At 63.8% G+C, this 56,526-nt stretch carries 51 protein-coding genes (1 of these 51 only partly in view); 5 read left to right on the top strand and 46 right to left on the bottom strand.

The window, feature by feature from the left end; all coding sequences use genetic code 11:
* Positions 1-1,158, top strand: partial view of a YfjI family protein gene (locus KHN96_RS18405; protein WP_244855904.1) — the 3' portion only. Its footprint begins 213 nt before the window's first position; only the last 1,158 of its 1,371 coding nucleotides appear in the window; its start codon lies beyond the left edge, outside the window; its stop codon occupies positions 1,156-1,158.
* Between the two features lie 152 nt (positions 1,159-1,310).
* Here the strand turns inward: KHN96_RS18405 and KHN96_RS18400 are convergent, their stop codons facing one another.
* The 8 genes from KHN96_RS18400 to mads1 are packed head-to-tail and all read right to left on the bottom strand — an operon-like array spanning position 1,311 to position 22,061.
* Complete coding sequence (locus tag KHN96_RS18400; protein WP_115044143.1) at positions 1,311-4,994, bottom strand: AAA family ATPase; 3,684 nt, start codon at positions 4,992-4,994, stop codon at positions 1,311-1,313.
* A 52-nt stretch (positions 4,995-5,046) separates the two neighbouring features.
* Positions 5,047-10,512 carry a methylation-associated defense system ATP-binding protein MAD8 gene (gene mads8, locus KHN96_RS18395; RefSeq protein WP_115044145.1) on the bottom strand — a complete coding sequence of 1,822 codons (5,466 nt, stop codon included), beginning with the start codon at positions 10,510-10,512 and terminating at the stop codon, positions 5,047-5,049.
* Positions 10,509-12,191, bottom strand: coding sequence for a methylation-associated defense system protein MAD7 (gene mads7, locus KHN96_RS18390; protein ID WP_115044147.1), 1,683 nt, complete (start codon positions 12,189-12,191; stop codon positions 10,509-10,511). Before mads7 ends, mads8 begins: the two co-directional genes overlap by 4 nt.
* Positions 12,188-16,330 carry a methylation-associated defense system protein kinase MAD6 gene (mads6, locus tag KHN96_RS18385; protein WP_115044148.1) on the bottom strand — a complete coding sequence of 1,381 codons (4,143 nt, stop codon included), beginning with the start codon at positions 16,328-16,330 and terminating at the stop codon, positions 12,188-12,190. Before mads6 ends, mads7 begins: the two co-directional genes overlap by 4 nt.
* On the bottom strand, positions 16,330-17,736 hold the full coding sequence (mads5, locus tag KHN96_RS18380) for a methylation-associated defense system restriction endonuclease subunit S MAD5 (protein WP_115044150.1): 1,407 nt from the start codon (positions 17,734-17,736) through the stop codon (positions 16,330-16,332). The genes mads6 and mads5 overlap by 1 nt, the downstream gene beginning before the upstream one ends.
* Complete coding sequence (gene mads2, locus KHN96_RS18375) at positions 17,733-19,754, bottom strand: methylation-associated defense system DNA methyltransferase MAD2 (protein ID WP_115044152.1); 2,022 nt, start codon at positions 19,752-19,754, stop codon at positions 17,733-17,735. The genes mads5 and mads2 (KHN96_RS18375) overlap by 4 nt, the downstream gene beginning before the upstream one ends.
* The gene (mads2, locus tag KHN96_RS18370) at positions 19,751-21,826 is read right to left on the bottom strand and encodes a methylation-associated defense system DNA methyltransferase MAD2 (protein WP_115044153.1); all 2,076 of its coding nucleotides are present in this window, start codon (positions 21,824-21,826) and stop codon (positions 19,751-19,753) included. Before mads2 (KHN96_RS18370) ends, mads2 (KHN96_RS18375) begins: the two co-directional genes overlap by 4 nt.
* Before the next feature lie 28 nt (positions 21,827-21,854).
* Positions 21,855-22,061, bottom strand: a complete 207-nt coding sequence (mads1, locus tag KHN96_RS18365) for a methylation-associated defense system helix-turn-helix domain-containing protein MAD1 (RefSeq protein WP_115044155.1) — start codon at positions 22,059-22,061, stop codon at positions 21,855-21,857.
* Between the two features lie 150 nt (positions 22,062-22,211).
* Here mads1 and KHN96_RS18360 point away from each other — a divergent pair, with 150 nt between their 5' ends.
* On the top strand, positions 22,212-22,562 hold the full coding sequence (locus tag KHN96_RS18360; protein ID WP_115044157.1) for a helix-turn-helix domain-containing protein: 351 nt from the start codon (positions 22,212-22,214) through the stop codon (positions 22,560-22,562).
* 6 nt (positions 22,563-22,568) lie between these two features.
* Here the strand turns inward: KHN96_RS18360 and KHN96_RS18355 are convergent, their stop codons facing one another.
* The 25 genes from KHN96_RS18355 to KHN96_RS18235 all read right to left on the bottom strand — a co-directional run bounded on the left by KHN96_RS18355 (position 22,569) and on the right by KHN96_RS18235 (position 44,479).
* The gene (locus KHN96_RS18355; RefSeq protein ID WP_115044159.1) at positions 22,569-23,027 is read right to left on the bottom strand and encodes a lysozyme; all 459 of its coding nucleotides are present in this window, start codon (positions 23,025-23,027) and stop codon (positions 22,569-22,571) included.
* Positions 23,024-23,500, bottom strand: coding sequence for a hypothetical protein (locus KHN96_RS18350; RefSeq protein ID WP_115044161.1), 477 nt, complete (start codon positions 23,498-23,500; stop codon positions 23,024-23,026). The genes KHN96_RS18355 and KHN96_RS18350 overlap by 4 nt, the downstream gene beginning before the upstream one ends.
* Positions 23,497-23,796, bottom strand: a complete 300-nt coding sequence (locus KHN96_RS18345; RefSeq protein WP_115044163.1) for a DUF6127 family protein — start codon at positions 23,794-23,796, stop codon at positions 23,497-23,499. The genes KHN96_RS18350 and KHN96_RS18345 overlap by 4 nt, the downstream gene beginning before the upstream one ends.
* Positions 23,797-23,858: 62 nt before the next feature.
* Positions 23,859-24,212: a DUF2793 domain-containing protein gene (locus KHN96_RS18340; RefSeq protein ID WP_115044166.1), complete on the bottom strand. Its 354-nt coding sequence runs from the start codon at positions 24,210-24,212 to the stop codon at positions 23,859-23,861.
* Between the two features lies 1 nt (position 24,213).
* Entirely contained in the window at positions 24,214-26,436 is a 2,223-nt protein-coding gene (locus tag KHN96_RS18335) for a phage tail protein (RefSeq protein ID WP_115044167.1), read from the bottom strand.
* Positions 26,433-26,645, bottom strand: coding sequence for a hypothetical protein (locus KHN96_RS18330; protein ID WP_115044169.1), 213 nt, complete (start codon positions 26,643-26,645; stop codon positions 26,433-26,435). Before KHN96_RS18330 ends, KHN96_RS18335 begins: the two co-directional genes overlap by 4 nt.
* Complete coding sequence (locus tag KHN96_RS18325; RefSeq protein ID WP_105855892.1) at positions 26,642-26,872, bottom strand: hypothetical protein; 231 nt, start codon at positions 26,870-26,872, stop codon at positions 26,642-26,644. Before KHN96_RS18325 ends, KHN96_RS18330 begins: the two co-directional genes overlap by 4 nt.
* Before the next feature lie 9 nt (positions 26,873-26,881).
* Positions 26,882-27,685, bottom strand: coding sequence for a phage BR0599 family protein (locus KHN96_RS18320; protein WP_115044171.1), 804 nt, complete (start codon positions 27,683-27,685; stop codon positions 26,882-26,884).
* Positions 27,682-29,364: a hypothetical protein gene (locus KHN96_RS18315; protein WP_115044173.1), complete on the bottom strand. Its 1,683-nt coding sequence runs from the start codon at positions 29,362-29,364 to the stop codon at positions 27,682-27,684. The genes KHN96_RS18320 and KHN96_RS18315 overlap by 4 nt, the downstream gene beginning before the upstream one ends.
* Entirely contained in the window at positions 29,365-30,507 is a 1,143-nt protein-coding gene (locus KHN96_RS18310; RefSeq protein ID WP_115044176.1) for a hypothetical protein, read from the bottom strand. It lies immediately after the preceding gene.
* A 7-nt stretch (positions 30,508-30,514) separates the two neighbouring features.
* Positions 30,515-31,486: a hypothetical protein gene (locus KHN96_RS18305; RefSeq protein ID WP_115044179.1), complete on the bottom strand. Its 972-nt coding sequence runs from the start codon at positions 31,484-31,486 to the stop codon at positions 30,515-30,517.
* Between the two features lie 2 nt (positions 31,487-31,488).
* Positions 31,489-34,689 carry a tape measure protein gene (locus KHN96_RS18300; protein ID WP_115044181.1) on the bottom strand — a complete coding sequence of 1,067 codons (3,201 nt, stop codon included), beginning with the start codon at positions 34,687-34,689 and terminating at the stop codon, positions 31,489-31,491.
* 3 nt (positions 34,690-34,692) lie between these two features.
* Positions 34,693-35,340: a DUF6441 family protein gene (locus tag KHN96_RS18295; protein ID WP_115044183.1), complete on the bottom strand. Its 648-nt coding sequence runs from the start codon at positions 35,338-35,340 to the stop codon at positions 34,693-34,695.
* 189 nt (positions 35,341-35,529) lie between these two features.
* Positions 35,530-35,919 carry a DUF6631 family protein gene (locus KHN96_RS18290; protein ID WP_115044185.1) on the bottom strand — a complete coding sequence of 130 codons (390 nt, stop codon included), beginning with the start codon at positions 35,917-35,919 and terminating at the stop codon, positions 35,530-35,532.
* Positions 35,920-35,928: 9 nt separating this feature from the next.
* A complete protein-coding gene (locus KHN96_RS18285; RefSeq protein WP_115044187.1) occupies positions 35,929-36,681 on the bottom strand; it encodes a phage tail tube protein in 753 nt (250 codons plus the stop codon).
* Between the two features lie 2 nt (positions 36,682-36,683).
* Positions 36,684-36,863, bottom strand: a complete 180-nt coding sequence (locus KHN96_RS18280; RefSeq protein ID WP_087782350.1) for a DUF7210 family protein — start codon at positions 36,861-36,863, stop codon at positions 36,684-36,686.
* 6 nt (positions 36,864-36,869) lie between these two features.
* Complete coding sequence (locus KHN96_RS18275) at positions 36,870-37,295, bottom strand: hypothetical protein (RefSeq protein WP_115044189.1); 426 nt, start codon at positions 37,293-37,295, stop codon at positions 36,870-36,872.
* Between the two features lie 11 nt (positions 37,296-37,306).
* Complete coding sequence (locus tag KHN96_RS18270; protein WP_181817652.1) at positions 37,307-37,591, bottom strand: head-tail joining protein; 285 nt, start codon at positions 37,589-37,591, stop codon at positions 37,307-37,309.
* Entirely contained in the window at positions 37,591-38,592 is a 1,002-nt protein-coding gene (locus KHN96_RS18265; RefSeq protein WP_115044191.1) for a major capsid protein, read from the bottom strand. Before KHN96_RS18265 ends, KHN96_RS18270 begins: the two co-directional genes overlap by 1 nt.
* A gap of 2 nt (positions 38,593-38,594) precedes the next feature.
* Complete coding sequence (locus tag KHN96_RS18260; protein WP_115044193.1) at positions 38,595-38,972, bottom strand: head decoration protein; 378 nt, start codon at positions 38,970-38,972, stop codon at positions 38,595-38,597.
* 1 nt (position 38,973) lies between these two features.
* Positions 38,974-40,206, bottom strand: coding sequence for a S49 family peptidase (locus tag KHN96_RS18255; protein ID WP_115044195.1), 1,233 nt, complete (start codon positions 40,204-40,206; stop codon positions 38,974-38,976).
* A 22-nt stretch (positions 40,207-40,228) separates the two neighbouring features.
* Positions 40,229-41,752 (bottom strand): phage portal protein, encoded by a 1,524-nt coding sequence (locus tag KHN96_RS18250; RefSeq protein WP_115044197.1) that lies wholly within the window; start codon positions 41,750-41,752, stop codon positions 40,229-40,231.
* 1 nt (position 41,753) lies between these two features.
* Positions 41,754-41,960 carry a phage head-tail joining protein gene (locus KHN96_RS18245; RefSeq protein WP_115044199.1) on the bottom strand — a complete coding sequence of 69 codons (207 nt, stop codon included), beginning with the start codon at positions 41,958-41,960 and terminating at the stop codon, positions 41,754-41,756.
* 10 nt (positions 41,961-41,970) lie between these two features.
* A complete protein-coding gene (locus KHN96_RS18240) occupies positions 41,971-43,941 on the bottom strand; it encodes a phage terminase large subunit family protein (RefSeq protein WP_115044200.1) in 1,971 nt (656 codons plus the stop codon).
* A 10-nt stretch (positions 43,942-43,951) separates the two neighbouring features.
* On the bottom strand, positions 43,952-44,479 hold the full coding sequence (locus KHN96_RS18235) for an elements of external origin (protein WP_115044426.1): 528 nt from the start codon (positions 44,477-44,479) through the stop codon (positions 43,952-43,954).
* 118 nt (positions 44,480-44,597) lie between these two features.
* Between KHN96_RS18235 and KHN96_RS18230 the strand changes: the two genes are divergently transcribed.
* The 3 genes from KHN96_RS18230 to KHN96_RS18220 all read left to right on the top strand — a co-directional run bounded on the left by KHN96_RS18230 (position 44,598) and on the right by KHN96_RS18220 (position 45,947).
* Entirely contained in the window at positions 44,598-44,864 is a 267-nt protein-coding gene (locus KHN96_RS18230; protein WP_115044202.1) for a hypothetical protein, read from the top strand.
* A gap of 89 nt (positions 44,865-44,953) precedes the next feature.
* Complete coding sequence (locus tag KHN96_RS18225; protein ID WP_115044204.1) at positions 44,954-45,484, top strand: DUF3489 domain-containing protein; 531 nt, start codon at positions 44,954-44,956, stop codon at positions 45,482-45,484.
* 97 nt (positions 45,485-45,581) lie between these two features.
* Entirely contained in the window at positions 45,582-45,947 is a 366-nt protein-coding gene (locus KHN96_RS18220; RefSeq protein ID WP_115044206.1) for a hypothetical protein, read from the top strand.
* On the opposite strand, the gene KHN96_RS18215 is transcribed toward KHN96_RS18220, so the two are convergent.
* The 13 genes from KHN96_RS18215 to KHN96_RS18155 all read right to left on the bottom strand — a co-directional run.
* Positions 45,911-47,179, bottom strand: a complete 1,269-nt coding sequence (locus KHN96_RS18215) for a site-specific DNA-methyltransferase (protein WP_115044208.1) — start codon at positions 47,177-47,179, stop codon at positions 45,911-45,913. The genes KHN96_RS18220 and KHN96_RS18215 overlap by 37 nt on opposite strands.
* The gene (locus KHN96_RS18210; RefSeq protein ID WP_115044428.1) at positions 47,176-48,600 is read right to left on the bottom strand and encodes a site-specific DNA-methyltransferase; all 1,425 of its coding nucleotides are present in this window, start codon (positions 48,598-48,600) and stop codon (positions 47,176-47,178) included. Before KHN96_RS18210 ends, KHN96_RS18215 begins: the two co-directional genes overlap by 4 nt.
* Before the next feature lie 329 nt (positions 48,601-48,929).
* Positions 48,930-49,328, bottom strand: coding sequence for a DUF6362 family protein (locus KHN96_RS18205; RefSeq protein ID WP_060784899.1), 399 nt, complete (start codon positions 49,326-49,328; stop codon positions 48,930-48,932).
* Complete coding sequence (locus tag KHN96_RS18200) at positions 49,321-49,530, bottom strand: hypothetical protein (protein WP_060784900.1); 210 nt, start codon at positions 49,528-49,530, stop codon at positions 49,321-49,323. Before KHN96_RS18200 ends, KHN96_RS18205 begins: the two co-directional genes overlap by 8 nt.
* A 1-nt stretch (position 49,531) precedes the next feature.
* Entirely contained in the window at positions 49,532-50,002 is a 471-nt protein-coding gene (locus KHN96_RS18195; RefSeq protein ID WP_115044209.1) for a crossover junction endodeoxyribonuclease RuvC, read from the bottom strand.
* A 142-nt stretch (positions 50,003-50,144) separates the two neighbouring features.
* The gene (locus tag KHN96_RS18190; RefSeq protein WP_115044211.1) at positions 50,145-52,427 is read right to left on the bottom strand and encodes a phage/plasmid primase, P4 family; all 2,283 of its coding nucleotides are present in this window, start codon (positions 52,425-52,427) and stop codon (positions 50,145-50,147) included.
* Positions 52,420-52,647 (bottom strand): helix-turn-helix domain-containing protein, encoded by a 228-nt coding sequence (locus tag KHN96_RS18185; protein WP_105793850.1) that lies wholly within the window; start codon positions 52,645-52,647, stop codon positions 52,420-52,422. Before KHN96_RS18185 ends, KHN96_RS18190 begins: the two co-directional genes overlap by 8 nt.
* Positions 52,644-53,381 carry a hypothetical protein gene (locus KHN96_RS18180; RefSeq protein ID WP_115044212.1) on the bottom strand — a complete coding sequence of 246 codons (738 nt, stop codon included), beginning with the start codon at positions 53,379-53,381 and terminating at the stop codon, positions 52,644-52,646. Before KHN96_RS18180 ends, KHN96_RS18185 begins: the two co-directional genes overlap by 4 nt.
* Positions 53,378-53,854: a DUF6511 domain-containing protein gene (locus KHN96_RS18175; protein ID WP_115044214.1), complete on the bottom strand. Its 477-nt coding sequence runs from the start codon at positions 53,852-53,854 to the stop codon at positions 53,378-53,380. The genes KHN96_RS18180 and KHN96_RS18175 overlap by 4 nt, the downstream gene beginning before the upstream one ends.
* Before the next feature lie 9 nt (positions 53,855-53,863).
* Complete coding sequence (locus KHN96_RS18170; RefSeq protein WP_115044216.1) at positions 53,864-54,496, bottom strand: hypothetical protein; 633 nt, start codon at positions 54,494-54,496, stop codon at positions 53,864-53,866.
* Between the two features lie 3 nt (positions 54,497-54,499).
* Positions 54,500-55,318 carry an ATP-binding protein gene (locus KHN96_RS18165; protein ID WP_181817653.1) on the bottom strand — a complete coding sequence of 273 codons (819 nt, stop codon included), beginning with the start codon at positions 55,316-55,318 and terminating at the stop codon, positions 54,500-54,502.
* Positions 55,318-56,091 carry a BRO-N domain-containing protein gene (locus KHN96_RS18160; protein WP_115044219.1) on the bottom strand — a complete coding sequence of 258 codons (774 nt, stop codon included), beginning with the start codon at positions 56,089-56,091 and terminating at the stop codon, positions 55,318-55,320. Before KHN96_RS18160 ends, KHN96_RS18165 begins: the two co-directional genes overlap by 1 nt.
* A gap of 3 nt (positions 56,092-56,094) precedes the next feature.
* Positions 56,095-56,526 (bottom strand): hypothetical protein (locus KHN96_RS18155; RefSeq protein ID WP_211888727.1); only part of this gene is annotated, 432 nt, incomplete at its 5' end.

Here is a 56,526-nt window from a genome sequence, read left to right as displayed (position 1 = left end):
CTGTCCTGTGCGGTCGGACGCGGCGTGTACCTGCCCATCGGCAACACTTGGCACCACGCACGGCTGTTCTGCTTGCACGTCGGGCGCTCGGGCCGTGGCCGCAAGGGCGACGCGGTGTCGCTGGTGCTGCGCATCGATCAGGCGCTGCGCGCGATGGACGAAGGCTTCGCGCCGCAGATTCATCGCGGCGGCCTGTCCAGCCGCGAAGGGTTGGTGGCATTGATGCACGACGGCTACCGGCAAGGCCGCGTGGACGTTCCTGCCATCGAGGACAAGCGGCTGTGGGTGGTCGAATCCGAGTTCGCCAACGTGCTGCATCAGGGGCGTCGCGACGGCAACACGCTGTCGGCGGCGCTGCGCGATTGTTGGGATGGCGTCGATCTCAAGCCCGCCACCAAGTCGAATCGACTTTACGCCAGCCACCCGCACGTCTGCTTGAGCGGCGCGATCTCGCCCAGCGAATTGACGGTCCTGATGAGCGCTCGCGAACTCACCAACGGCTTCGCCAACCGCTTCCTGATGATCTGGGCCGAACGCACGCGGATGCTGCCGTTCCCGAAGGAGACGCCGCAGGCGGTGGTGGAGCATCTGGCGCGCAGGACGCTTGAGGTGTTGGCCTTCGTTCGTGCCAATCGGCACGACCAGCGCGACCATCTGCGGATGGAGCTCTCGCCGCAGGCGCAATGGCGCTACGCCCAGCTCTACCGGGGCGAACTGAACGACGATTTCGGCGACGGCGTCGTCGGCGCGCTGCTGGAGCGCCGCGCCCCGATGCTGCTCCGTCTGGCCATGCTGATGGCGCTGACCGATCTGCAAACCCGGATCGACGCCCAGCACATCGACGCCGCGATGGCATGGATTCGGCACGCCACGGCGTCCGTACGCTTCGTGTTCGTCAGCGCCGCCGAGGAAGCGAAGCTGGCGCAGGTGCTGGAATTGTCGAACCGCGTGCTGGCCTTCCTGCGCGAGCGCGTTCAGGCCACGCGCAGCCAGATCAGCGCGGAGTGCTTTCGGGGCAAGGTGCCCAAGGCGCGGATCGACGCCAGTCTGGAGCACCTGTTGGCCAGCACGCCGCCCAAGATCACGGTGCAGTGGGTCGAGCGCCCCGCCGATGCGCCAGGCACTCCCACGCGGGTGTACCAGCTCGCGTACGCGTAGCGGGGGAACCTCATTTCGCTCACTTCGCCGCGCGGGATTGCCCGCAAGTGCTTGTCGGGCTTCTCATTTCGCTGATTTCGCTCATTTCGCGCCGCAGCGATGCAAAACGTGCCGACTCTGATGTCGGCCGCGAACCGGACGTTAGAAGTGGGTTACTCGATGAGAGTCTTGATGGCGTCTGCCGTCTCCCTCAACCGCACTGAGTCCAACCCGTTCTGGGCATCCTCGGTCGAAATGAACAAGGTCTTGCCCTCAACGAAGCCATTGCGCACATACCACTCGCGCTTCCAGTCCCAGCCCCGTTTGTAGTCAGGCCGACTCAGCATCCCGAGGTGCTCCCAGATGATTAGGTCACCGTCGGCCGTCACGAACGAAAAGTCGGGGCGAAGTCGTCCCGGCGCCGTGGTGCCTTCGCAGACGCGCTCGTACTCGTAAGGGATGCCGAGCTGGAACAGCATGTTGGCGATGACCAGCTCTGACTTGCTGCGGACCAGGTGGCCCTTCTCGGTTCGATGGATGAGGTGCTCCGCGAAGGGCACAGTGTCGTCAGCGGCGCGGATAACGCCATGAAAGATGTTCGTGTTCCGGCGCGCCGTCTCCGAGCGCTCCGGTCGCGTGAGCTCGAAGAGCACCGTGGCGTCGTCGCCCTCGATCAAGAGGACGAGCTGCTCACGCGAGCGCGTCAGCGCGGTGTAGATGAGCTCGCGCGATAGCAGCCTACAGTTTTTCGGGACGACGACGAATACCTTCTTGAACTCGCTGCCCTGCGACTTGTGCACCGTGAGTGCGTAGGCCAGCTCTAAGGGGCCCACCCCACCTGGAAAGTCCCGCTTGCTGTAGCCGAAGCTGAGTCCAGGTCGCCCCGCGAAGACGACGTTCATCCAGGGGTGCTTGGCGGTCGCGACCAGTCCTACCTCACCATTGGCGAGGTAGTGCTCGTCGGATGCCTTCCCATCGTAGGCGTTGCGCCACTGGTTCGAGATCTGGATGACCTTATCCTTACGGACGATGCTCTCGTCGCCAAGGCTGAGGCCCCACACTTCCGACGCACTCTCGAGCTCCTTGGCCCGGAAGCGTCGCTGTACCCACCGGTTGATGTCGCGCACGCCGTGCGGGTGCATGCGTACCGGGGACAGGATCTGCCACCGCTCGGAGCCCTCCGGCGCATCGAACGGCACCCAGCCGCGATCATCGAGCCCGAGCGAAGTGTCGAAGCCCGCTACGTCGCTGCCATTCTTCAGCCCGAGGTGTTTCTGAAAGGACTGGAGCAGTTGCGAGTGCAGCTCGTCGGGCGTCTTCCAGAACACGATCTCGAGGTCGTTGAATTTCTCGCCGAGCTCGAGATCGCTGAGAACGCGATCCGCATCGACGGGCTGCTGCTCGCGCGTGAACCATGACGCCAGGCGCAGCGCGTCCGACGCTGCGGAGGCCGCAGCGGCTGCGCGCACCTCGACGGTGAGCCGAGCGAGGGCGTGCCCCAGGGGCGAATCGTCATCGCTCTGCTCATCGGTGGTTTCGAGATACGAGACGAGGTCGGCGAACGGGCGGCCCACGCCAATTGGTGGAAGCTGGTTCGGATCGCCCACCAGGATGAGTCTCTGCACGTGGGCGAGGTCGAGCGCCTCCAGCACTGCGACGAGATCGTCCATCGTCAGCATCGAACACTCGTCGATGACGACGGTTCTCTCCTTCCGATATTTGTCCCTGCCGTCGAACTTCGGCCGCTGTCGAGCGCCGTCGTACCGACCGAGCCGGTGGAGAAACTGTGCGACGGTCATCGCCTCGGCGTTCGTCGCCTTGCCAAGACGCACGCGCGCCTTCCCGGTCGGCGCGAGAAGAAGGATGCCGTCCTTCGTGAGTGCCTCGGACAGCATCAACGCGCCCATGACCGACGTCTTGCCCGTGCCGGCCCGGCCGACGAGAACGCTCAGTCGTCGTGACAGTAGGCGTGCGAGGGCAACTGCCTGTTCCTCAATTGCCTGGCGATGCAGCTCATTCGACTTGTCAAACTTGCCGCCTGCCTCCGAGATAGCGGCAACGAGCAGCTTCTGCCAATCGGCCTTCACGGGGGCAGCAGGCTTGGCGGCGCGCTTGCCCAGGACCGAGCGGAGTCGATCTTCACGTCCCTTCAGCTCCGTGAGCTGCAGCGCAGCGGTCGATGTAGCGCCGGTGCCGGCGACATCCACGAGTTCTATAACGCAGGACAGTGTGCTGCGGTTCGTGCTCGGCCAGTCCGAACCGATTACGCAAGGGTGGGCAAGGTCCAGCGAGCCGATCCGTTGCAGCGCCTCCGAAACGCTCAGGAGCGCATCGCCGTTCTCCGAAGCTTCACGCAGCACCGCGACCAGTGCGGCGCGAAGACGTCGCGCGTCGTTCGGCGAGCCCACCTTCGAGGGTTCCGGGACTGGGTGCTTTGCTGCAATGGTCGCGTCAGGGAGCAAGCCGCGATCAATGAGCCCCACGGACACCGGCGAATCGTTCCAGTCGCCGAGGTCCACTTCGCTCATCCGATACGGGTTCGCGAGGATCTCCTCGTCGCTCACCTTCGCGGCCGTGCCCTTGGTTCTCTCCTTCGGGTCGAACCAGCGAAGCGCCTGCGCCGACGTGAGCGCGAACCGCGACAGCAGCTTGAGCAGAGCGCGGCGCTCGTCAGGGAGGCTTGTCCACGTCTCTCGGATCGCCTCCAGATCGTTCGCATAGGCCGGCTGCGGCGGCTTCTGTTTCCCTCGGAGGATCGCATCCACGGTCGGCCACGGGTCGGCGTCGGCCTTGACCATTTCCGACGACCGCAATTCCAGCGCAAGGGCTGTGCCGAGTCGCATCCCGAGTGCCTCAAGGGCGGGGCCGAGTCCAGGGAACGGCCCTCGGTCTTGCCATGCCTGCGCGATCTGCTGGTTGAGCCACTCCTCGCGGCGCTCCCACGGCCCTTTCGCGATCCCATGCTCTCGAATCTTGCGCACCGATTCGAGGCATCGGACCAGCGTAGATAGCGCGATGTCGGCGGGCGCCAGCTCCGCGGCGTAGGAGAAGACGCGGACGTGCGCCGGGTCGGCGGACACTGCGATTTCCCGCAGGAGCCGTTCACGCCGTGCGTCTTCAGCGGCGTCGCCTGTCGGCTCGAGGTAGTCGTGGTACGGGAGCAGGAAGCCGTCTTCTCCGTGCGGTCGGATCGTGTGCCGAATGAGCAGATCCCACATGAGGTGCGTTGGCTTCTTCTTCGTGACGTCGTAGGCCTTCGGCGGGGCGAGCGTGGCGATCTTTCCGACGCCCATCACGAGCCGCGAGATGGTGTCGCCGAGCGGCTGGCCCTCTTTGCAGTAGAAGAACACCAGCGACCGATCCGGCGTGAGCCTGCTGGAGAACAGCTTAAGGATCGCCTCCTGCCGTTCGCGGCCGAAGACCCAAGGACTCGCAAACGGGGACTCCTCGTCGGGCGGGAGCGGTGTCGGAAGCCGCTCGTCAATTGCTTTCTGCTCGCTACGGAGCATCCACGCGAACGGCACCACGAACGTGGCGTAGGACGGGACCCTGACCAGCGTCGGCTTGAGGTGGCCGTGCGTCTCCTCGGCCTTCTTGATGCCGGCGTAGGGATGAACGAAGTGCCGCGACCACTCCTCTTCATTCATGAACGCGCCCGACTCGGCCTTGCAAGCGGGCAGATCGTCCGGCTCCAGAGTGCTCCATCGCTTCCCTGCCAGTGCGTCCTCGCGGGCATCATCGCGCTCCTCGCGGATGCGGTCGAGTGCGGCGCAGAACGAGTTGCAGGATGGCTGGCGGCAGACGGTCCCGTTCCAGCGGGAGTCATGCCAAGCAACGCGCGCAGTAAGGTGGAACATGGGCTATTCGGTCCTTCCGTCTCTGATGGTGGTTACATGCCAGTGACTGACGTCACCGACCAACGGCCGTTTTGGTACTACCACCATGCTGCGTAATACGAGGACGGCACTTGATCTTCACCGCGCCCCGGGTGAAGGAGTCGTCCGAGGCCTTGCTCGACCACACATAGGCTTCGCCGGTTCCGAGATGGCTCATCTTGTCGGAGGTCAACTCGCCAAGGGCGGCATTCGCCTTCTGGATATGCTTCAGCCAGGCGGGCGAGTTGAACTTATGCATGATGATCTGTGATGACAGCTCGATCAGAGAGACAGGGACCGATGGCGGGTCCTGAGAGGCGACCATGATGCTGGTCCCTTTATGTCGCATCTCACGGACGACCTCTACCAAGCCGGAAACCAAGTCATCGTTTTCGATGTACTTGTGGGCTTCATCGAAAACCACCAACTTGTTGAAGGCGCTTCCTTGGTAGGTTGCTTCTGAGAAAATCTGCAACATCACCACGAACAGACCGAGGGCCTCGTCCTTTTCGATATATTCATCGCGCAGATCCACGATGATCAAACGGCCTGGACGAATCAGATCCTGGAGACGCTGGTTATCATCGATGTATTCGCTGGCGAACAGAAGGCGCGTCTGCGCCAGCTCTTTCAGGTGATCGGACAGGCCAGAGTTATCAATACCTGCTCGCAGGGCATCCAAGGTCAGGTTATCCCGCAGCCCCCTCATGATGAGATTGATGTGCCGCATATACATGCTCTGACTGCCAATCGCTCCCATCAGGAATTTCCAGTGCGCCGCCTTGAGTTCGGAGGCAGAAAAAGCAATCGCCTTAACCTCGATATCCGGGTACTCGGCCCGGCGATCATCCACCTTGTTTGCCGGGGTAAGAATCAGTACATCCTTCAGGGCTTCCGGGTTGGCCTTGTAACGCTCACGAAGGATGCGGATCTCTTCATCCACCGAGTTGGCATTGATCATCGAGGTAAACTCCGGCGCATAATCCTGGGTCGGGCTGTAATGGAAAATGACCGTGGCGAGCGGGCTTGGCAGCACATTGATGTGTTGGAGCGGCATTGAGGCCATCTCAATGACCGTTCCAAGGGTGTAGCTCTTGCCGCCGCCTTGAACCCCAAAGAGACTGATTGTGTGGGTATGGTTGAGGTCCAGCGCGATTTTCCTGCCGGAAACCTCTCCGAGCAATCCGTACTGGGGCGAGTCACCATTAACGCCCAGCATGATGTCATAGCGGACCTCGGCTTGAGGCGCAGCCTCGGGTGTCGGATGCTCTGGCGCTTCAAGCTCGGGTTGAACAGGTTCTTCCGGTTCAACAGCAACGGCGGCGGGCTGTTCGTCTTCTTTTTCTTCTTCAGGCGCAATGGTGGAAGGTCGAGGTGCCTGCTCGACAGGTTCCGCTTGTTCTTCCTTTTCCTCTTGGGCAGGTGCAGGTGTTTCCCCTGCGGCAGGAGGTGTTGGCTGGGTGATTGGTGCCTCTGGCTCTTCGTCCCAGAGCTCATCCACCGTCCAGGACGTTGACCGAGCTCTCTTGGGTGCGATGAAAGCGGCTGTCTCGAGCTTCGGCACGTTCGGTATAAACTGCTCGCTTAGGAGGTGCGCGGTCGGTTCTTCCTCAATCTCGACAGAAATAGGCTTGCGGCAGTTCTCCAGCAAGGCGTGAATGAGATCCTTGCCGATGCGGTGGAATTCAATGCCCACCTCGTTGTCCGGGGCTTCGGTTCCGGTCTTGTCGAAGTCGAAGATCAGGGCGCAGCGTCTGAACTGAAGCGAGTAACCCTGTTCGATGGATTCAAGTAGCCCTCGTGCTTCCTGGGCGGCAGTCATATCAAAGATCCCGTAACGCAGTGAGCGTTCCAGATAGAACCGAAGGATCTGAGCCAACTCCCGGCTCTTGAGCAACCTATCCGGCCGGTCCGGCTTTTTCAGGGCCGGGTCAAAGTGGCGCTGGAGGATGCGCTCACTCTGATTGATTTGAGCGGAGATCCGCTCCTTCAGTTGGTTGAAGGCCGCAAAGTCGCCGACCTGCGAATAACACTTCACCTCGACCAGGTTGCAAGTTATCGTCCTGGTGTTCAAATCCAAGTCGAACAAGCCCAAGTCGGTGCGTTGCAGGCTGATGGCATCATTGACATCGTCTGACTCACCACTTGAGCGGTAGAGGTCCGTGTGTGCATCCAACGGCACAATGACCTGATTACTCAATGCGCCCTGATATTCGAGATAGAGCCGCGCCAAAGCCAGGCCAAGAGCTTCCGCCTGTTGCGTGCGTGCAGAAATCAGTTTCAGGGCAAGCTGGCCGGAAAGCGACCGCAGGTTTGCCAGAATCTGAACCGACTGCTCGCCGTCGGCGGACAAGCCATGCTCAAGCAGCACCGGTTTTAGCATGGCCTCCAGCTCATCGTTCGAGCGCGAGGAGATGATCAGGTTGTGTGTCGCCTGGGAGCTGGCTCCCGGCACATAGTCAATCAGATAGTCCGGTCTATTCTTCCGGCCGCCATGGTCGAAAAACTCAATCCCCATATTTCGGTCGATTGTGAACACCCAATCGCTGATCTGGTGAACCTCGTAGATCAGTTCTCGTTGGGCCACATCGAGGCCAAGGGTCACGACCGGGACGGCTTTGAAACTGGCACCAGAAGCAGCAACCGCTGATGTCGCAAAACAGAGGTGACGGCTCAGGGACGACAGCAAATCGAAGCACGCAGCGTGGTTGTCCGCACCGAGGGAGCGCCCGACAATCGGCCGCTTATTCCAGAAGGTACCCGAATCATCATCAACAAATTCGGTGTCGAAGTCCTGTATCAGCCCATGCAGCGGAGTCACTCCCGTCGGTTTCTCGGCAATGGAAAGCTCCTCGGCGGGGAACACATCCAGAAGAACGCTGATGTGCGCCGGGAACTCCTTGGAATTTGCATGGAATTCACTCAGCGCGTGCTTGGCTAAGTTCAGCTTGGAGAACAGATGGCTGCCGGTTGAAGTCGCAAACGCGTCGGCGGCCTCGTTTACCGTGGCTCCGGGACGGACCATTGATTCAAGCGCCTCACCCAAAACAGGCGAGTCGGGGTCGGAGGTAAAGAGACGGATGTCATAGCGCAAATCGGCATGCTCACGCTTCTGCTGGAGCGACATCAGGGCCTCCGCTATTACCGAACCGGCCCCGGGGTTGAAGATGTTCAGAGATAGCTCTCGCACATATGGATGCTGGGAGAGATAGCGCTCGATCTTGTCCGCAATGACCTTTCCGGAAATATCGGACCCCGCCGCAGACGGCTCGGCCAAGCCGAGAGCCGAACAGATCTCCGCCATCAGGCCACGGGAATTCTCCTCGGTTGTCGGGGCGTAGAGCGCCCAAAACGCATTCAGGTTGTCCACCGGAGTGAAGATGCGGCCATCCTCGACGGGAATACCGACCGGATAAGCAGAAGGCACAAGGCCATCCAACAGTGCGGAACGGACGTGAGGAATGTGATCCTTCCCGCCTGACTTGATCTTCTCGATCCAATCCTTGCCCAGGGTGACCCAGCTGCTTAGCCACAAAGCACGGAGCGGATGGGTTGGGGAGATCAAAACAGCCTCCCGATGCCTTCCACGAAAGTCGGTCAAGATGACGTGAATGGAATCAACGGCCAGCACGTTTCTGAGTACTTGCAGGTGCTGCTGGCGCTCGGCACCAGAAGTCGTCTCAGCCTGACGGATAAGGTTCCTTACCAGGTCGAGGTATGCCTCGGCATATGCAAGGCACTCCTTTTCCGAGTCTCGGAACGAAAGCCCCTGCATGATCAGCTCGGCAGTGTCTTTGCGCACTGCTGCGAAGAACTCTTCGCGAGCGGCCAGGAAGGAGGCCATCGCGGCCGAAGATGGCAGTGCGAGTCCAACCTCGGAAGGCGGCTCGGCAGTATCCAGATTGATCTGCATTCGCCAGCCCGATGGATGCTTGGGCTCCGCCAAAATGCGCTGTTCAATGGTCTTGAGCATGCGCGAGAGCGGAATCTGCACAGCGCCCTCACGACCGAATTTCGCCAGCAAGGTTTCCTGACGGGAGGCCTTCTTAGAACGACCGCCTTCAGCCCAGGCGACCCCGCTAATGGCAATCTCTGCCGGGTCGCGCTCATCTCCCAGCGCGGTCAGTTGCAACCGGAAGTGAGCGTGCTCCAGACTCTGTTCAATGGGTATTGCCCGCTGCGGCGGCTCTTCCTCGATGCTGCCGCCGGGCAGGACGTAAAAAGGCTCGCTCTCATAAGAACGCTTGGCCCCTTCGGAGCCGGAATCCGCTTCCAGCGGAATCGGGTCGCCATCGGCAGTCCAAGGAAGAACCCGAATGAAGTGCCAACCTTCCTCAAATTCAATCTTGTTGAGCTTATCCAGGTTGACCGTGCATTGCAGACGATTCTGCGTCCAGGCTTTGACCTTCTTGGATTTTCCGACCGGGCCATCGTTCTGAGAAACGATCTGAACCGTAAAGTGATCCAGTCCGCTGACTTTACCTGGGTGAGGATTGACCTCGAACACCACATTTATCTTACGGCGGTCGTTGGGGACCAGAACCTGTTGTCCAATCAGGCCGGAGAGCTGATCATCGGTCTCGTCTTCCTGCACGACCGGCAAGTCGGTCTCCAGAACCGTCAGCAGGACCTTGTCCAGGGAACGCTCTTCCTGGAAGGTCCACTTGTCGAACGAGATGCTCCACCAGCTTTTATCCGTCGCTATGGGCGGCGTCCAGGCTTCCGGTTCCTGGATGTCGTATTTCTCAAAGTAAGTAGACAGGCGAGATTCCAGGGCTTTGTCGCTGAGCCCCAACTCCGCGATGCGTCCTCGCACGGATTTGTGGGAGGCCATCAGATTTCGGACGCTGCCCAGGTTCCGCCGGATCTTGCCATTGACCATCCCAGGATCGGCGAAGAGCTTGAAGTCCGGAATCAGCGTCAATTCATACAGGCTGGCTCCGAGCGTTTCTCCATCAATGCCATTTTCCAGCGCCGTGAGTAGATATCGCACGCGGAAAACATCATCGGCAAAAAGCCATTCTTCCTCTGAGATGATTCCGAAAAGATCGCGCACATGGCTGACCAGTGTTGCCGGCAGCCGGTCAAGCAGTGAGTCGATTAGATCTTCGTAAATCGCCGTGAAGGTCAGCTCTTCGAACGTGGCCACACCGAAGGAATCCTCAGCGCTGGTGCGGAGCGAGGTTGGGATAAAGACCAGAAGCGGCTGGCGCAACTCACCATTCGCGTCGGGATTTCGCAGTTCCACCAGCTTGGTGGAGGTCACCCGGAAGGGTTGGCCCTCCTGATCATGGCTGCCAAGGATGAAAATGTTGCCGTCAGGCCGCGTTCGGCGCAGTTCCTTGCAAACCGATTCCATCACATCGTCATCGAGATCGGTGACCCGCATGCAGTGGCCCGGGCCACGGTCACCCAGGATCGCTTCGATACGGGGGCACAGCAGACCAGCAACCGCCGCGTTCAATTTATCCTGGGAAAGCTTGGTGAACGCGTTACTCATGCGTGCCTCCCGTTCTTATCTGTTCCATCGTTTCTCTCAATCGCATAGCGGGGCGACACCTTCTGAGTCACATAGGCATCCGACAGATCCTCGTAGAACCCGATTTCGCGCAGGCGACGCTTGAAGGCTTCGAGGTTGAGGCGCAAGGCGCGTCTGTCGAGGATGCTGCTGTTGGCCTGGGCTCCTTCCGGTAGCCGGTCGATGTGAAGGCCGTAGCGGTTTCTCAGGAAAGTAAGCAACTCCTCGATGCGGACTTCCCGGGTCACGAAGCGTCCGCCGTCCTGGGTGAGCACGGCCACCTGAAGCAGCACCTCCAGCAGCTTGCTCCCCAACACAAACCGCCGAGGGCTTCCCTTGGTTCTGGATTGAGCCAACAGGCCGTTTTCCTTGTTCTTCAGCAGAAGAGAATCCAGGCATTCGGTGATGTACTGGCGGTGATACTTGCCGCGATACGCCATCAGGATTTCGATGAAGGATTCAAACTCGCCGAGGCCCATTGCGGTGACTTCCCGGATCTCCGGATCAACGTCCTCATTCCCGGAGGTCGACTCTTCGATCAGGCTGGCCAGGCGGAACTTGAAGTAAGCCTGCCGTTCGGCATCGTGCTCAGGCTTCAGCAGGGAAACCAGATCGCCGACGCTGAACACGCCGCCCCCTGGCGTAGCGAGCTTGCCTGTCTTTTTGGTCAGGTATTCCGCCATCTCATCGAGCTTCTTGACGACGAAATTGGCCTGTACGAAGGCCGGGATCTGGCGATAGAGCCGGTCCGTGGACTTGCGGGCCAGTTCGGCCATATGCGGATTGTTGAGGTCGCCCATATCCACGACCAGCGCCACGCGGTAAGGACAGCCTTCCAGCGCATTGTCGAGGCCGGGGTTGATCGGGCATTCCTTGGTGGTGCAGAGATCGTTTCCGGAGCGCTGTTTCACCAGCTTGGGCAACATCTGCAGCAGCTTGAGGTGGTAGAGCGCCAGATGGAAGGCCATCAGGGTCTTGAGGTAATCCACCAGCACTGAGCGCGGAATATAGGGCTCGTAGGCCAGAAGCCGTAGGATGTCGTCGGCCATGATGTCGGCCTGGCCGATGCACAGCGGCTGGAAACGTGAAGGCTCCTTGGAGTCCTTCATGTCCTGGGTAACCTGGTGATCCAGACGCAGGATTGCCTGCGTCTCCACATCCACGGATGCGTTGGGGTCGTAGCGGTCCGTCACCAGGTCGATTCCCGGGAAGAAGAACCGTTTCAAGGCGTCTCGTGCCGCTTGGCCCTTGCCTTTGCGGGCATAGAAAAGCATCCAGTAAATCTGCTCGGCCGCACCGTAATCACGCGTATGCTTTGCGTTGCGGAACTTATAGGTGTTGCCGTGCAGCGGCCTTGGAGCGGCCACGGCCTGATTGGCTTTGCCACGGTTAACCACATCCATCAGATCGGTCTCGATCCAGCGATGTACCACCTGCGGGAAGCGATCAAAGCCCGCGAACCATTCCGGATGCTCAAGGAAGTCCTCGATGAACTCTTCAACCGTCAGGTCGCCGCCACGGGGCGGCCGTCGGCTGGCATATCCATCGTATTTGAGCCGGGGGAAGAGCATGGTCAGCACACGATCCATCTCGATGTGCTTGAAATCGATATAGGTGGTCTTGGGAGTGCGGAACTCTTTGTCTCTGCCTTTGATGCTCATACTTCAGACCTCCTGCTCACTTTTCCCAGATGCAGGATGCCTTTGTCGTCGCGCCGGATCTGGAAGAATTCAAAGCCGCTTTCGGTCAGGAGCACTTCCTGATAGGGAGCGGCCGATAGAACATTCTTAAAGACCGCCAGGCTCAGGTAGAAACCTTCCTGTTCCTCGATGCTGGGCCGGTAGCCGTTGTTGAGCCGCATCAGCATTTCGTAGATGTCGAGATTGATGCGCAGGCTGGCCTTGTGTCCGTCGCCGGAGTTGTAAAGCAGCACCAGCGCTTGGGACAGGCACTCGAGGAAAGGATGGACTGCCGTTTCCTGCTCGGTGCGGAGCGTGAAATGGTCGCCGTCGAAGAGGCGGTAACTGCGGATTGTGCCCTTATCCACTTGCCGGACACGCAACGCCAACTGGTTGCCCAACCGCGCCGGATCGCTCAGGCCTTCGCCCCGGTTGATGGCCCGGAGAATAGAGGTAACCTCTTCGGCGCTTTTCGGTCCAGGCTGCTCAATGGCATCCAGGAAGGGATCGATGCTTCCATAAGGCAGCATCTCTTTCCAACCAATGTCGCGTCGCTCAAAGAAATGGCGGCGGCGCATGTGCGAGAGGTAGTTTCGGTGCTTGGCGATCAGTCGAGCACGGTTCTTCGACGAGTAATCGCGGGGCAGATTGCGGAACAGCGTCTCCGTCAGCCCATCGTCATACCCGGCTCGCTCCGCGAACGAGAAGCGGCTCATGGCCTTGGTCTTGGGGTTGAGAAAGCCAAGCTCGCGGTCCAGATCGGGGTTGCTGACTTCGGCGATATCGATCTCGCGCAGCAGAGAAATCAGGCGGTCATTGGAGCCTTCAGCCCCGCCAAGCCATGAGTTGAAATAAAAGCCGTCAAGGATACGATTCTGGGTCTCTTCACCACCGTTCTGATAGAGCTGGTGAATGCCGTCACAATCCTGAGTGCCCACCAGCATGAAGGCCAGCGCTGAACGTAGGTCACGCATGGTGATGTGCAGGCGGCCGCGCAGATGGGTGATGGTGTAGAGCATCTTCAGGCGCTCGATCACCTTGGGACCGGCAACCGAGTCCTGGAAGGTCCGGGCGTTGTGATAGGCGTAGCATTTGCCCTTGAGATCGCACTTCTCGCAGGCCTGCCAGTATTCCTGCTGCGTCATGCGGGCGATCAGCCGCTCCAGAATCGAAGGCTGACCTTCCTCGGGTTCGGCGACCACCGAGCGCAGGTTGAGGTTGATGACCGCGATACCGCGTTCCGGTGCAGCTCCGGCCAAACCCTGCTGAATCTGCTTGGCGAGCAGCGGGAACTCCTCTTCATGCTCGAGGAAGAAATCGACCAGCCGCCCCTCGTTGATCGCGATCAGGCGGGTCTGATTCTCGGGCCAGCCGGAGGCGTCCTTGCCCGCGAAGGGGGCAAAGAACTTCTGCAGCACGGCATCGTTGCGCTCGTCGCCTTCATCCTGGCTTCCGTCGTAATTGCTTTGATAGGTATGCCCCTTGAGCTGGAACACAGCCCCATTCGCGCCGCGTTGCATCTGTGCGCCCTTGCTCTCGGCAAAGGCCTCGAACTGCTGAATGAAGGCCGTCTTACCGTCACCGGCATTACCGCTGATGATGACCAGGCGGAACTCACCCTTGAGCAGCGCGGGCTTGAGCTTCTCGTCCAGATAGGTCGGCACGTAGGTGGCCTTGCCAACTTCGTCGAGGCCACGGGTGCCCGCGTTGGACACCTGGCTCTGGCTATAGAGCGTCAGCAGGTGGGTGACAAAGGGGTTGGTGTTGGGCTTGGTCGGCTCGAAGCCCAGCTTGGACACCACCTTGGGTCCGGCACCAATCTCGCCGGCGGTCAGCACCGAGCGCAGGCGCTTGACCTCAGCCATGGCGGTCAAGAACTCCTCTGCTGACGCGAAGCGATCCTTGCGCTCCGGCGCGATCATCTTCACCAGCACATTGACCAGCGACGAGCTGAGGTCGGCGCAGCCTTTGAACTGCTTGGGGTCCTTGGGCTGAGCCTTGATCGGCGGCGTGGGGTCGTCGAAAGGATACTTGCCGGTCAGGCACTCATAGAAGGAGATGCCCAGGGCATAGAGGTCGCGGTCCACCCGATCCGAAGCATCCGGCTCGGAGGAGTAATCGTAATCCGGCGGCAGGTAGCGGCGCGTGCCGCCACCGCCCTGAACCTCGTCGTTCTCGGAGACCGCAACGTTGAAATCAATGATGCGGACGCCCTTATCGGTCCACAGTAGGTTGGAAGGCTTGACGTCCTGATGGTAAACGCCGTGCTTGTGAAGATGGGCCAGCCCATCGGCGGCCTCGCGCACGATGCGCACGGCATCATCCAGCGACAGCGCCTCGGCATCGATCAGATCGGAGACGTCCAGACCTTCCACGTACTCAAAGACGATGTACGGCGTTTGCTTGGCGTCGGCCATGCGGTCCGCCCAGATCACCTTCACCACATGCGGATGGTCGGGCAGATTGGTCAGGGTCTTGTATTCGCGGCGCAGTCGCTCGTACACGCTGCGGCGGTCCTTGGTCACCAGCTTGATGACCCGCACCACATCGCCCAGGGAATCGAACACCTTGTAGGCCACACCGAAGCCGCCGCTGCCCAGCTTCTTCTGAATGCGGAAGCGATCCGCCAGGATGAAATCCTGCGGCAGGTTCATCAGGTTATCCGGGAGCTGTGGCACAACCACGGCCGGGCCGCTCACATCCGGGCCGGAGTCGTTCTTCGCCTCGGGCAGAATCAGGTCATCCAGGCCCTTGCGGGCGATGGCCGCACTGGTGTGCCGTTCCTCGGGATCAAACTCGCAGAACTTCTGCAGCCAATAGTCGATCCCCTTGGGCAGGTCCGGCTTGTGCTCCGAGGGCTTCATGGGGAACCGGCCATCGGCCTCCATCATCTGGTCGACGCCTTCAAAGGGCAGCTCGCCGGTCAGTAGCTCGTAAAAGATCAGCCCGGCGGCATAGAGGTCGGAGGCAATGCTGGCCTGGGTCGGGTCTTTGAAGCACTCCGGAGCCTGGTAGGTGGCTTCCAGATCATCCACCACCTGATCGGCGATGGTGGAGGTGCGGTTCTTGCCCACCCGGGCGAAATCGAAACCCGTCACCCGGGCCTGGCCGCCCTTGGTCACCAGAATGGCGTCCGGCGTGAGATTGCGGTGGATCACCTCGTGCCGGTGCGCATGGTCCAGGGCCGACAGCACGTCGCGCATCACCTGGAGCTTCTGGTCAAAGGTCAGCGCCAGGGAGGCCTTGTTGATGTGCAGGCGCAGGGCCTGGCCGGGCAGGTCCTCGGTGACCAGAACCACCTTATCTTCATCGTCGGAGACGAACAGATCCTTCACCGCCAGCACATTGGCGTGAGTCGGCATGTGCGCCACGGCCCGATAGGCGTTACTGATCTTCTTGAACTCTTCTTTGCGGGCGGCCTCGTCCTGGTAAGGGTCGGCCTGATAGACGCGCAGGCGGGCCATGCCGCCGCTCTTGCCCAACAGGTTGTGCTTGGCGCGGTACTCGGTGTAGCGGTCGGTGCCGCCCAGCTTCTCTTCCACCTGCCAGTCGCGGAACACCAGCGCCGCGCTCTTGGGCTTGGCGTTGCCGGTGATCGCCTTGGCGATCTGGGAGTGGAAGCGGGTGATGTTATCCAGCCGGTTGTCGGGGATGCGGCTCGGGTCGCGGAAGTATTTCAGGCAGTGCTTGAAGTCAGTAACGTCCGGGCTGTCGATACCCGCCTGATCGAACACGGCGGCGTCATCGGCGGTGAGCAGCACCGTGGCATGCACATGGGCCTTGCGCAGCTCAATCAGGCCGGTGTTGCTCTCGCGGATGATGGTGGCCATGGTCTTGGCATGGCTGCGCAGCTTGGCCAGCGGCGAGAAGAACGGCTGCCGCCCCTCGGGATACCACTTGGAGCCATACACATCGATGTTGCCCCGCGTCCCTTTGACATCCACCAGATACACCGCGTGAGGCGCAAGGATGGCGATGTCGATTTCGAACACCTCCTCACCCTGGCGCATCTCGAAGTTGTGGAAGATCAGCCAGCCATCAGGCAGGTGATCCCGAAGGAACCCGATGGCCTGGCGTTCAGATTCGTTCGCGGGTTGCCCGATGGGTATGACCTTCACCATTAGCGACCTCCCTCCTCAATGGTGCGCTCGACGAGGGCGCGAGCCAGGTCTTCTTTTTCCTGAGCCTCCGCCCGTTTGTGTCCAGCATTCCAGACCAGTTCGTTGATCTCGCCTTCGAGGGCGCTGTCGCATCGGGGAATGAGCAGGCGTGATACGTCGGGTGCCGACAGATGCGGAATGGAGCTCCCAGCGGCAGTCCGAATCAGTTGCCGATAACCCACATCAGTGAGAAATAGGTATGCGTAGAGGTAGCCGGGAAGAATCCTCGAGTTCTGCGCACTCAGTCTGAGAACGTCTACCGAAACGCATCCACCAGCAAAACGGCGATCGGCCCAAACACCGCGACCGATAATGCCGCCGACTTGCCCACTGCGAGCAAGAAGCAGGTCGCCTTCCTGGGTCGCCCACTCACTTTCGTCTGGCAATAGACGGCTGGACAGGAAACGCGTTGGCTCATAACGCTGGCGGAAAATCTCGCCACTGGTCAGGAATGGGGCACCGTACTCCTCATCAACGAAGACCTGTTTAATCCGTCCGGTTTCGCTAATCGATATGCCGAGGGTTGAGAGTTCATCTTTGCGTGGAACGCCAGCGATCAGCCGGTCACTTTCTTGGGCAACGGCGTCGTGGAAGGTCGCCTCCAGTCGCTTGAGAACCAGCATGGAGGACGCCGTCGAACACGAGAAGACGCGATGTGACAATGCCAGTTTTTGCGGGAAGCCAAACTGGTAATTGACCATCGAACCGGCGGTTTTGAGGAGCTCGGTTGCTTCAACCCTCAACTCCGCTGCCCTTTGAACCAATTCGTTTGCTTGTTCTTCAATGTCGCCGAGTCTCGGGACAGGAAGGTCTGCGATATGATGTGGTTCTATGTGCTGAATAATTGCTCCATAGGTACCAGACACAACAATCGGAACACCGAATCGACTTGAAAGGTATGCGTAGAGGTATCCGGGAGTGATCTTGGTAATGTCAGGCACAACTCTCATGAAATGTTGCGAGCCCGCCATCCCTTTCATGTCCGAACGGGCATAAGCCATCCGTCCAATGGTTCCCGAACAGGTGATCAGGGTCCATCCTTCATCAAGAACTAAGGCAGGATTCCCATTAATCTGTTTCTTGGACAACAACGAAACATTGGATAAATCTGCGTCGAGAATATCTGTGCTGCCCAGAAAGGGAACACCATTCGTTGGGTCATCAACGTAAACGCGAGGAAACCGAGGGCCGTTAAAAATGCCGCCATTATGATTGGCGGTAAGACTCTTGAGAGCCTCATTCTTGTGTCTCTTCAATAGTTCCTTTGCTTCGACTGCTCCTGACATGTAAGGACCGCAGTCAAGGCGACGACCGTTGTTTTCAAGCCATGCGCTTGGAATCGCTCTGCACTGAAATTTTCTGCTCATAACGTCACCTCGCCGGTTGCGCGGAATTCCTTGTATTTCTCTGCCACCAGCGGCAGCTCGTCATGAATGCGGCGGTTGCGGCGCGTGGTTCGGCGGATTTCCACTTCCCCGCCTTCACGAACCCGCTCGATCACTTCCTCATCGAAAACCAGCTCCTCACCATCGGGGGCTCGCTGGAACAGGAGATTGCCCCGGGCGTCGACACCGGCCCGATCTACCACGGCCATGAAGACCTTGTATTCCGGGTGCTCGGTATTGATCAGCTCCTCCTGGCTGCGACGACGCAGCACCAGCAGGCTGGGCAAGGCGGGTGTCAGGCCATACTCCTTCACGGTGACCTTGAACGGCTCCACCGGCAGGTCAACCGAGGCCATGACCTCGCAGTGACGCAGAATCCACCAGCGCACGTACTCATCGCCGGGATTGCCCAGCAAGCCATCGGGCAACAGGATTCCCACTCGGCCGGTACCGGGCTTCACCCATCGCAGGGCGCGTTCAAGAAACAGCACCTCGGGAGGGACACCGCCGGTGTTCAGATTGCCGGTGTTGCGGAATCCACCTCCCTCGTCGCGCTCCCAGATGTTGCCCAGGTCATAGCGCTGCAGAATGGAGGTGTCGCTTACCGTATCTTGGGTCGAGAACCAGGGGTTGAGCAGAACAATATCCATGCTGCCTAGCAGCATGGCAGGGCGGGCGGCTTCGACGCCATCCAGATCGCCATCCGGAAAGGTGCGAGCATCAATGCGGAACACGCGGCCGGGATTACCGGTGGTGAACAGCAGGTTCATGCGGCTCGCGACGGCCAAGAAGGGATCGATGTCGCAGCCCAGGGCATTGCTGGCCGCCCAGGCGGCGGTTTCGCTTTGCGCCTGGCGGATCTGTTCGTTGGTGGCCTCTTCAGGCGCGGTGCCCATGGCCGCAAGTTTCTTCTTGAAGATATGCGCGGCGGTCATCGCCAGGAAGGTGCCGGTGCCGCTGGAGCAGTCCATGATGCGTTCGCCGGGTTGCGGGTCGAGCATCTCCACCGCCATTTCGGCCACGTTGAGCGGCGTGGGGTAGCGGCCCTCGCGGCCGTCCATCACGCTGCGGGCGACCGCACGGAAGGCCCCGGTACGGTAACGGGGTTGGGTTTCGCTCAGGGAGTAACGGGCCAGCTCCATGACCACGCGGGCGGTCTCGTGAGGTTCCAGCGTCAGATCCCAGCCACGGGTCAGCAGGTTAGGCTGCCAGGCCTTGGCAGCGGCAATGGATTCGTTGATGCGCTGGGCAGTGGCCTGTTGGCCCGCCTCGGTGAAAGGCTCGTCGCCCTTGATCCAGAACTTGCGCTCGCCAGTGGGCAGCGTCTCATCGTGGATCTTGGCCAGCATCAGCACGGCCAACTGCTTGAAGGAATCCTTGTGATCGAGCCCCAGGTTTCGGTTCAGATACTGGCGGCAACGCAGCAGAGCGTCTTCCAGATCTTCCGCTTCGGCGCTGACCTGAATGACACCGCCGGTGCGGTCGAGATCGGTAGTCCGTTCACCCGGAACCGGCCAGACACCCAGCGGTTTGGCTCGGACCTCGAAGCGGGTGCGCTCGACCTGGAACAGGAACTCCTCCTGACCGTTGGTCCACATACCCAGCGTCGCGCCAGGGATCAGCTCCAGTAGCTCCTTGAGCTCACGTAGGTCGGCGTCGGCCTCGACAATGGAGCGGAGCTTGTCGCGCTTCTTCTGATTCTTGCAGACGATGATCCGCTGCAGGTTGTCGTTGTTGTGCTCGGCATCGGGGCGGAAAATGGCGATGTCGATGCGCTTGCGCCCCTGGCCGGGGATCTGGGGGTTGTAGTTCACCTCCAGGTCATTCCGATCAAACCCGTAGCTTTCGATGAGCTGGCGCAGAACCTTCTGCACCAGCAGCTTTTTGGCTGAGGCGCTTTCCTTGTTACCGGTCAGGATATCGATGAAAAAGTTATCCGGGCCGTTCTCTTCGGCAGCATCCTGCTGGGCTTCAATGATGTCGTCGTCCTGGTCGCTCATCGTGCCGCCACCTTTTTCCCGTTTTGTTTTTGGCTGCGGCCAGTCGCACTTTCACTGGTGAGCGGCAGCTCATCATATTCCTTCAGAAACTCTCGGTATTTCCGGGCGATCAGTGGCAGATCGTTGTCCTCGATCTTTTCCTGCCGTGTAAGTGTTCTCTCTACCCAGCCACTCTTGCGATGGAATCGCTCGGTGAACTGCCTGGGTTCGAGGATCTCTTCGCCGTCCGGCGTGCGCTTGTAGAGCTTGTTGCCACGACGGTCGAACCCAACCTTGTCGGCTACCGCCATGAAGACTGGATATTCCTCTACGCCACCTAGAGCCTCGGCGTGCTTTTCCTCTTCGCTCTTGCGGCGCAGGAACAGAAGGCTGGTGAGGATGTTGACGTTTGCCTCGGCGATAAAAGCTTCCACAGGCAGATCGACGGAGGCGAGCACCTGCGATTCACGCATGATCCACCAACGGATGTATTCCGCCGCCGGATTGCCGAGAACGCCATCGGGCAGGACGATACCCATGCGGCCGGTGCCCGGTTTGAGCCACTTGATACAGCGCTCGATAAACAGAATCTCGGGAGCGACGCTGCCTTTGAGTACGCCAGTATTGCGGAAGCCGCCTTCACCGTCCGACTCCCAGTTATGGGCCAGTTCGTACTGCTCCAGGATGTGTTTGTCGGTGATCGGGATGTCGGAGCCAAAGGGAGGATTGGTGGCGATGATATCCACCGACCCCAGCGGGATCTCCTTCTTGGCGCTTGGCAAATCCGCCAGATGGCCTAAGGGAAATTCCAGCGAGTTGACGTTGTAAATATGTCCCCGACCATCGCCCGCCAGCACCATGTTCATCTGGGCTGCACGGATCAGGAATGGGTCAAAGTCGGCCCCGAAGACGTTGGCGGCCGCATACTCTTTCAGCCGTTCATGAACATTTAGGAACTCGGTTGTGCTTTCGTTTCCAACTTGGGTGTTTTGCTCATCTCGGAATTTCTTCAGCATGTGGCCCAGTGTGGCAACCAGGAATCCACCTGTTCCACAAGCAGGGTCCAGCAGTGTCTCACTTTCTTTGGGGTCAAGCATTTCAACGACCAGCTTCACCACGCCTCGCGGAGTGAAATACTGACCACGATCACCGCGCAGGTTGACACCCACCAGCTCCTGATAGGCGACGCCTTTGGCATCGACATCGGTACGTGTAAAGTCGTACTTGGCCAGTTCGGAAACAATAAAGGCCAGTGCACGGTCGGAGAGGGTAATTTCTTCGTTGCCGCGGAAGATATTTTTGAATTGACTCTTGACCTCGGTGAAGAGCTCCTCGATCCGCTTGCGAATGGCTTTTCGACCCTCGGCTTCGAACTGCTCTTTGGGGCCTGCCCAGAAGCGACGCTGCCAGGCCTGGCGCTGCTTGGCCCGCAGGTTTTCGTCGTGCATTTTGCAGAAAATGAGGTAAAGGAACTGCCAGAAGGCGGCGTCCTTGGGCATCCCTTCGTTGCCGTGAATGAAATTGTGGCAGCGGCGGAAGGTGATCTTCAGCATCTCGTTGTCGGCGACGCGGGTGTGCGCATCGGAGATAACCTCCTTGGTGCCGACCGACTCTTCAGCCATCGGCCAGTCGCCGATTGGGTTGCACTTGGTTTCGAAGCGCTTTTGTTCTTTCTCGACAAAGAAGAACTCTAGGCCGTTGGTCCACAAGCCGTACTGAACAGCCTCGACCTCGCGCATGATGGTTTCAATTTCATCGAGATCTTTGGCGGCCTGCTCAAAATCACGGATACGGACAGCGTTCTTGCCGACGTTCGGTTCCTGTCGGCAGAGAACAGCTCGGCCCAGGTTCTCAATCGTGTGGTCCTTGCCATGGTGGAAAATCGCGATATCCACCTTCTTGCGCCCGCCGATGGAGAAATCCAGCTCCATGTCTTCGGGCGAAAACCCATATTCGTGAATAAGGGCACGAACCACCCGCTGGCGGACCAGCTCTTTGGGTGTTTCCTTGACTTGCTTTCCGGTTACATAGTCGAGCGTATACCCGGCCGGGATGGTGCCCTCTGGATGCCCCTGATTTTTTTTCCGGCTCATGGAATGCTCCGTCGATTTGCTGTTTGGTTCATTTTTTCTGTCCTTCTCCGAAGTCCTGGGTTGAATGCTTCTGTAGCTCTATCCAGGCATCCAGGTCCTTTCGAGAGAACCGCCATTGCCCCCTGACTTTGAATGCCGGGAGCTCTCCGCTCTGAGCCATGGAGTAGATGGTCTTTTCGCCAACTTTCAACAGGGCTGCCACATCTTTGATCGTTAGCACCTCTTCGCCTTGCACTTGGTATCTCCTATGACGGTGCCTGGAACTGTCTGTTGACTGCAGCACACAAGGATTGACAAGAAAAGGCATATCGTACTACTAGATGCCGCATTCTACCAATTGCGTTCTGTGTTGCGCAACACAAAACACTGAGGTAAAATTTGAGCCATGAATAGCTTTGGCGAAACCATTCGCGACCTTAGGGTCGCCCAGGATCTTGGCTTGCGGGAAACTGCGGGCAAGGTGGGTATTTCGCCTGCCTACCTGAGTCGGATCGAGCGCGGAAAGGAGCGTCCCCCACGCCCTGAGGTCATAAAGGCTCTGGCGAGGGTCCTTGCTGCTGATCCGGACGTCCTTTTTCGGTTGTCATCTTCGACAGACCCTGAGGTGGTCGACTTTCTGCATGACCAACCGGAGGCGATGGCCTTGCTTCGCCATCTCAAAGATGCTGCCTTCACGGATGCGGAAATGGAGCAGCTCCTAAAGCTTGCCGAAGGAATCAAGAAGCCTGCGAAGTGAAGCACGTCAACGGCTAAGCAGCACAGCTTCTGCCTCGCGCCGTGTCACCAGTCCCCGCAGCACTTTCCCGCCGCCATAGACCCACCGGCGCAGTTCCAGTCCGGCGCTTGGCCAGTCCCGTTGATTGATCCGTCGGCGTAGCGTCGACGCTTGCAGTCGCCCCGCGCCGAGGTTGAAGGTGAAGTCGACGATGGCGGCTAGTCGCCCCTCGGGCTCGGTGGCCAGCACCGGGCAGTAGCGCAGCGTGGCATTGAGCGCGATCTCCAGGTCGCGCGCCAGATAGACCTCGGCTTCAGCCTCCGTGATAGGCGGATGCTTGGGGTCACAAAGATGGCCGTAGCCAATCGTCCAGTAGCCCGCTGGGCAGATGTACGGGTGCGCGCGGCCGGGATCGGCCTTCGGCACGCGGTGAAAGCCCTCGAAGCGCTTGGCCAGGTCGATGGCCGCTTGCGGTACATGGGTCACGGCCGCACCCGATCAAACACGCGCCCGAGGAACCAGAAGTTCAGCACTCCGGCCCACAGAGCCTGATCGGCCTCCGTCCAAGCGTGCAGGATGGCCACTCCCCAGCCCGCGCCAGCGGCGACTGCTGCCGCGAACGCCGCCGTCTTGGCCGCGCAGTACAGCGCCATGAACCAGTAGGTGATCACCGGTCGCACGCTGACCGACAACGCATCGGCCCAGCGCACACCGGTCTTCTCGCCTTGGTTGCGGACAGCCTCGCGCAGCGTCTCGATGGCACCGACGTTCCATGCTGCGTCCGCACTCGCGCCGATCTCGGCCATCCGCTGCGCGCCGCGCAGCCTCTCGAACTCCAGTGCCTTGTCCTGCATCGCCAGTTCGTGGCCGCGCTCGCCCTTGCGGTCGAGCCACTTGAGGATTTCGGGTGCGAGACGGAAGGCCCCACCGAGGAGGCCGCCGAGTAGGGTCTCGATCATTGGCCGCCTCCCAAGAACTTCAATTTGATGGCGGCGCCGACCAGCAGCGCGGCCAGGAGCCCCGTGGTCAGCACTTTCACGAAGGTCTGCCACGCCGTGTGACGGGCGTCTCGCCAGGCTTCGAGCAGGTCGCGCAGTTCCCGGATGTCGCGCGCGGCGTGGCCGTTTTCCAGGCCGAGGTGGGACAGGACACGCTCGGCACCGCGTTCGGCGGCGTGGGCGAGCAACTCGTCGAAGTCCTCTTTGCGCAGCAAGAGCATGTTCTCAACGAGCGCGGGCTTTTCGGAATCAGTCATGGGTAGTCTCCAAAAACGCGAAACCCGCCTCGTGGGCGGGTTTCAGGGGGTGCCGATAGTGATCAGATGGCGAGCCCTGGGCTCCAGCCGGTGGCCCTGTAGGCCGAGAGCACGCCCTCGTCCTCGATGAAGCAGGTCCAACCGATCTTCGGGGCGTAGAACGACCACGCTCCTTCGACGCGTGCGGCAATCTGCCCGGCCTTTCCGGCCCACGCGCCGGTGGGGCTGGGTGCCACAATGTAGCGGTCGCCGTTCGCTGGCGTGGTCGGCGGCGCTGCCAAAGTGCGCGACTTCACCGACAACTGCAGCACGGCATCGAGCAGTTTCAAGTTCGCGTCCATCCCGGCGTTCCATCCTGACTCGCGGGCGGTCCATCCATAATTCACGCCCAGGTTCGGGCCGATCAGTGCAGCCATTTCATTCTCCGTAGGTAGCGCCGTAGAACATGCCGTAGCCACGGCACTCGGGGATGTCGATCTGCTGGGCCTGCCAGCTGGTGTAGCCGTCGCGCACCGCCTCGACCTTGATGGTCAGTTTCTCGTTCGGCCGATTCAGGCCGCTCTCGGAAATCTCGGTGGCCATCGGATAGGTCCAGCTCGTGCCGGTCAGCCCCGTTTCGGTGTGCTTGAGCGTCCCTGCCTCGCCATAGACCCGCACGGTGTAGGTCGTCCCGGGCTCCGGCCCGATATTCGCCTCGCCTTGCGTCACCAGATAGGCGGTCTGGAGCAACCGGCTGCGGTGCGCCCAGCTGACCGTCGCCTCACCGGTGATGTAGCTCGCGCTGTAGTCGAGGTTGTTGACCCGGAATTTCCCCGGCGGATAGGGCCGGATCTGCCGCTTGGCGAACAAGTAGCTGATCGCCGGCGCAGACGCCTCGGCGAGAACACCCATCCCGGTGGCAGGCAGCACCTTGGTCTGCACCGTCTCTCCACTCAGGTACTGGCTCGTGTTGTAGAACTGTCCACCCTCGACGAAGTACAGCCGGGCGCCGGCCGAGTGCCTGGCGGGAACGGTGTCCAGTACGCCCCGATCCACCGTCACGGTGCCGGCGGCGACATTCACTGCCTTCACCGCGACCAGCTCGCCATCGAGCAGCGCGTACGTGTCCAGCGTGATCAGGTCCAGATCGACGCCGTAGAGCACGTTCAGCACCGTCTCGATCTGCCCGATATCGTTCGCGAGCACACAGGACGGGATGAAGTCACCGACGCCGATCTTCTCGAAGGTCGCCGATCCCTGTCGGGTCAGCACCGCGTAGTTGATCGCCGCACCCGAGGGACGCACGACGGAGACAGTCAGGAACCCGCCGTTCGGATCGATCTCGGCCTGGGCGGCGGCCGACTCGCCGGTCATCTCATGAACAATCGTCCAGTACGGTAGTTCGCTCACCGACACGAAGTTCGCCGCGATGGGCGCTTGCCGGGGATCGATCCAGCCGCTCTCAGCGGGTGCGAGATAGACGGCATCGGGCAGGCCGAACACGTCCTCGACGCAGGTGATCCGCACTCGGCCGTCGGCCAGCGTCCCGTAGCTGATCTGCGCGACCCGAAGGATCAACTGCTCGATCCGCAGTTCGGGCCAGGAGAATCTGAACACGTCGCCGATGTTGAGGCTGGCGGCCGTGCGGTTGGCCACGAGCGTGATCTTCGCCAGGGTGGAGGACAGTTGCCGCAGATCCCGCATCGCCAGCCGGGCGGCGAGCGATCCGTTGGCCACGCCTTCGTAGCTCACCTTGGCATCCTTGATTTCGCCCAAGGACCGCTCGATGCCGGCGATGTCTTGCACCGAAATCGACACGCTCTTGTCGGTCGTGCAGTCGTGGTACGAGAGCGTGACCTGATTGACCAGTTCCTCGGGCAGCGTCCGCTCGAAGGACTCCAGCCGGATCACGTTGGTCTGGTTCAGTTCCAGCAACGTCGCCGGATCGTAGTCATCGCGGGTCAGCTTCAGCGTGAACAGCCCGGTGCGCGGGCTCACGTAGATCGAACCGTCGATGTGCTGCAGGATGCGTTCGATGAAGGCCTCGATGTCCTGCTGCTGATCCCACAGGATCGAGAGGCCGAAGCTCTCGGCGTAGAGCGTGTCGGCGGCGGCGCGAAATGACGCGTCGTCGATCTCGGCCGAGCTATAACCCCGGCCCCAGGTGCGGTCGGTCAGGCACTCATAGATGATGTGCGCCGGGTTCATGTCGCCGTTGATGGCAGCCTTGTCCGAGTACCACTGGGGCGAACCGTCAGATCGCCGGATGATACGTGTGACCTCGGCGCTCCACGGCTTGATGTAGGGGTTCATTGCCGACAACTGCGGCTGACGCAGCACCAGCGACACCACGCCCCGGAATGCCGGCACGTTGACGCCCAGCTTGGATGCCAGATAGTCGTTCTGACCGTCCGAGGCATTGCCCATCACCAGATCCACGGCACCGACGATCCCGCCTTCGCGCTCGTCTCCACCGAACAGGTTGGGTTGATTGATGGCGATCCGGCCACTGGAAGTCAGCGCCCCCTCCCAAGCGGTACGCTCACCGACCACGATCTTGTTCAGCGAATCGACCGGGCCGTGGCACAGCGCCAGATGCATGCCCGCGTAGTAGCGGTAGCCGACCGTGACGCTCTTGCTGCCTTTACCGCCGCCGCTCATTCGTTGGCTCCTTGGATTGCCTGTATACCGCTTTGCTCCACGTACTCCGCCAATCGGATCGCCATCGCATCGCCCGTGGCCCGCAGCCAATCGGTGGTCACGCCCTGCTGGCGAAACACGTCGAAGGTCACTCCGTCACGTGGAAACCAGCGGCGCAGCCCAGCATTGCAATAGCCGAGCGCCTTGGCATCGAGATGGGTCACGATCATTTCTTGCCGCCTCCCTTGGTCTTGATCGGCGTCGTGCGCACGTCGCCGAACCAGACGCAGTTCGGCTGCTTGATCGTGCGGGTCCCGAACAGCACCGGGATCGGGCTGTCGGTCGCGGCGAGCGGGGCATCGACATCGCCGGGTTGCGGCGTGGTGGTCTTGGGTTTCGGGGCGAGCAGCGACGACAGAACCGTCGTGATCACCCACACGATCAGGTATTGCCACATGGATGCACCTCAGACGATGGCGTCCCCGGTGAAGGGGTTCTTCTTCGGGATGTACGGGAAACCGCCATAGTTCAAGTGGTTGCCGAACTTGTCGGCGCAGGTCGCGAGAGTGTGGTCGCAACCCGGATAGGCCTCGAACGCGTCGCCGGCTTTCAGTCCTGGGATCGGCGCCGAGAGGGTCACCGCACCGCCGGAGCTGGCGACGATCATCCGTTGCGCCCCGGCGGCCACGATGCGTCCTCCGACGAACCAGCTGATCGGCTTCGGCAGGAAAACGGAGGCGGTCACTTCCAGTCCCGTCACGCTCTCGACCACGCCTGCCGTCTTGTAGTCGGCCGCATTGACCTTGCAGCCACCGTGATATAGCGGGTGGCGGCAGTTGATCTGGTAGTTCGCCCTGCGTCCCGAGCGCTTGAGCGTCGTGAAGATTGGCTCGCAACGCATCTGCACCGTCACGCCACTGAAAACCACCGACACGACACGGCCTTTCCACCAGGTGATGAACTCAGCGCCCGGGTCGGTCAGGTGCTGGCGGAAAATGGTGAGCGACAGCACCCCATCGGGCGGCGTCACGATGAAGGACTGCACGACGCCGATGTCGAGTGCCGCTTCCAGATTCAGCATTGCGCGGCCGAACTCCTGCGTCTGCTCGATCTCCGAGCGCCGTATCGGCGCCGGGATGTATTTCTCGGCGTTGTAGGTCAGAGCGCTCTGTGCCGACGTGTAGCGCCAGACGGTGGTCCCCAGCGCGAAGCGATACAGCTCGACCGGCTGGCCGGCATGGAGGCTGTTTTCTTGGTTCTGATAGGTCATCCGTTGATGCTCCGAAGCGGCAAGGACACCCGCGCCACGCGATCCGTCTCGAAGAAGATCTCGACGGCATCGCTCTCCAGCCGGGCCAATTCCAGGAAGCAGACGATCCGGAAATCAGACGGCGCGCAGGCCGCACCGAGAGCGGCGTCGATCCGCATCCGTTCCACCACACCGTCCACGAACTCGAACCCGGTGATGCGGCGCAGGAACCAGGTGCCGTCGTTGTGCAGGAACGCCACGTCCTGCCGGCCGGGCATGGCTTGGTAATAAGTGACGAAGCCTCGGGCCTGGACCAGTATTGCCGTTGCATCCAGGGCAAAGGGCTGCGCCACTTCGATGCCCCGCTCCCAGGTCGGTACCCAGAACGGAACCTGTCGGCCGGCACGGGCGGCGAGCCAGCCCCGCAGCGCGGTCAGATCTGCGCGATCCGGCATCAGGAACTGGTAGCGGCGCACGATGAAGGGCCGGTTGGGGATGTCGATCACCGCAGGCGTGCCGGTTTCGTGGTCTAACAGGTCGATGAGGCGCTGATAGTCGACGCTGACGTCCTCGACCCGATTCGGATGCCGCAGCAGCGTGTCGTAACCTCGGTACCGGATGGGCGAGTTCGTCGCCGTCACCGTCGAGGCCAGATCCTCCAGATCGAACCGCAGTTTGGCTTGGGAGATCGCCGCCGTCGGCCGGGTGACCGTCTGCTGGGCAGGCAGACGCCCCAAGCGGGCGGGCGCGATCCAGGAGCCCGCGGGCCAGTTCCCGAGCGCCGGGCGTTTGAGCGTAATCGTGTCGGCGGTCAGGGACAGGACTTCCAGTGCCTCAGTCGCACCGGAGGTCGACCCGACGATGGCCAAGCCGCCGGCGTGGTAATCCAGATCCGTCGTCTTCACGGCCAGGACGGTATCGCCGGGATAGATCGCGCTTGCGAGCCGGGTCTTGTCCGTCCACACCGGCACCGCATAGACCCGGGACTGCCAGACATTCATCAAGAGATCGAGCTGGCCGCCATTGCCGTACTCCAGCACGTCAAACTCGAACGAGCGCCGGGGATCGGCCCGCAGGCGCACCCGCTGCTCGCCGCCATCGCGCATCGTCAGCACGTCGGTCAGCCATTCCAGCCGCTCGGTGAAGCCGCCTTGCCAGTCGTGCAGCTGCCCCATGACCAGCACCCGCCCGTAGCTGATCGCCAGGTCTCGGGTGCCGCCTTCGGAGAAATGGATCGTCAGCAGCGTATCGACGAAGCTCGGCCCGTCAAGCGTGGCGGTGACGTCGTAGAAGATGTCCTCCAGCCCACGCAGCCTCGTGGGCGGAAAGAAACCCAGGGACAGGCCCTCGGTGTCGCCATCCAGCTGGAAGATCGTCACCGGGTCGGGATAAGCGTTCCAGATCTCGACGGTCTTGGTACTGGGGATCACCAGGTTGCCGAACTCGATCCGGGAAGGCTGTAGGTAGATCCGGTAGTAGTAGTCGTCCGAGAAGGCGCCGCAATGCGCGCCCGCCCGAGTGATCAGGGCCTCGGGCGACGGCTGGCCGCTGGTGATGACGCCCACGGCAACGACGATGGCCGCGACGACCGTGGTCGGCGCGTAATACGCGGGACGGCCGTTGTCCCACAGCAGGTTCATCCCGGCGGCCGCTGCGCCGCCCAGGATGGCCGATGAGAAGGCGCCGGCGAAGTCGGGCATTTACACCACCTTGCGGTAAGCCAGGCCGTAGTCGTAGCTGATCGGTTCAGCCCCGAGCGTGTAGGCCTTGTTCCACAGCGGGAAGATCTTCCACACGTCGGTGCCGAGGGTCAGTTCGTCGCCCGGGTTGAAGTTCGCGATGTTCAGAAAGCGCACGTCGGGGAATTCGCCGAGCAGCGTCCAGGTGCCGACGTAGGGGGTACGATTCACGCCGACGTGACAGGGCAGCATCGGCGCCAGACCGTTGTAGCCTTGCGGAGAGCAGTGGTAGGCCAGATCGTGCGCCAGGGTGTAGAAGGAAATCTGGGGTCCACCCGAGATATAGCCCGCACGGTTATTGACCGAGTTGGAGTACGTCGAGCAGCCGTAGGCATCCAGATTGGCTGTATCCCAGGCCCCGGTCGACAATAGGCGCCAGCCAACCGCCCACCCGTCGATATCGGCCCGAACGTAGCTGCCTGGGTAACCGTTGGAGGCGAGCGACGCTCTCGAAGGGCCTTGGCCGTTCGATCCGAACGGGACCGAGTGATTCGAGGTGTTGAAGGCGTAGGGTGTCGTCGTGAATGACTCGATGGGGCATCCTGCGGTCAGATACTGGCCCCCGGCAAAGGCGCCGTATTTGTTGACGAAGCCGAACGACAGGTGGCGGAATCGGCCCGGCGTTTCCTCGATCACCAGGTGCACGAAGTCGCCGTTGGAGAACAGGTGGTAGGCATAGAGCGAGGTAGCCATGGGACCGACCATCACGAACTTGCGGTTGTTGGTCTGAAGGTTGGCAGCCGTGCCAGCAGCGAAGCCGTCGCACACCCAGGCCTCCAGGCAGGCGTAGGTGCCATTGACGCCGTTCTTGTAGAGCTTCTTGTTGACCGCGAATAGCTGGTAGGACACGCCGTTCTTGGTCAGCACGACCCTGTTCGCGACGAGGCTCGTTTCCGACTGGTTCTTGTACGCATCGGAGCCGCTGACCGAGGAAATCATCGACGTCGTGCCGGCGTGAGTGGCGCCACCATTCGATCCATAGGTCGGAAAGGTCAGCGTAAAGGTGTCGGTGGCGTTGGCCGTCCAGCCGTTGGCGACCGCGAAATTCTTGATGGCAGTCAGCAGCGTATTGATGTCGGCCGACGCACCGGTGATGTAAGCCATGGTCACCTCAAGCGAGTTGGATGGCGGCGAAGCGCGCCGCGTTGGTGGAAGTCGCCGCCTGCACGACCAGATGGGATTTGCCGCCCACGGTCACGGTGTCGCCGGCAGCCACTCCGAAGCCCGGCACGGCAAACACGCCTTGCAGCTCGCCCCATATCGAGAACGGACGAGTCGTCGCGCAGTCATAGAGGATCGCCGGCAGCAGTGGGCTCGCGCCGTTCGGCAACTGCGTCAGATAGGCGACGTCGTAGCGCCCGACGCTGTTTTTCCTGGTCTCCAACGACATCGCCCATGGCCAGGTGCGGCCGGTGTAGGTCGTATCGAACCGGTTCGTGCCGACCCAGCCGCCGCTCGGCTGCAGGAGCGCCGCGCTGTAGCTGCCGTATTCACCGTCGTTGCGCCAGAAGGCGCTGTTGGCGATGTCGAGATCAGCACTCTGGTAGTTGTCGCCGCGCGACGTGTTGGCCCCGATGAATAGCGGGTACGGGTATTGGGCCGGTGTTCCGTAGGGCAGGATGAAGCCCGCGTAGAGCGCGCCCCAATACGCCGAGGACTTCGCCACCGCGATGAAGCGCCGGCCGTTGGCGACAAACCAGTAGCTGATCGCGCTGTTGAAGACCGGCATCCTCGGCACGATGCCCAGCGAACCGGCGCCCGAGAGCAGGCTGCCCGGTTGGCCCTCGGGTGTGTTGATCGAAACGATGCTTTGCCAGGACTGTGACCCGAGCACCCGGATCGAATACGCGGGTGCCGCAGCGTCGGCGAACAGGCAAACCTGCACGTAGATCGCATCGCCCGCCGAGGAACCTGGGCCCCGCAGTTCGGCCAGATCCCGCTTCGCGTCAAGCGTGAAGGTGTCACGGCGTAACAGCGTCCAGGCTTCGCCCCCGGCGATCAGGGTCGCGTCGGAGGTCAGAAACGTGATCAGCTTGTTGAACAGATCGGCGGCATTGGTTGCGGTGCCAGAAGTCCAGGCCATTCTTAGCGTCCCAGGATGTTGCGAACAGAGGCGGCATTGCGCTGGATGAGGTTCATCACCACGCGCTCGCCTGCGCTGCTGTTGAGGTAGTCGGCCGCCATCGCTGGATCGATCACATTCACGATGCGGATGTTTTGGCCCGGGGCTGGCTGCGTGGGGGCTTCCGGCACGAGGCCGTCAGCGGCAAAGGCCAAGCGCCCACCGGAAAACCGTGGCCCGGCAGACAGTCCGTTGATGGCGTTCAGGAAGGACACTCCGAGCCGGCTCACCGCTCGGGCGTTGACCACGTACTCGCCGTGGGACAGGCGCGCTGGAATGGAGTCGCTGGTCGAGGTACCGGGGCCGGTGACGTAGCCACCCGTGGCGAAGCCGCTGCTGAAGAACGATGCAATCAACCCGCCCAGTCCACTCGCGCCGCCCGCGCTACCGCCGCCCATCAGGCTGCCGAACAAGGCCTCGGCCAGTTTCTGCGAGGCGATGCGATTGATCGTCTGCAGCACGGATCGACCGAAATCCGCGAATGCGTCCTTCGCCGACTTGGCGCCGCTGCCAATGTCCTGGAACAGTTGGGCGAAACCATCCTGGACCGCGCCGTCGATGGCGACGGCCACGTCGTCGACGACTAACTTCACCTGCGCGATCTCGTTCTTCCAGGCCTGGACCCGGGCGACGGCATCCGGCCCGATGGCAGCGGCGGCGGCCTCCAGCTGCGGCAGCAGCGCGTCGAGCGATTGGCCGGTCTGCCGGTGCAGCGCGAGGATCTGCTGGCGGGCTTGGGATTCCGTGAGGAGCCCGGACTGACGCTGCAGATTGATCGACTCCTCAGACGCGCGCATCCGCGCGAGCGTGTCGTTGAACTGGCGCTCGTACTCGGCGAGGTCGGCGGCCGCCGCTTTGACGTCGATCAGCCGACCGACGGTGGCCGCCCCTTCGGTGTCGCCCTCGGCACGGAGCCGCTCGATCAGGGTCTGGTACTGCCGCTCGATGGCTGCGCGCCGGTCCTGGCTGGTCGCCGCACCCGTGAGATCAAGCAGTTCGTCGCGCACCTTGGCGAGCTCCTCGCGCAACTCGCGCTCGGCCTGGACGGCTTTGCGGGCATTGGCGACCTCGACGTCCGCGCGCTTGCGGTTGAGGACGGTCAATTCGCTCTCGAGCTTTGCGACTTCTCCTTTCGCCTTGAGGCGTGCGGGCTCGTCCTTGCCCGTCTTTTCCAGGCGCTGCTGCTGCGAGAGCGACACCTGCACGCGCCGGAGTTCCGCATCGATCTCCTGCTGCTCGATCCGGGTCTTGGCCGCGTAGTAGTCTTTCAGCGAAATCAGCCGGTCTTCGAGCGCCGCGTCCAGTTCGCGCGCCTGGCGATCCAGCGCATCCTTGAGGATCTTGAATTTGGCCTCGGCCTGCGCCTGCACGAGTTCGAGCTTGGCCGCTTCGACCCCCTTGTCGGGTGTCGGCTTGGCAGGTGGTTGTGGACGGCCGAATACGCCGGGCTTGGTTTGCTCGGAGCGGATGCGGCCGGCGATGGCCTGTGCGACCTCCCCGACGTAGTCGCGCGTAACGGCATCGCGCACGGTCCTCGCCAGTTCCTGCCCGAAATCTCGCACCTCGCCGAGCTGGCGGCCGAGCGCGGCGCGCAGCGCCTGCATCGAGAAGTCCCCGCTGAAGGCCGCTGCCACATCTTGGCCCAAAGCCTTCGCCAGTTCCCCGATGTCGGAGAAGGCATGGCGAAAGCGCTCGACCAGAAAGCCCGCCGTGATGCCGACGACGCTGCCGACTGCGTTGAAGGCGCCGATGACGACATTGACCATCGTTCGAATGGCAGATCCGATGGCTCGGAGCGCATCGACCATCACCTCGCGCACGCGCGCCCAGCTCAGATTGTTGGTGCCGACCAGCCGCCCCAGGGCGCTGACGACGTCGCCGACCTTCTCGATCACCAGGTCCCAGGTGGCGGTGATGATCTGCTTGATCGACGCGGTCTTGCCGCCGAACTCGACCAGGGCGTTCCGCGCCGAATAGAGCGCTCCTGCCAATAGCGCCACCGTTGTCACGATCACGCCGATGGGGCCGCCCAGGAGTGCCAGCGCCCCTCGCAACAGACCCGCCGCGCGACCGAGCAGCGACGTGGAGGCCACGGCCTGCGTCACGGCACCGGTGGCGGCGGTGGCTTGCAGCCGAGCCTTGGCCGCATCGGCGACCAGTGCGCTGGTGGCGAGGCCTTGCGCCCGCGCCTGGGCCAGGGCGGCGTCGGCCACACGCACCCGCGCCAGCGCCTCGGCTTCGAGCGTGCGCAGGTTGGCGAGCCGCGCCGCCGCTTCCGCGCGGGCGGCCGCAACGCTGGATGCAAACGCACCCGCCATCCGGCCGAAGGCGGCGACCAGAACGACTCCGGCCAGATCGATCAGCAGTTCCAGATGCTGGGCGACGAGTTGGATCGCCTGCGCCAGACCTGCCGTCAGGCCGGACCTCGTGTCGCGCTCGCCGAAGGCGCGCAGAAAGGCGTTCTTGAGACGGGTGAGCGCGCCCGACACCGTATCGGGCAGGCTGCCGTACTCCTCGGCGAGCCGGCCACGCTGCTTGAGCAAGGCGTCGAGCACGGCCTTGGACGTGATCTTTCCTTCCTGCGCCAGGGCCCGCAGCGAGCCGAGCGGCACGCCCATCCCGTCGGCGATGGCCTGCGCCAGACGCGGCGTCTGCTCGATGACCGAGTTGAATTCCTCGCCGCGCAGTTGTCCCGAGGCGAAGGCCTGGCCCAACTGCAACAGCGCCCCGGCCGCGGCCTCGCTGGAGGCGCCGGAGAGCGATACGGCCTGCCCGATGGCATCGGTCGCCGCCAGCACGTCCGCCTGCGAACGCCCCAGCGCCTGCACCGAGGGCGCAAGCCGTGCGTAGAGCGTGACGGTTTCGGCGAGCGGCGCGCGGTTGCGCTGCGCGATCTCGAACAACGCCGCGTCGGCGCGGTTGAACTCCTCCTGGGAGGTGACCGCGAGCCGCAGGCGCGCCTGCAGGTTCTTGTACTGGTCGGCGACCTCGACCAGTTCGCGCACACCCAGTCCCACACCGATGGCACCGCCGATGCGGGACAGGACTTCTCCCACCTGGCCTGCTTCGCTGCGCAGGCGCGAGAGGCTGCCCTGGACGGACTGGAAGGCGCGTCGCGTCTCATCGACGGCGGTGATGAGGATCTGCGCGCGATTATTCGCCATTGCTCAAACCTTCGACATTGCCTTGCGGATAGCCGCCGTCAGGCGGGGAAGATCGACCCGCACCGAACGGGTAAGGTCGAAACGTTTCTTGAGGGTCACGCGCCGCACCAGCACGGCGACAGGAATCTCCTGGCCGCGCTTGATGCGCTTGGCGCCGGTGCGCTCCCGCTCGGCACGACGGAAACGAGCAAGCGGCTGGGCGTTCTCGCCGATGTTCTCGGCCAATAGGATCTGCTGGCCGCTCTTTTCGACGAACCAGGCATTGCCGGATCGCATCAGCGCATCGATCACCCGGGCAAAGGCCTTGCGTCCGATACGCCGGTGCTGCGGCAGCAGCGGGATCAGCATTCGTCCCCGGATCGTTCCTCCCTGTTCTTGCAGGCCCAGCCAGGGCACCTTCGAGCCGATGTAGAGGGCCGGAAATTCCGTGGCTTTACGGTCGAACACCTTGGCGTGCATCGACCGGAGGAACTTGGGTTTCACGGCATTGAAGCTGGATCGCATTTCGCCCCGCACCCGCTCGGCCATCTCTTTGCCGGAATCCCGCATCGCGCGGGCAACTGCGGAATGGATCGTTTTGTGGGTATCGGTTTGCCAGGCGTTGAAGCGACGACGATCCAGCAAGCCCTCAGCGACCAGATCGATCTTCATCACGCATGCCCTGATGGAGTTCGGCCTGGAGCTGACGGATGCCTTCGCGGTTACCCTGGGTGGCGGTGGTCATGACCGCGAGCTGGGTGGAGAGCCGTTCGTGCTCGAGACGGCTGTCGGCGGCCAAAAACGCGTTCAGCTGGCCCAGCGTGTAGCCGAGGATGTCCGGGTAGCGGTGGCCACTGCGGATCAGGCGGGCGATGGCGTCGCTCCAGCCAACCGTCCGCTCAGAGACTGCGCGAGCGTGCTGACCTTCGGCGCGACCCGGTGCACGAAAAAATCGGCATTCACCTCGAACACCGTGGCGGCCAGCGTGATCGCGTCGTCGAGCGCCAAGGCGTCCACCCTGTCGCGCGGCTGGCGACTGGCCAGTGCCAATGCGGTGAGCAAGGCATCGCCGTGATCGCAGAGCAAGGCCAGCCAGTCGGGCTCGCCGGCAAGTTGCTCTGCGAAAGGCCGCACCGCCTTGAGCATCGCCGGCAGTTCGCCGACGACCAGCGGGCTGATCGTCAGGCGCTGCCCGGCCAGTTCCAGCACTTGAGCCTGCGGCACGAGCACATCGAGATCGGAGGATGTCATGGCGGCTCCTTACAGCAGGACGATGCGGCCGAACTGGCCCAGGTCGCCCGTGGCGGACTTCTGCGTATCGGCCAGCACCTGTCCGGAGAGTTCGAACTTCAGCAACTCCTCGGTGATGATCGACAGCTCCTTGGCCGGGTTGATGGCCACGCGGTACAGATCGATCACCACCTCGCGGTTGCTGTCGGCGGTGTTCAAGCCCTCGAAACGCACCCAGCGCTCGGGCAGCGGCTGGGTGAACAGCGCCGTCGATTGGGCCGCGCCGTAGGCGTAGTCGACCTTGAACGGCTCCACAAAGGGCCCGCCCGTGGTCTTGTCGGTGATCGACAGCGAGCCGTGCTTGGCGTTGAGGCTGTACTGCACGGCCGGCAGCGTCTTGGGGGTGGCCGAGGAGTCCTTGACCACCACCGACGAGACGTTCTGCTTGGCCAGCAGGTAGAGACTTCCTGCGATGACTGGGTTGGGCAACGCCTCGCTGGTAACCGTGCCGCTGGTCTGCTCGACAGTCGTGCCGTAGAGCGCGAGCGACAGGTTCACCGCGATCAGTTCCTCCAGCGTGCAGGCGAATTCGCCCTTCTTGGTCTTGATCAGTTGCAGATCGGTCAGGCGCTGGCCGCTGGTCGATTCCTGATGTTCCAGCGTTTCCACCGACAGCGAGACCTTGAGTTCGGGCACGTTGCCGACGAAATTCAGCCCTTGCGGGTTGCCGGCAGCGTCGCGGGCGCCGATGTAGACACGGCCTTGTCCAGAGAAATACGGCATGGTCAGTCTCCCTTGCGTGCGGTGGATTGCGGTTTGACGCCCGGCTCATCGGGCGCCTCGGTAGGTTTGGCGACGCCGCGTTCGATCAGCCAGCGTGCGGTGGCCTCGTCGACATCGAGGCGCGTGCCGGGGACGCACTGCACGCCGGCATGGGTGTGGGGTTTGATGAGTTCAACGGTCATGGCAAGTCATCCTTTCTGGGTCAGGTCCATGGCATGGGTGCGGTAGCGGATCTCGTAGCGGGCCGGCAGCGCGACGGCGCCAGCGTCGGCATCCTCGGCATCCCACTCGGCATCGACCTCGTGCAGCAGGAGCGCGAGGCCGCCGAGGGTCGCGTCAGGCATCAGCGCCGAGTGGGCGGCTACCATCGTCCGGTCGGCCTGGTCGAACGCGTAATCGCCGCGCGCCACCACGGTGAGGCGCAGCGTCAGCACCCGGTCGACGAGGTGGTTGGCGTAGCCGGTGATGCGGTCGCTCTCGGCGAAGAGCAGCAGCGCGGGGCTCGCGTCGCGGGTGACCGGCACGGCCGGTTGTCGCAGCACCGGAACGGGTGCGACAGCGGCCGACAGACGGGCCACGACCTCCCGCAAGATGCGCTCACGGATGGAGTTCATAGGCAGAGTCCTCAAATGCGGGTGAGATCGGCACGCCGCTCGCTGCCATCACCGATGGCCCGCACGTCGCGCACGCGGTAGCTCGTGCCACCGATGCTCACGACCTGGCCCACGGCCAGATCGGGCAGAGCCGAGGCGAGGAAGCGCATCGTGTAGTCGGTGGAGAGCGCGAGGCCATCGAGCACGGCCTCGTCCGGGGCAAGGAAGTCCACCATGACGATCTGCCCGCCGACCTCTGCATCCACCAGCAGCCCCGCGTTCGCGGCCGCCGCGTACAGCTCCTCGACGCGCACCATTAGACGGTCAGCTTCACCAGCACGCCCGGGCGGTGGCACATGGGCAGCGGGTTCGACTGGGTGTGCAGGTCCGTGCCCCGGTCGAACTTGCGCGGCTCCTGCTTGGCGTACAGCGGCTGGCCGACCGTGTTGACGGTCTCGTTGAAATCCGCCGGGGCGAAGTAGGTGCCGAAGGTGTCGATGGTGCCCAGCGGGAAGGCGTGCGCCTCGCCAGCGGCGATGAAGCGGCGCGCGTTGCCGCTGGCGTCGGTGGCCTGGCCCCGGTACTCCTCGAAGGTGATGCCGCCGTAGGTGAAGCCGCGCCGCACGTCGTTGATGAGGATGGCGCCGTTCTGCCAGTTCTCGAAGGCCTTCTCGACCTTGGCGTGGCCGGTGAGCGCGGCGAAGAACTCCGGCGAGCACAGACAATGGACGCCGTTCATGAACTCGCCCTTGAGGTTCTCCTCGATGGTCGCCAGCACGGTGCCGCACTTGGCCTTGACGTTGGTGCCCGCCGTGCCCAGCTCGAAAGCCACCGTCTGCTGTGCGATCTCGAAGGCGTCGAACAGGTCGTAGAGCACCGAGCCGTCCGCATCGAGGATCACGCCCTTGAGCGCGCCGACACGCAGGTGCTCCAGCGTGATCGCATGCTTGTTGCGCATCGTCTCCAAATGGCGTGCGACCACGCCCGCGACCGTCTCGGTTTCCGTTTCCGAACCGAAGGCGCGGATGCCTTGCACTTCCTCGGGCAGCACCACGTCGTCGTGCGGGATGTGCGGCACGACGAAGGAGCGCAGCTTGCGCTTGCCACGCACGCCGACCGTGCCGGGCGAACCCGGCGGCAGCGTGGGCAGCAGGTTGAGCACGCCGTTCATTTCCTCGACGACGATCTGGCGCTGACGCACCGGCTTGGGCGGCATCAGGTTCAGTTCTTCCAGACGCCCGTAGCGGTTGGGCAGGAGGTTGATGGCAGCGGTCAGCGCTGCCATCGAGAACGCGGGATTGCTGAAGGGGTTGTTCATGGTCAGGCTCCTTGACGGACGAGCACGCCCAGCGCCTTGAGCTGCGCAATGGCGGTGAGTTGTTCAGCAGTGGTGATGGCGTCGGGCCACGCGAGTGCGTGGTTGGCGACGATGGCGTGGCGCGCGACGACGAGGCCGTCATCACGGTCGATCAATGCCGCGTCGCAGGCTTGCAGCAGCACGCCTGCGGCGACCTGCGTACCGTCCTCGGCGGACGGATCGAGCTGCTTGTACTTGCCGGTGGCGGTGACGATGCCGACGACGGTGCCGAGCGGCAGGTTCTGACCGGAAGCGACCGTGACGCGGTCGCGCGAGTAGAGGTTCGGCGCTTCGTACTTGAGCAGGTCGCCCAGATTCAGCGGTTCGGCGAGAACGGACATTTCAGAACTCCTTCTTGGTGGACTGCGCCGCGAGCTGCTTGGCCGCGTCGATCAGCGGATTGCTGGCCGCAGGGCGCGCGGCATCGGGCGCAATGCGGCTGACGATTTCGGGACTGGCCTCGGCCTGCGCCGCGAGCAGTCGGCTGCGCACCGTGGCGGGTGCGGTATTGGTTTCGAGGAAGCCCGCGATCAGGTCGGCGCGACCGGCGAGCGTGCAGGTCTGCGCGATCTCGATGGCGTCGGCCACGCTCAACGTGGTGGCGGCGGACGGTTGAGGAGAACTGCCAGCGGGATCGGCAAGAGGCCGATCAAGAGCAGCGGGGTCGGATCGTTCATTCATGGAAGACTCCATCTGGTGGTTGCGAAGAAGGCCCGCTTGGCTGGCCGGAGCCACCAGAGTCGGGAGTGGGGAAAGCGATTGCGTGAGCTGGGTGAGCGCGTCGTCGAAGCCGCCGACGGCGTCGGCCAATCCAGCGGCGACGGCGTCCGGGCCAAAGAACAAACCCGCTTCGGTGGCGCGCACGGCGTCGGCGTCGAGTCCGCGATGGCGCGCGACCGTCACGACGAACAGGTCGTAGACGCGATGCACCTCGGCCTTGAGCACCGCGTGCGCTTCGTCGGAGATCGGCTCGTGCGGGTTGAGGTCGTTCTTGCGCTCACCCGCGAACACGGCGGTGTAACGAACGCCGTCCTTCGCGTCCTTCACTGACTGATCGACGTGCATGGCGATGACGCCAATCGAACCGACGCCACCGGTGCGCGCGACGAACACGCGGGTGGCGGCGGACGCCAGAGCGTAGGCGGCCGAGAAGGCCATGTCGTTGGCCACGGCCCAGACCGGCTTCACCTGCGCCGCCGCGCGAATGCGGTCGGCCAGATCGAACACGCCGCCGGATTCGCCGCCGGGCGAATCGACGTCGAGCAGGATGGCCGCGACCTCGGGGCTGGCCAGCGCGGCGTCTAGTTGCGCGGCGATGCCGGAATAGCTGGCGAGGCCCGACTCGGCCTCGATGCCAGAGGTACGTCGCACCAGCGTGCCGTGGATCGGGATGACGGCTACCTTGCCGTTGACGGGCGTCGGCGCCCGCGCCGCAGGTGTGTAACCCACGGGCGCGGCGAGATCGGCGAGGCCGATGCGCGCGCCGAGCACGGAGAGGATGATGTCGAGTTTCGGGCGATGGATCGCCAGCGGCACGCCGAACAGGCGCGCCGCCAGATGGGGCAGCACGGTCATGGGAATCCTTCGGGGAAAGCGGTCAGGCGGAGGAGTCGCCGCCGGTGGCGTCGGGCGCGGCGTTGCGGTTGGGTTCCGCCCCATCACGCACATTCGCGCCGTCCTTCGACGTGTAGCGAGGGTCGGAATCGAAGATCAGGCCGAGGTCGTCGGCGCGCTTGTTGTCGGCGGCGATCTCGCGGTCGACGTCTTCGGCGTCGTAGCCGTTGGCCGAGATGGCTTCCGAGCGGCTCATCAGGCCCGCACGGATCGCCAGCAGCATGGCCTTGTATTCCTTCTCGGGATCGACCCACTGCCAGCCCTGCGGAATCCACTTCACGGCGAGGTACTGGCGGCGGCGCGCCGGCCCACCGCGCGCGAAACCCGGGGCTTCGAGCGCACCCGCGAGCACGGCCTGCTTCATCCACGTCGCCCACACCGGGCGACACATCTGATGGACCAGCACCGAGTGCTGCACCATCTCGCAGCGGCGGCGGAACTCAAGCAGTCCGGCGCGGATGGACGAGTAGTTCACGCCCGTCAGGTCGCCGGTCAGTTGCTCGTAGGTGATGCCGATGGCGGCGGCGACCGCGCGGAACTGCGTGCGCAGGAACTCCGAATACGAGCCGCCCACGTCCGCCGGATCGGAGAACTTGATGTCCTCGCCCGGCTCCAGAATCTGCAGCGTGCCCGGCTCCAGCCCGGCGAGCGCGATGCCGTCGCCATCTGCCGGGCCTTCGCCCATCAGGTTGTCCTCGGGGTTCTGGCGCGTGACGAAGCCCGCGAACATCGCGGCGGTCTTCTTGCGCACCAGTTCGGCGTCGTCGTACTGGTCGAGTTCGTTGAGCTTGACCAGCGCGCGCGACAGCCACGGCTCGCCGCGGATCTGGCCGGGACGCAGCACGCGGTAGAGGTGGATGACCTCGCGCGCGTCCACGCGCACGGTCTCCATCCCGCCCTGGCCAGACATCGGCGCGAGCCGACCATCCTCCGGATGCGAGCGGTACAAGTGATAGGCCACACGGCGGCCCAGTGCATCGAACTCGATGCCCGAGCGCACCACGTTGCCGGAGGGCAGATCGGTGTTGAGGTAGATCGGCAGGTGCTCCGACTCCAGCAGTTGAAGCTGCAAGGGCACGGCCAATCCATCCTCGACACGGCGCGGTCGCAACCGGATCAGGCATTCGCCGCCTTCGAGCATCGAGCGGCAGGCCAAGGCTTGCAGGCCGTAGAAATCGGTCTGGCCCGCCGCGTCGGCTTCCTCCGTCCAGTCGCGCCACAGCGCCTGCACGTCGGCCTTGAACTGCTCGTCGCCCGACAGGCTCTGCGGCTTGATGCCGGTGCCGACGGCGTTGGCGACGAAGGCGTCGAGCGCGGCCTGCGCCCACGCATTGCGACGCACGAGGTCGCGGCTTTTGATGCGCAGGTCGGTGTGGGTCGCCAGCATCGCGGCGACTGCGCCGGGATTGCCGGGCATCCATGCCAGCGAGCGTCGGCCACGGCCAGCGGCCTCATGCACCGGCGACGCGCCGAACAAGCGGCGAACGGTTTGCGCGAACCACGCCACTTCAGAATCCCTTGTCCGTGGTGACGCGGATCTGGCGCGTGGCGCTACGACCGACGTTGCGCGCAAGTTCCGCTTCGACGGTGCGAATGGCGACCTGCAGTTCTTCGACCGAGCGGTACTCGACCGTCTTGTCGCCGAAGCTCACGCGGCGCTCGCCAGTGGCCAGCGCGCGCTTGAGCACATCGAGTTGGGTGGTGGTGTAGGTCAAAGGTCTTCTCTCATCGCGTCAACCAGCGGCTCTTGATCACGCGCCGGCCGCCATTGCGGGTGCCAGAAACAGAAAGGCCACCGCTGTGGGTGGCCTCGTCGGGATGTGTCGGTTCGAGCGGCGGTGATTCGTCCGGTGGACGCTCCATGCCGAGTTGCCGCTCCAATTCACGCCAGTGGCGCTCCTCGAAGCGATCCAGCCCTGCTGCCGCTGCGGCGGCGCGGGCGTAGACGTAGCAGTCGAGCGCCTCGTTGCGCTCGCGCATCTTTTGCCATTCGCGCACGGGGAAGCCGTTGCGGTCGCGGCGGGTGATCAGTTGTTCGGCGCAGAGCTGCTGGATGAACTCCGCGTCGATCTTGGGCAGGTGGACGAAGCCTGCGGGGAACGTCGAGGTGACGCCGTCCTCGCCGACGTTGGCCGCCTTGCGCAGGTTGTTGTAAAGCTCCAGCTTGGCGATGCCGACCGCGACGGTGAATACCTTGATGCCACGGCGCAGCTTCTTCCCGTCGCGCGAGACATCGACCGCAGTCGGCGTGCCGATCAGCGCCGCGCCGCGCGATGCGCCCTTGACGGCCATCACGCGTGCATCGCGGCAGGCGCGCACGAAGGCGTAGGCTTCCTGCGTCGCAAAGCCGGTGTCCAGCGCGAAGCGTGCCAGCGGCATCGCCGCACCCGTGGCGTGCGTCCAGGTTTCGTCGAGCATCTCGGCGAGCCGTTTCCACACCTGCTCGCGCGCTGTGTCGCCCATCAGCACGCGGTGCTCGACGAGCCATGCTTCCTTACCGCGTCCGAACGCCCAGACCGAGGCTTCGATGCGATCCTTCTGCACGTCCGCGCCGCCCACGAGCAGCAAGCCGCCCAGTGGCACGCTGCCGATGCGGTAGTCCTCGCGGCGTTCGACCAGCCGCTGCCAGTCGGGCGCTTCGCCTTCCTCGACCCACGTCTCGCCGAGTTCGGTGTTCTTGAAGGTCTTGATCGCCGCCGCCGAGCCGGACTCCTTGTTGACGGCGGCCTCCCACGCGGCGGCGATGTCGCGCCACGCGCGCCAGCCCACCGGGCTGTAGAGCGAGGACAGGTGAAAGCCCGCCGTGCGCGGCGCACCGTCCTCGACCATCGCGCGCCACTCGCCGTGTTCGAGCATCCACGTCTTGTGGTGCTCCGCAATCGCGGTGTCGCAGGATTCGCAGACATAGGCCGCCGTCTCCGGCGCGCCCTTGTCCCAGCGCAACTGCTCGAAGCGCAGCCACTGCCGGTGCGAGCAATGCGGGCACGGCACGAAGTAGCGGCGCTGGTCGCTGGCCTCGTACTCGCGCTCGATGGCCGATGCGCCCGAGATCGTCGGCGTGGAAACGATGAAGATCTTCCGGCGCGCGAAGGTGCGCGTGCGCGCCTCCGCCAGCGAGATCGCGTCGCCTTCGCCCTCGACGTCCAGCGGGTAGCCGTCCACCTCGTCGAGGAACAGGTAGCGCACCGGCATCGAGCGCAGGCCGACCGCGCTGTTCGCGCCGGTCATCACCAGCACGCCGCCGCGAAACTCCTTGGCCAGAATCGTGTTGCCCGAATCGCGCGAGCGAGCCGGAGCGATCAGCTCGGCCAGCACGCCCGATTCCTCGATCAGCGGGTCGATGCGCTGCTTGGAGTTGCGCTTGGCCATCTCGACCGTTGGCCAGACCGCCATCATCGGGCCCGGCGCATGGTGGATGACGTAGCCGACCCAGTTCGATCCCATCTCGGTCGCGCCGAGCTGGGCAGCCTTCATGAACACCACGCGCTCGACCGGCGAGGTCGGGGACAGGCAATCCATGATGGCCTTCAGGTACGGCGTGCGGATGGTGCGCCAGCGGCCCGGTTCGGCGGATGCCTTGCTGGAGAGCATCCGATGCCGATCCGACCATTCGGACACCGTGAGCAGCGGATCGGGCGTCAAGCCTTCGCGCCACGCGCGTTCGATTTCGGCTGCGCCTTCGTAATCGACGTCCATTTGTTCCTGTTCAGTCCACGCGCGGGCGCAGATCGCCAAGTTCCTGCAAGTGCTCGCGCACGGCGGCCTCGAGCGCGACATGCATCGTGTGCGGGGCGACCCCGAGCTTGGCCGCCATCTGCGCGGAGATGCGAGCGGGCCAGTTCAGCCACGCATCGCGCTCGGAGCGCGCCAGCTTGAAGACATGGGCGATGGCCTGCGGCCGATCCACCAGCTCGCCCTTGAGCCGGGCCAGCCGCACCTTGTTCGTCTGCGCCTTGACCACCTCGTTGACCGTGCGCGCCTGAAGCAGCGACGCACCGCCAGCAGGAAGGGCGGCGGGACCGTCGCCACCGCCTTCCGGTACGGCGACCTTCGTGGCCTTGGCGCGCGTCCCCGCCTTGGGAGCATCCGAGTTGCGTGCCCACTCCCGATCCGCGCGGTCGGCGTCGATGGTGCCGTCAGCTTCCGGCGTGATGCGCCCAGACCGGATGGCCTTGTGAACAGCGGTGTCGGTTACGCCCCGGTGGCGGGCGTAAGCGCGTATCGAGATGCCCATTTTGAGAACCAGCGGCCCCTTCATTCATTTGTTCGTCATTCCCCCGGAATCAGCTTGGCTTCTCTCTGGAACAGCGCGTTCATCACGACGTCGCCAACAACGTTTCAGGAGTCACCAGATGAACACCACAGCCATCGATTCACTCGGACAAAAGCTCGGACAAGCGGCCCTGACTGCATTCGTCCGGATCTGTCCCGAAGTGCGCGGCGCATCCAACGATCAGCTCGACGTGGCGTGCGCGGCGATGCGTGCGAAGTCCAAACAGGTCGTCGACGAACTATTGGCCGATGCCAAGGACGCCCCTTGGATCGCCGAAGTCACCTTCCAAGCAGCGGTCTTGACCCTGGCCCAAGAAGGCGCGCGGGCCTTGCGCGCCAGCAACTGACGCGGCGAAGGCAAGCAGAAAGTGCTTGGCTTCACTGCCGAACAGCGCGTTCATCACGTCACCCATCAACCACCCCGAAGGAGCAGCAAATGACCACCAGCCAACTGACCCCGGCCCAGCACGCGATCCTGGCCTACGCCCTCGAACACACCGGCGGCAAGATCGACTGGTTCCCTGACAACATCAAAGGCGGCGCACGCAAGAAGGTGCTCGACGGCCTGTTCAACCGCGCCCTGATCACCACCGACGGCAACGACTGGTTCGTCGCCGCCGAGGGCTACGACGCGATGGGTCGCGCCCGTCCCGCGCCCGAATCCGCCCCCGCGCCCCTGGACGCCGACCCGGAGATCGAGGCCGCCGTGACGGCCGCCGAGGCCGAGTGGGCCCAGGACAAGACCACGCAGGCCAAGCCGCGCACCCGCGAAAACAGCAAGCAGGCCGAAGTCATCCGGATGCTGCAGCGCGCAGAGGGCGCGACGGTGCGCCAGATCTGCGACGCCACGGGCTGGCAGGCGCACACGGTGCGCGGCACCTTCGCCGGAGCCTTCAAGAAGAAACTCGGCCTGACCATCGTCTCGGACAAGGCTCAGGGCAGCGAGCGGGTCTACCGCATCGCTTGATCAGAAAGATCGAGAAAGAGGCCAAGCGGCGCTTGGCTTCTCAATCGAACTGCGCGTTACTACGGACGTCGCAACGATCAACCCGAAGGAGCCCGAGATGACCACCAACCAGATCCCTGCCACCCAGAACGAAGCCTGGGGCTTTTGGGGCACGATGAACGAGCACGCCAGCGCTGCGTGGCCCTTGGCGATGAACGCCATTTCGGACGCCACCGGCCAGCCCCTAGAATCGGTGCGGATCTTCCTCGACAGCCGACACGGCCGCCACTTTGCCGACGAGGTTCAGAACGGGCTGTACCGGGGCCAGACCTTGGCGGACGCGATCAACGCCGCCACCCGACAGTGGATGGGCTGGACGATTGGACGCCAGACCAGCAAGCAATACGGCATCCCGCGCGGTCTGCCCTACCTGACGGGCTTCGTGATTCACTGCGAGATCACCGACGAGTCGCTGGCCACCTGATCGAACGCCATGCCATCCGCCTCGCGGGCGGCTTGCTTGCCGGTCCAGTCCTGCCAGCGGCGCACGATCACATCGACGTACTTGGGGTCGAGTTCGATCAGCCGCGCCAGCCGCCCTGATTTCTCGGCGGCGATCAGCGTCGTGCCGGAGCCACCGAACGGGTCGAGCACCACGTTGCCGGGACGGCTGGAATTGCGGATCGCCCGCTCAACCAACTCCACCGGCTTCATCGTCGGATGCAGGTCGTTCTTCTGCGGCTTCTTGATGTTCCAGACGTCGCCCTGGTCGCGGTCTCCGCACCAGTGGCGCTGCGCGCCCTCGGGCCATCCGTACAGGATCGGCTCGTACTGGCGCTGGTAGTCAGCGCGGCCCAGCGTGAAAGTGTTCTTCGCCCAGATGATGAAGGTCGACCAGTGACCACCGGCAGCGCGGAACGCCGCCTGCAACACATCCAGTTCGCTGGACGACATCGCCACGTAGACGCCACCCCTGCAATTGGCGATGGTCGGCGTCAGCGCCGCCAGCAAGAAGTCGTAGAAGCCGTCGCCCAGGTTGTCGTTCAGGATCGCGCGGTCCTTGCCGCGCATCTTGTCCTTGGCGCTGTTGGCATAGTTCACGTTGTACGGCGGGTCGGTGAACACCATGTCCACCTGCTCGCCGTCCAGCACGCGCTCGTAGCTTTCGGCCAGGATGGAGTCGCCGCACAGTAGGCGATGACCACCGAGCAGCCAGACGTCGCCCGGGCGCGAGACCGGCGTCTCGGCCACCTCGGGCACGGCATCGTCGTCGGACTGACCTTCGCCCTCCGGCTCGTCGCCCGCCATCAAATCGGCCAGCGCATCGGCATCGAAGCCGGTCAACGACAGGTCGAAGTCATCGTCCTGCAGGGCCGCGATCTCGATGCGCAGCATCGCATCATCCCAGCCCGCGTTCTCGGCAATGCGGTTGTCTGCGATGACCAGCGCCCGGCGCTGGGTGGGGCTCAGGTGATCGAGCACGACCACCGGCACGATCTCCAAGCCCAGCTTCTGGGCAGCGGCGAGCCGACCGTGCCCGGCGACGATCACGCCGTCGCTACCCGCCAGGATCGGATTGGTGAAGCCGAACTCAGCAATCGAGGCGGCGATCTGCGCCACCTGTTCATCCGAGTGGGTGCGCGCGTTGCGGGCGTAGGGCAGCAGTTTGTCCGTTGGCCACTGCTCGATCTTGTCGGCCAACCAGGATGCGTTCATTGCACGGCCTCCGTGGTGGCCAGACGTTCCTTGGCAACGTCGTCGAAGGACTGGCCCGTGGCCAGCAGCGTGATGGGCACGCCGGGATGGTTCTGGCGGAAGCGCTTGATGGCGACATCGACGTACTCCGGCGCGATCTCGACCGTGCGACAGATCCGACCGGTGCGCTCTGTAGCCAGCATCGTCGTGCCGCTGCCACCGAAGGGCTCGAACACGATGTCGCCCGAATCGGTGTAGGCCTCGATGACGAACTCCGGCAGCGCGACCGGGAACACGGCCGGGTGGTCGATGTCCTGCCCGATCTTGCCCTTGTGGCGCATCACACGGATCACCGAGTCGGGAATGCGGGTGTCCTGTGTCGGCTGGCCCTTGTGCGTCCAGCCGCCCACCTCGCCATCCTTGCCGCGCATGGCCGTGGACGACCCGTCAGCACGCAGGTGCGATTCCTGGCCAGCATGCTTGCACGGCACGATCTTGTTCGGCTTGCGGCTCTGGCGGTTGAAGTGAAAAACGAATTCGAAGCTCGGCGCGAAGCGGCCCGCCCAGTCGCCGGGCATGCCCGGGCCCTGATCCCAGACGTACCACGCGAAACGCCGCCAGCCCTGCTGGCGCATCCAACCGAGCCACGCATCCCAATACGGGATGACCTCGTTGTCGCGGTGGATCAGCCCGAGGTTGACCAGCACCTGGCCATCCTGAGCCATCGGCAGATGGGCGAACACGCCGCGCATCAGGCCATCCCAGTCGGCGATGCCGCCCGAGGTGTAGTCACGCTGATTGCCGTAAGGCGGTGAGGTGAAGCACAGGCGAGCCATGTCGCCGCCTTGCATCAGCGTGCCGACCACGGCACGGTCGGTCGCGTCGCCGCAGATCAGGCGATGCTGGCCGATGGCCCAGACATCGCCGGTGCGCGACACCGGCACCACGGGTGCATCCGGCACGTCGTCAGCGGCGTCCGGTTCGTCGCCGTCCGTTGCGTCCTGCTGCTCCTGGTCGGCCTCATCGGAGACCACGTCGTCGGCGAGCAGTGCCTCGATCTCGGCATCCTCGAAACCGGTCAGCCCAAGGTCGTACCCGGCCTCGGACAGCTCGGCCAGTTCCAGCGCCAGTAGTTCCCCGTTCCAGCCCGCATCGAGCGCCAGCCGGTTGTCGGAGATGACGTAGGCGCGCTTCTGCGTCGGCGACAGGTGCGCCAGTTCGATGACCGGCACCCGATCCAGTCCCAACTTGCGCGCGGCAGCCAAACGGCCGTGGCCCGCGATGATGCCGTTGTCGCCGTCCACCAGCACCGGGTTCGTCCAGCCGTACTCGACGATGCTGGCCGCGATCTTGGCCACCTGCTCGTCGGTGTGCGTGCGCGGGTTGCGGGCGTAGGGAATCAGCGCCTCGACCTTGCGGTACTCGACGTTGAGCGTGTTCAGAATCGGTTCCTCGAAAAAGAAAACCCGCCGACGGAAAACCGCGGGCGGGCTCGTGATGGCTGCGGACTGGTGCGGGTGCAAACTGCAAACCCTGCAAACCTTGGTTTGCAGTCGGACGCTAGGCGAATGCCGCGCTCGCGCCCCCCGCATTGCGATTCGGGAAGGAAGGACCCCTTTTGCCTCGGGCCGCTCGCCGCGCCGTCACCGCTGTCCAGAAGATAGCTGAAATACTACCCCCGGATCGCCGAATCTGTTGCAGGGTCAAAAACCGCTCACTACCGCCGATGCCCGCGCATTGCCGACCGGGCGCGCCAAATCACGCCAAATCCCTACGCAGTGACGACGCCATTGAGCTGGTCGGCGACCGTCTGCAAGGCGCGCTGCCAGCGCCGCCAGGCCGTCGTGCGGTCGCAGGCGAAGCGGATGGTGATGTCGCGCCAGCCGTATCGCTTGGCGCGCATCCACACGAGGTGGCGCTGCTCGACCTCCAGCCACTGCACCCACTTCATCGTCTCCAGCATCCGCTCGATGGCGTCCGGCGTCGGAGGGAACGGGCGATAGACCGTCTCGTCGGCCGCGAACGCCTCCCACTCTTTGCGCACGATGATCGGCCACGTGTTGAAGTAGCCCTGCACACGCACGGGCGGCAGGCGTCGTCCGGTGCTGGCCGCCTCCTCGAAGCGCGCGGCCACGTCTTCGATTGTCCAAGCAGCATAACGGTCAGTCATGGCGTGCGCCTCCCTGTCCGTAGAGACGTTCGCCGATGCGCCGGACGAACTCGCGCTCGACGAAGTCCAAGCGTTCGTCGGCGGCGCTGACGACGAGGACGTGCTGGTCGCGCCAGCCGCGTTGCTTCATCGCTTCGAGGTCGGTGGTCTCGGGCTGGAGGCGGCCCAAGGGGCAGCGATAGGTGGGCGTCGGAATCTTCATCTCACGCCTCCTGTTCGAGATCGTGCTGTGCGATGGCCCAGTGCAGCAGCGCCAGTGCGTCGGCTTCGTTGTCGTCGCCCGGCGCGTGGCCGCGAGCGGTGACGGAGGCAATCACCTCGTCTTTGCCCGCGTTGCCTTTGCCGGTGGCGTGCTTCTTGATCGTGCCGACCGGCACGCCCTGGTATGGGATCTGGTGGTGCTCGCACCACGCGGTGAGCGTGGCGAGGAGGCCGCCGTAGGCGTGCGCCGCGTCGGTCGAGACGTGGCGGCGCACCTCCTCGAAGTGCAGCGTGTCGATGCCGTCGGCCACGGCCTTTAGTTCCGTGAGCCAACGCTTGAAGCGCAGGAAGCGCATGCCGCCGCCTTCGAAGCGTTGCGGCCGAAAGCTCTCGCTGCCGCTGGTGATGTTGCCGTCGCTGCCGCGCAGCGCCCAGCCGGTGGTGGTGCCCAAGTCGAGGGCGAGGATGGTCATGGATGCAGTCCTTGTTTGGTGAGGACTGACACATCGGACGGATCACATCGAAACTCCCCATGAGGTGCGCGCACGCGCACGCGCGCGTAGGAGTTACGACGTAGTCCGTCAAATCCGTCAGTCGGATATGTCGGCATGGCGGTTAGTTGTCGGCGTAAGGGGTGTAGGGGGGCGTGGGCGGATGCTTGAGGCCCACGCCACGGAAGCCGCGCAGGCCCGCCGTGTTGCGCCACTTCTCGACACCACGGGTGATGAGCAGATCGGAGAACCGCTTCTGTGAGCCGATGAACTCGCCAGCGGAATCGGCCCACTGCTTCCAGTCGTTGAACAACTCGGCGGTCAGCGACTTCGCGTTGGCTTCGCGCACGCAGCGTTCGTCGAGCCAGCGACCCAGTGCGTCCTCGGCCTCGAAATACTCCTCGGTCGCTTCGAGCACCTGCTGCGGCGGATCGAGCCGACCCAGACGCTGCCACTCCAGACAGCCCTGAACCGCCCACGCCAGGATGCCGTCGCGCTCGGCCAAGAGCTTCTGCTGGAGATGCGTGTCGCGGCGCTCAGGCGGCACGGTGATCGTGAACGGGATCAGGTGCAGCCGTCGCTTCATCGCTTCGTCGATGTTGCGGATGGCGGGCTTGTGGTTGCCCGCCACGACCAGCTTGAACTGCGGGAAGAACTCGAAGAAGTCCTGCCGCATGAAGCGCGCGGAGATCTTGTCGCCGCCGGTGAGGTTCTTGACCTTCGATTCCGCCCAGCGCCGCCCTTGCTCCGTCTCGATGGCGGACACGAAGCGCGCGCCGCGCAGGCCCGCCATGTCGGTCGGATGCCGGTCGGTGCGCGTCTCCATGAACGTGTCCATCGGCGCGTTGGTCGCGTAGTCGCCGAGGATCGTGGCCAGCGTGTTGACGAACACCGACTTGCCGTTCGCGCCCGTGCCGTACAGGAAGAACAGCGCGTGCTCCTGCGTCGATCCGGTGAGCGTGTAGCCCGCCATCCGTTGCAGGTAGGCTTGCAGCTCGGTGTCGTCGCCGGTGATTTCGACGAGGAACCGCCGCCAGATCGGGCAGTCGCCTCCTGGCGTGGCCGTGGTGATCTTGGTCATCCGGTCGGCGCGGTCGTGCGCACGCTGCCTGCCGGTCTTGAGATCGACCACGCCGCCGGGCGTGTTGAGCAGCCACGGATCGGCATCCCATTCGGCGGTGGTGGCCGCGTGCCTGCGATCCGCACGCGCCAGCCGTTCGACGCCGCCGACCGTGCCCGAGCTGGCCAGCTTGGCGGCGATCTTCGGGTTGTCGGCGTGGACGGCGGCGTGACGGCAGACGCTGCGGATCAGGTCGGTGGCCGCGAGCGTGTCCTCGGTGCGCCAGCGATGCCCATCCCACACCAGCCAGCGGCCCCACGCGGCGACGTAGCGCCAGTCGCGGTGGTAGCGCCGGGTGAAGGCCAGCGCCAGCGCATCCTCCGTGCCCCAGACCGATTCGTCGGTGCTGACGACCGGCTCGGCCTCAATGGCGACGTCGTGCATCTGGAGACGCGGGCCGTGGGTGAGGAAGGCCGCGACGTCGAAGCCCTCTATCACGGCGTCTGCCGCGTCCCAGCCGTCCGCCGCTTCCTCGGGCGGGTACAAGATGTGGCAGGTCTTCGCGCCCGCCGACAGGATGGCCTGAGCCGCTTGCGTCGCGTACTCCCAGCCCGGTTTGTCGCGGTCGGGCCAGATCAGCACGGCCTTGCCTGCCAGCGGCGACCAGTCGGTCTTCTCGACCGGCGCGTTCGCGCCGTGCATCGCCGTGGTCGCAACGATGTCTGCGTCGATCAGCGCCTGCGCGCATTTCTCGCCCTCGACCAGCACCACCAGCGATGCGCTGGTCATGCCCGGCTGGTTGTAGAGCGGGCGCGGATCGGGCGGAGCCATCTTGCGACGGCGCGCGTCCCACGGGCGGAACTCCTTCTTGCGGCCGGGCGGGTCGTAGCGGTAGACGACTGCGATCAGCTTGCCGGAGGCATCGAGGTAGTCCCACTTCGCGGTGGCCGGGCCGAGGTCGTCGACGGGTGCTTCCTTCTTCGATTTGCGCGCCGGTGTCGCCGGAGCGCGTCCGAGCAGTTCGGTCGCGGCATCGAGCACGCGCGGGAAATCGGCGTGGGCATCGATGCCGAGGTGCGCGGCGATCAGCGTGAAGATGTCGCCGCCGTCGCCGGTGGCTCGATCCGTCCACAAGCCTGCCTTGTCGCCGTCGAGCACGATCTCCAGGCTGTCGCCCGGGCTGCCGAGTACGTCGCCGGTGAGGAACTTGCCGCCGCGCTTTCTGCCTGCGGGGAACAGCGCGGCCAGCACTGAATCCAGCCGCGCGAGCAGTTCGGCGCGGATCGCTTCGCGTTCGGCGTCGAGGTCACGAGGAACAGGGGTCTGCGTGTCGTTGAAATCAAGCATCCGCAGCCTCCTCGCCGGAGGGCTGCTGCGCGACGATCCACGCTTCCAGTTCGTTGGGCTTGAAGCGGACGAGCTTGCCGACGCGGTAGTGCGGAATGCGGCGCTGCTGGCGTTCCTTGGCCTGCGAGAGCCAGTACGACGGCAAGTTGAACATCAGCGCGGCTTGGCGCACGTCGATCAGTTGCTCGCCAAGCACTTGATTCAAGGGTGTGTTGTTCATGTCGGCGTCCTCCAGCAGCGGTCTTGCCACGCGCACATGCGGCACTCGAAATGGGTGGGATCGTTGAAGCTTCGCGGTAGCAGATCACCGGCTTCGGTCGCGGAAATGACCTTGACCGCGCGGTCAGTCATGCGCTGCGCGAGCGCGGCATCGAAGGGCACCAGCTCGACGTAGATCTCCATCGAGTCGGCATTGATCGCCGTGAAGAGCGCCGGGTGCTCGTGCAGTTGCAGATGCGCCTGATACAGCGCCACCTGCGCTGCGTACACCGGCTTGGCCACCGCGAGGCCTTTCGTCTCTAACTCGCGCCACGACTTCCCGCCGAGGCACTTGTTCTCCCACAGCGCGGGATAGCGGAAGCCTTCCGGCCCGCCGACGATCACGCCATCGACGTGACCGCGCAGCCGACCCTGCGCGTCGGAGAAGCCGAACTGCCCGCCGTCGGGCTTGTGCGTGCGCAGGTCGAAACCCGCGTCGCGCAGCCACACCACCATGCAGTCCTCCATCACGTGGCCGCGCTCGAAGATGCGCAGCATCCGGCCTTCGGTGTCGCGCCCGTGATCGACCGGAGCCTTGGCGTACTCGAACTGCAAGGCGCGCTCGCAGGCCGCGCCCAGGCGCGACGCGCCGAGGTAGTCGCGCGCGGGCTGTTGCGCGCGGATGCGTTGCATGCCGAGATCGACCAGCGCCGTGATCTGGCCGGACAGGCTGGAGGAGGAGTTGAAGTCCATCATGGCTTCGCCTCCCAGAACTTGTCGTCCTCCAGATCGGCGAAGGGATTGGCCATCGGGTCGGGCGTCGGAGCCATGCCGCGCACGGGCGGAAACTTGGTCGCCTCGTGGTGCTCGACCATCGCCTCCGTGTAGCAGGTGACGATGGCGTCGATGACGCAGAGCGCCTCGGCTTCCGAGTAGTCGCCCAGCGGTTTGCCGAAGCCGATCTCGCCCGCTGCCTCGCCGAAGGCCTTGAGGCATTTGCGCATCGCGGCCAGTTCGACATCAGACGGATCGATCATGGCGACCTCCCCGATGCCGACGCGGCCTTCCTTCGCGCGCGTCCAGTTGCCGTAGAGCATGTGGAAGGCGTCCTGACAGCGGCGCGAGCAGAACACCCAGTCGATCACGTAGCGGCGCGGATCGGCGGTCTTGAACCGGCCATCGGTGTGGCCGTAGCCGCGCGCCTGTCGTTTGCAGACCCAGCATTTCATCGGCCTCCCTCACTGCGCCCAGGCGGGCTTGCCGGTTACCGGCGCGCGCAGCGGCGCGGCGGGTGCGGCATACGGGGCCGATGCGCTCACGGTCGCCGGAGCGCCGGAGGTGCCGCCACCGGTCTTGGCCTTGGGCGGCACGCCCATGAGCTTGGCGTACTCGGGGTGGTCAGGTTCGACCGCGAGCTTGATGACGTTGCGATCCAGACCCTTGGCGTCCTTCTCGACGTCCACACGGGCGAGGAACTCGATGCCGTCAAGCTCGTGGAAGCCCTGGATGCGCCGCGCGGCGGCGGCCTGCGGCCCGTTGTCCTGGGGATGGACGTTGCGGGCGCTGTTGAGGATCGCGCGCACGAAGCTGCGGCCCATCTGGCCCCAGGCCGGGCCCTTCGGGGAATGCAGGCCGATGTTGCTCCAGAGCTTGCGCCGGGCGTACTCACCCTCCAGCACCACGAACTCGGCCGCGAGATAGACCGAGCCGGTCTCGAAGCTCTGCGTGGCGTAGCCCCCGGTCCAGCCTTGGGCCGGGTCATCAAAGCCCCCGGGCTTGAGGGTCATGCGCACGCGGGCGAGCGTGCCCTTGGGGATGAGGTCGAAGCTTTGCTGCTGTTCGGCGTCGTTGAAATCGTTCCAGGCGGTCATGGTTTACTCCTTGGATGTCGGGATTCGAGTGGCGGCGGCGCACTTGTCGATCAGCGCGCGCAGGTTCGGCGGCTCCAGCAACTCGAGCTGGCCGCTTCGGTCCTTGGCCGGATAGCCGTAGGGGTTCACCGTGTGGCAGACGAAGGCGCGGTAGGACGATCCGTCCTCGGCCTTGATCTCGGCCAGCGTCACGACTTCATCGACGATGCCGGGCAGTTCCGCCGCGGTCTTGGCGCCCTCGATCTGCGGCACGAAGACCTTGCGGTTGAAGTCGTCCAAGCGCTCGTCGAGGATGGCCACGAACACCACGTGCTTGCCGCGCGCGTGCTGCAGGTGGGTCAGCGCCCCGATGAGCTCGGCGCCGAGCAGGCCGTAGGCGCCCCGGGTGTCGGGCTTGCCAGTGCGCTCGCTGTAGGCCTGCGGCTGGGTCTTGGCCCAGACGAGCGCCAGGCGCGCGAGTACCGTGATCGAGTCGACGAAGTAGGTGTCGTACTTCGCTAGTTGCGCGGGATCGCCGTAGCGCTCGCACACATGCCGGTAATGCGCCTCGGAGAACGGCGCATCCGCCGGCAGCGCCGGGTTCGGGCCGGCCAGGAACACCACGAGATCGCGGAACTCCGGCCAGGTGGTCGGGCGCACGCAGTCGCCGCGCCAGTCCTTGACGGCCAGATCCCCGGCCTCGAGGTCGACGAACAGGGTCGAGGCTTCGGGCAGGGTCTTGAGCTGGCTGGTCTTGCCGATGCCGCTCTTGCCCAGCAGCACGAGCTTGACGCCCTGCTTCTCGCGCAGCCGCTGGTCGGCGGTGATGATGGGAAGGACCATCACGCCACCTCCTTCAGCCGCGCCGCGACCGCCGGGTTCCAGAGGATCTGGTAGCCGCTGTGCCCGTTGCGCGAGTACGGCATCGCCTCGGCCCAGGCCTCGCCGGCTTCGGTCAGTTCCCACTCGTCGCGTTCGTTGCGGAACTGCAGGCCGTGTTGGGCCAGGCGCTGATTGGTGGCCTTGGCCGACAGGCCCAGCAGCCTGCCCAGCTGGGTGGCGTTGAGCGAGCAGATCGCCTCGTTCGCCGCAGTGTCCCGGGCAGGAAGGGCGCGGCGCAGCGTCTCGACCGCCAAGCCCGTGTTCTCCTGGATGCAGGAGAGCGTGGCCGCCATCGCGATGCCGGGTTTGACCCCCGGCACCTTGGCCACGGCCTCGCCGATCAGCAGCAGAGCGGCGACGCGGTCCTGGGTGGGTGCCGGCAGGGTCGGGCGTGCACTTGGCGCCGTGTAGCTGCCCGTCTTGCGGATCGCCGGCAGCACCTCGTGGGTGACCCAGCGCTTGAAGCGCTTGGCCTCGCGCTTGCGGCTGCCGAGGACCAGGCTGTACAGCCCGGGCTCGTTGACGACGTTGACCTGGTCATTGCCGCGCGAGATGCCCTGAATCGAGATCAGGGCTTGCTCGTCAGGGTCCAGCCGCGCCAGGGCGCGGGTGGTGTTCGGCAGTTCAAGAACCGCGCACACATCCGCCGCGACGAACCACGGTTCGCCTTGGGCATCCGTGACGACCCGGACCGGACGGCCTTCGAAATCAAACGGGATCAGTTCGGTGCTCATGGATCACTCCTCCGAGACGAGGGCCAGCCGGAACGTGGGCTTGCCGGGCTTGACGGTGCGGGCGGCCTCGAACCCGGCGCGCAGTGCCGGCGGCCAGTTGGAGAAGCGCGATTCCGAGACGGAGTACTCGACGTCGAGGTAGTCCTCGACCTTCTCGCCGGCGGCGGCGATGCGCCGGGCAATCGCCGCCAGTTGCGCCTGGTCCCAGGACACGCGCTTCGGGACATCGACCGTCACGCGCAGCGCACCGTCCTGCAGGTGCACGACGCCGAAGTCCTTGCCCGCCTCGAGGCGGGCAGCACGGGCCTGCTCGCCGTAGGCGGCCTCCAGCGCAGCGTCGAACTTGGCGCGGGCTTGCTTGAGCCAGGCGAGCGCTTCGTCGAGGTTGCGGCTGATCTGCGCCTTCTGGGCGGGCGGGAGTTGAGCCAGCTGGCC

Source organism: Ralstonia mannitolilytica, from assembly GCF_905397375.1.
GTDB lineage: Bacteria > Pseudomonadota > Gammaproteobacteria > Burkholderiales > Burkholderiaceae > Ralstonia > Ralstonia mannitolilytica.
Note: the sequence above shows the minus strand (reverse complement) of the source record. Positions and strands in the feature narration are given on the sequence as shown.

What these genes read in the sequence shown, in the direction of transcription:
- KHN96_RS18225 (WP_115044204.1), top strand. Translation starts at nt 44,954, where the DNA reads ATGACCACCAGCCAACTGACCCCGGCCCAGCACGCGATCCTGGCCTAC.
- KHN96_RS18270 (WP_181817652.1), bottom strand. Translation starts at nt 37,591, where the DNA reads ATGGTGCGCGTCGAGGAGCTGTACGCGGCGGCCGCGAACGCGGGGCTG.
- KHN96_RS18350 (WP_115044161.1), bottom strand. Translation starts at nt 23,500, where the DNA reads ATGATCGAGACCCTACTCGGCGGCCTCCTCGGTGGGGCCTTCCGTCTC.
- KHN96_RS18235 (WP_115044426.1), bottom strand. Translation starts at nt 44,479, where the DNA reads ATGGGCATCTCGATACGCGCTTACGCCCGCCACCGGGGCGTAACCGAC.
- KHN96_RS18400 (WP_115044143.1), bottom strand. Translation starts at nt 4,994, where the DNA reads ATGTTCCACCTTACTGCGCGCGTTGCTTGGCATGACTCCCGCTGGAAC.
- KHN96_RS18195 (WP_115044209.1), bottom strand. Translation starts at nt 50,002, where the DNA reads ATGACCATCCTCGCCCTCGACTTGGGCACCACCACCGGCTGGGCGCTG.
- mads8 (WP_115044145.1), bottom strand. Translation starts at nt 10,512, where the DNA reads ATGAGTAACGCGTTCACCAAGCTTTCCCAGGATAAATTGAACGCGGCG.
- KHN96_RS18180 (WP_115044212.1), bottom strand. Translation starts at nt 53,381, where the DNA reads ATGATGGACTTCAACTCCTCCTCCAGCCTGTCCGGCCAGATCACGGCG.
- KHN96_RS18220 (WP_115044206.1), top strand. Translation starts at nt 45,582, where the DNA reads ATGACCACCAACCAGATCCCTGCCACCCAGAACGAAGCCTGGGGCTTT.
- KHN96_RS18290 (WP_115044185.1), bottom strand. Translation starts at nt 35,919, where the DNA reads ATGACATCCTCCGATCTCGATGTGCTCGTGCCGCAGGCTCAAGTGCTG.
- KHN96_RS18205 (WP_060784899.1), bottom strand. Translation starts at nt 49,328, where the DNA reads ATGACTGACCGTTATGCTGCTTGGACAATCGAAGACGTGGCCGCGCGC.
- KHN96_RS18360 (WP_115044157.1), top strand. Translation starts at nt 22,212, where the DNA reads ATGAATAGCTTTGGCGAAACCATTCGCGACCTTAGGGTCGCCCAGGAT.
- KHN96_RS18200 (WP_060784900.1), bottom strand. Translation starts at nt 49,530, where the DNA reads ATGAAGATTCCGACGCCCACCTATCGCTGCCCCTTGGGCCGCCTCCAG.
- KHN96_RS18255 (WP_115044195.1), bottom strand. Translation starts at nt 40,206, where the DNA reads ATGACCGTGCTGCCCCATCTGGCGGCGCGCCTGTTCGGCGTGCCGCTG.
- mads5 (WP_115044150.1), bottom strand. Translation starts at nt 17,736, where the DNA reads ATGAGCAGAAAATTTCAGTGCAGAGCGATTCCAAGCGCATGGCTTGAA.
- mads2 (WP_115044153.1), bottom strand. Translation starts at nt 21,826, where the DNA reads ATGAGCCGGAAAAAAAATCAGGGGCATCCAGAGGGCACCATCCCGGCC.
- KHN96_RS18215 (WP_115044208.1), bottom strand. Translation starts at nt 47,179, where the DNA reads ATGAACGCATCCTGGTTGGCCGACAAGATCGAGCAGTGGCCAACGGAC.
- KHN96_RS18305 (WP_115044179.1), bottom strand. Translation starts at nt 31,486, where the DNA reads ATGGCCTGGACTTCTGGCACCGCAACCAATGCCGCCGATCTGTTCAAC.
- KHN96_RS18265 (WP_115044191.1), bottom strand. Translation starts at nt 38,592, where the DNA reads ATGAACAACCCCTTCAGCAATCCCGCGTTCTCGATGGCAGCGCTGACC.
- KHN96_RS18160 (WP_115044219.1), bottom strand. Translation starts at nt 56,091, where the DNA reads ATGAGCACCGAACTGATCCCGTTTGATTTCGAAGGCCGTCCGGTCCGG.
- mads6 (WP_115044148.1), bottom strand. Translation starts at nt 16,330, where the DNA reads ATGGTGAAGGTCATACCCATCGGGCAACCCGCGAACGAATCTGAACGC.
- KHN96_RS18285 (WP_115044187.1), bottom strand. Translation starts at nt 36,681, where the DNA reads ATGCCGTATTTCTCTGGACAAGGCCGTGTCTACATCGGCGCCCGCGAC.
- KHN96_RS18310 (WP_115044176.1), bottom strand. Translation starts at nt 30,507, where the DNA reads ATGGCTTACATCACCGGTGCGTCGGCCGACATCAATACGCTGCTGACT.
- KHN96_RS18175 (WP_115044214.1), bottom strand. Translation starts at nt 53,854, where the DNA reads ATGAAATGCTGGGTCTGCAAACGACAGGCGCGCGGCTACGGCCACACC.
- KHN96_RS18280 (WP_087782350.1), bottom strand. Translation starts at nt 36,863, where the DNA reads ATGACCGTTGAACTCATCAAACCCCACACCCATGCCGGCGTGCAGTGC.
- KHN96_RS18260 (WP_115044193.1), bottom strand. Translation starts at nt 38,972, where the DNA reads ATGTCCGTTCTCGCCGAACCGCTGAATCTGGGCGACCTGCTCAAGTAC.
- KHN96_RS18330 (WP_115044169.1), bottom strand. Translation starts at nt 26,645, where the DNA reads ATGATCGTGACCCATCTCGATGCCAAGGCGCTCGGCTATTGCAATGCT.
- KHN96_RS18170 (WP_115044216.1), bottom strand. Translation starts at nt 54,496, where the DNA reads ATGACCGCCTGGAACGATTTCAACGACGCCGAACAGCAGCAAAGCTTC.
- KHN96_RS18335 (WP_115044167.1), bottom strand. Translation starts at nt 26,436, where the DNA reads ATGAGCGGCGGCGGTAAAGGCAGCAAGAGCGTCACGGTCGGCTACCGC.
- KHN96_RS18275 (WP_115044189.1), bottom strand. Translation starts at nt 37,295, where the DNA reads ATGAACTCCATCCGTGAGCGCATCTTGCGGGAGGTCGTGGCCCGTCTG.
- KHN96_RS18240 (WP_115044200.1), bottom strand. Translation starts at nt 43,941, where the DNA reads ATGGACGTCGATTACGAAGGCGCAGCCGAAATCGAACGCGCGTGGCGC.
- KHN96_RS18340 (WP_115044166.1), bottom strand. Translation starts at nt 24,212, where the DNA reads ATGGCTGCACTGATCGGCCCGAACCTGGGCGTGAATTATGGATGGACC.
- KHN96_RS18185 (WP_105793850.1), bottom strand. Translation starts at nt 52,647, where the DNA reads ATGAACAACACACCCTTGAATCAAGTGCTTGGCGAGCAACTGATCGAC.
- KHN96_RS18345 (WP_115044163.1), bottom strand. Translation starts at nt 23,796, where the DNA reads ATGACTGATTCCGAAAAGCCCGCGCTCGTTGAGAACATGCTCTTGCTG.
- KHN96_RS18315 (WP_115044173.1), bottom strand. Translation starts at nt 29,364, where the DNA reads ATGCCCGACTTCGCCGGCGCCTTCTCATCGGCCATCCTGGGCGGCGCA.
- KHN96_RS18230 (WP_115044202.1), top strand. Translation starts at nt 44,598, where the DNA reads ATGAACACCACAGCCATCGATTCACTCGGACAAAAGCTCGGACAAGCG.
- mads2 (WP_115044152.1), bottom strand. Translation starts at nt 19,754, where the DNA reads ATGAGCGACCAGGACGACGACATCATTGAAGCCCAGCAGGATGCTGCC.
- KHN96_RS18295 (WP_115044183.1), bottom strand. Translation starts at nt 35,340, where the DNA reads ATGAAGATCGATCTGGTCGCTGAGGGCTTGCTGGATCGTCGTCGCTTC.
- KHN96_RS18190 (WP_115044211.1), bottom strand. Translation starts at nt 52,427, where the DNA reads ATGCTTGATTTCAACGACACGCAGACCCCTGTTCCTCGTGACCTCGAC.
- KHN96_RS18165 (WP_181817653.1), bottom strand. Translation starts at nt 55,318, where the DNA reads ATGGTCCTTCCCATCATCACCGCCGACCAGCGGCTGCGCGAGAAGCAG.
- KHN96_RS18320 (WP_115044171.1), bottom strand. Translation starts at nt 27,685, where the DNA reads ATGACCTATCAGAACCAAGAAAACAGCCTCCATGCCGGCCAGCCGGTC.
- KHN96_RS18300 (WP_115044181.1), bottom strand. Translation starts at nt 34,689, where the DNA reads ATGGCGAATAATCGCGCGCAGATCCTCATCACCGCCGTCGATGAGACG.
- KHN96_RS18325 (WP_105855892.1), bottom strand. Translation starts at nt 26,872, where the DNA reads ATGTGGCAATACCTGATCGTGTGGGTGATCACGACGGTTCTGTCGTCG.
- mads7 (WP_115044147.1), bottom strand. Translation starts at nt 12,191, where the DNA reads ATGAGCATCAAAGGCAGAGACAAAGAGTTCCGCACTCCCAAGACCACC.